We start from the raw sequence: 57671 nt of genomic DNA on the forward strand, positions 1-57671 counted from the left end.
CCGAGGCTGTTCCGCGCGTTCCATGTGACGGCGGTTCCCGCCGTGGCGGTGGTCACCTCCGACTTCGATCCTTGCGACGGGCTCGACTGCACCACGGCCGTGCCACCTTTCGACTCGATCAGCGGCAACGTCACGCTGGATTTTGCGCTCGAGACGATTGCCGCCGGCGACGGTCCCGGCGCATCGATCGCAGCGCAAGCGCTGGCGCGTCTGCGCCAGGGGAAGGGGGCATGATGGGCCGCCTTCTCCACAACACCCTGTGCATGCTCGGCGCGCTCGCGCTGCTGGTCAACAACGGCGTGGCGGATGCCCAGGTCGCGGGGCAAACACGTCCGCTCGAGCAGGGCGATGTCCAGGCGGCGAACAACGACGGGACGGCGTTCGCCAAGGGCCAGAAGGCTGCGGCCGAGAGCATTACCGACCAGCAGGTCAACGGGGATACGATTCCCGGATACCAGTCTGCTCCTGACAGCCTGTCGGGCCTTTACGGGGTTGACGACAAGGCGCTGTCGGGTGCGTCGGCGAGCGCGGTCGGCAACGATTCCTGGAACCTGATGAAAGGCGCCGACGCCAACCGTTCGCGCATCGATGCGGCGAGCCTTGCGGACATCAAGGCGCGGGGAGAGGCGATCAATGCCAGCGCCGGCACAGCGGACACCGGGCTTGCGACCAGCGCCACGCAGGGCCAATGCCAGGAGATCCTGAAGCCCGCGACGCAGGTCTTCTACGATGCGACCTGCGATATCGGGGAGACGGTGTCCTCGAGCGAGCCGGTGGGGGCCTGGACCTGTCCCGATGGCTTTGTGCTGTCGGGTTCGACCTGCACGAAGACGATCACCCGGACCGCGACAGTCACCGGCTATTCCTGCCCCGCCGGCTACAGCCTTTCGGGCACGACTTGCAGTTCGGTAATCCAGGCAACGGTGAAGACCTGGACTTGCCCGGATGGCTGGTCGCTGTCGGGCACGGTGTGTTCGCGCACCGCGACGATCGGGGCGAGTGTCTCTGGCTACAGCTGCCCGGCGGGTTTCACGCTGTCGGGTTCGATCTGTTCGCAGATCAATACCGCTGCGGCGACGCCGGTCTATGCCTGTCCCGGTGGCTGGAGCCTGTCGGGCACGAGCTGCGTGCGTGGCACGACATATGCGGCGACGCCCAACTATTCCTGTCCCTGGGGTTTCACGCTCGCGGGCACGACCTGTTCGCGCACGCAGAGCCAGGGCGCGACGGCGAGTTACTCTTGTCCTGGCGGGTACAGCCTCAACGGCACGACCTGCACCCAGACCAATTCGCAGACGGCGACGCCCAGTTATTCGTGCCCACAGGGCGGTTCGCTCTCGGGGACGAGCTGCATCCAGACCAGCACCTATTCCGCGACGGCCTCCTACTCGTGCCCGGCAGGCTACAGCCTCAACGGAACCACGTGTTCGCAGACGGCGACGACCGGAGCGACGCAGGAATTGCAGTGTGGCCAAGGGACGTTGCTGAAGAAGGGAAGTGGGTCGCCCTATAATCTCGAAGCCGACTACTGCATGATTTCGTCAACGTACTTCGCGAATTTCAACTGCGCGTCGCCAACCTACAAGGGCATGCAATTCCACGACAAACGCCGGCTAAAGAATACCGGCATCTATGATTCCTGCCTCTACAACCCGATCAAGGCCTACACGTGCTCCAACGGGTACAACCTGAACGGCGCGACCTGCTCGATCGTCTATACGCAGAACGCCAATGCCAGCTATTCGTGCCCCAGTGGCGGCACGCTGTCGGGTACGACCTGCACCACCACCAGCACGACCAGTGCCAGCGTCAGTTATACCTGTCCCGCCAACTATGCCCTCAGCGGTACGACCTGCACCTCGACCCAGAGTCAGCCCGCAAGCGTCAGCTACTCCTGCCCGGCGGGCTACGCCCTGTCGGGTACAACCTGCTCGGCTACCGAGAGCCAGCAGGCGTCGGTCAACTATACCTGCCCTTCCGGTGGATCGCTGTCCGGAACGACCTGCAGCACCGTCGAGACCGCTTCGGCCAGTGTCACCTATGTCTGCGCTGCCGGCTACAGCCTCTCGGGGACGACCTGTTCGCAGACCACCACGCAGAACGGCACGCCAATCTACGCCTGCCCGACGAACTACACGCTCTCGGGCTCGACCTGCCTGATCACCGAGACCGCCTCGGCGAGCCCGACCTACGAATGTCCGGGTGGCTATACGCTCGCTGGCAGCCTGTGCCGGGCGAGCCAGGCTGCGACGCCTTCGTCCTGGTCGTGCCCTGCGGGGTTCGTCCTCGATGGCCAGACCTGTACGCAGGTCCTCCAGCAGCCTGCGACGCCGATCCAGATCTGCCCCAACGGCGGCGATCTCATCGACGGGGCCTGTGTCACGATCGACCACAAGACCGAATGCAGCGCGCTCGAATCCAATCCGCAATGCACCTGGCAGCGCGACACCTGCCTCGATGAAACCCTGAGCGGACCGTGCAAGGTCACCGAACGGACCTACAGCTGCCCGGTTCCGGGCGAGCAGGGGCCGCCCAACCGCGAATATGTCTGCGCAGGCGATGTCTACTGCGCGGGCGGGGCCTGCCAGCAGGTCGATCGTGATGCCTCGAACGAGTTCAAGGATGCGCTGGTGGCGCTCGGCGCGATCGACCAGGCCCACAAGGAGTTCGATCCCGACAAGCTCGAGATGTTCTCGGGCACGCGCGAGACCTGTCACAAGCCGGTGTTCGGTCTCGTCAACTGCTGCGCCGGCAAGGTCTCGGGCCTGCTCACCGGCGGCGCCGCGGTGTCGGCCTGGGCGGCACTGGGTTCGGGTGGCGCGACCGCGATCGCCGGCATCGCCACGCAGTTCCTCACGACGTTCCTGTGCGCCAACAATGAAAAGCAGCTCGACGTCAAGGACCGCCTCGGCCTCTGCCACTTCGTCGGCAGCTATTGCTCCTCGAGCTTTCTCGGCGTCTGCACGACCAAGAAGAAGACCTACTGCTGCTTTGAATCGAAGCTCACCCGGATCATCCAGGAGCAGGGCCGGCCACAGATCGACAAGCCATGGGGGCCGCCCAAGACCGAGCAGTGCGCCGGGCTGACGCTGGATGAGTTCTCGCGCCTCGATCTATCGAAGATGGATTTCTCGGAGATCTACTCCGAGTTTCTCGAGTCCGTGAAGCTGCCCGACCAGGCGCAGATGGCGAGCGACATCCAGACGAAGATCAAGGCCTATTACCACCAGAATGCCGGGTCGGGGCAGAACCCCGGTGGGGGCAACTGATGCGCGTCCGTCGCCGCACCTCCACCGCCGATGCTGGCCCTGAGCCCCATCACACTCGCGCTGGCGACACGCACACCGACACGGGGGGCAATACCAGCAATGCATGACGACGATCGATTTGAGAACATGACACCTCAGGAGCGCGCCGAATTCGAGGCGAAGATCGAGGCCAGTATCAACACCCATTCCGGCCATCCCACGGTGACCGTGCAGGAATGGGCGGCACTGGTGCGCTGTCGTGCCGATCGCCCGGTTCCCGTCGATGAGCTGGTCGCCTCGATGTATCGCTGGTTTGTGCCGTTCCTCTCCGCCCAGGAATTCGCCGATCTCATCTATGGCCAGGAGGACAAGGGCTGGCTTGCAATCACGCAGGATGAGGAGGGCATGCGCTATGCCCAGACCACGCTGCTCGGCGAGGAAGTGCTCGCCGCGGCCGAACGGCCGCTGATGCTCGCCGGCGTCTTCCGCCTTACCGGCAAGGACAGCATCCCCCAGGGCCTCGGCGACGAGGGCGGACTTCAATCCCTGCCCAAGCCGGGTTCCGGCGGACGCCGTGGCGACCGGCGCCCCCCCGATCACAGACCAGACAGGAGATAGCGACGATGCGCAGGATCATGATCACCGTCATGCTGGCCTCCGGCCTGCTGTCCGCCTCCGTGCTGCAGGCGCAGGACAAGACGGCAGGCGACGACGGGGCCGACAGTGTCGCCACAGCGGCCGCGCAGGATCCCGCGTCGTCCGCGGCCGGCGCGGCAGGGCCGGGGAGCGAAGACGTGACGGGCGATGCCTTCTACTGCCATGAGCGCAAGCTCGGCACCTGGTTCTACTGCGATCGTCGCAAGCGGCCCGCGCCCGATCGCGCGGCGCCGCCCGCGTCCACGCGCTCGGCCACGGCGCAGCTGGCGGCGATCACGCAGCGGCTCGACGAGCTGAAGGCGCGCGCCGTGCTCGAGCCGACCGAGGCCAACGTCACCGCCTATATCCGCTACCAGCGCGAGCAGCTCGATCGCGCCTCGCTGTTCTCCGATGTCTGGCAGCGCGCGGTCTGGCAGGATCCCACGCTCGACTACACGCTCCAGCGTCCGGTCTCGACGCTCGGCAAGCGGGCCTGGCTCGACAACCGCAAGGCCGACGAGGAAGCGACATTGCGCCGCCTGTCGCAGCGCTATGGCATCTTCTATTTCTACGCCCAGAGTTGCGGGGCCTGCGAGGTTTTCGCGCCGATCCTCAAGGCGGTCTCGGACAAGGGTGGCTTCGACGTCGTCGCCGTCTCGATGGACGGCGGCCCGAACCGCACCTTTCCGCGTTATGTTGTCGACACCGGCCAGTACGCCCGCATGGGGCTGACCTCCCGCGCGACGCCGGCGCTGGTGCTCTACGACACCGTGACCAAACGGCCCGTGCCGATCGGCACCGGCATCCTTTCGGCCGACGAGATCACCGAACGCATTTTCGTCCTCACCAACACCAAACCGGGGAGTGGCTTCTGATGGCCATCGTTTACCGCGATCGTGCGCGGGCACGCCTGTCTCTCCGGTCGTGTCTGTCTCGCCGGTCATACCTGTCGCGGACATCCCTCTGGGCGGGGGCCATGGCCTGGGCCGTGTGCGGCGCGATTGCGCCGGCCGATGCCGGGGTCGGATCGGATATGGAAGCGGCCTTCTCGGATATGGGCGTCGCCGCCAATGCAACGGGTCCGGTCGCGTACCAGGGGCAGTCGGCAGGCTACTATTCGCTGGGATCGATGTGGGCGCGCTTCCCGCAGAAGACCGTGTACCCGGCGAACCTGCAATTGCCCAAGGTGACCGCCGGCTGCGGTGGCATCGACATGTTCACCGGCTCGTTCTCGTTCATCAATTCCGACCAGTTCGTCGCCATGGCCAAGGCCGTGGCCAACAACGCGATCGGCTTCGCCTTCCATCTCGCGATCCAGGCGATCAGCCCGCAGATCGACAAGGTCATAGGCGACCTCGAAAAGGCGGTCCAGGACCTCAACCAGTTCAACATCAGCAGCTGCGAGGCGGCCTCGGCGTTGGTTGGTGGCATCGCCGGCGAGATGGGCGTCAAGAGCAATTCGGTGTGCAATGCCGTCGGCACTTCGAAAGGCATCTTCTCGGACTGGGCGCGCAGCCGCCAGGGGTGCGGCAATGGTGGCCAGCAGACCTCGACCAACAACCAGGCCGATGGCGCGCTGAAGCAGCAGTTGCCCGGGCCGAAGAACTACGCCTGGTCGATCATCCAGGCCTCGCCACTCGCCGACCAGAGCCAGCAGATGCGCGAGCTGATGATGACGCTGACCGGAACGATCGTGGTGCCGGCGCGCGGTAGCGACAGCGAGGAGCCGAAGGTCCAGTACATTGGACCGCAGGTCGGCCCGGTCCTCGATGCGCTGCTCGACGGTTCGCAGTCGGTCAATATCCTCAAGTGCTTGGACAGCACCGACTGCCTCGGGCTCCAGACCGGAGGCCAGACCGTCGCCGCGCTGGGAGCGAGTGCGCTGCGCCCGCACGTCAAGGCGCTGATCCAGTCGATGGGCGATAAGATCGCCACTGAAACCGCCCTGACCGCAGAGGAGCGCAACCTGCTCGGGACCGCGAGCGTTCCGGTCTACAAGATCCTCGCGGTGCAGGCCGCCTCGGGCTTCCGCCTGTCCGACGCCGAGATCGATTCCCTCGCCGAGATCGTCGCGATCGACATGCTTGACTCCATCGTCACCCATTTCCTCGACCAGGTCAGCGCGTCGCGCGGTGGGCTCGTGGCGCAGAGCAACCGCGAGAACGTCGAACAGTACATGGCGCAGCTGCGCGACGTGCGCGGCCAGATCGCCCAGCGCGCCAAAGGCGTGACCGACCGGGTCAACCGCACGTTCGACATCGTCGACAGGGCGATGCGCATCGAGAGTACGCTGCAGTCGCGCATGGCGCCGGGGCTTGCCGCTTCGCTCAACTTCTCCCGCGCGCTCTCGGCGCAGGGCCTCAGGCCCTAAGGAAGGGGTGAGATGGCGCCGCTGACTTCTGGCCCTGCTGGACGCTACAGCCCGAGATTGTGGCGCAGCATGTCGTCGATCCGCGTTTGCCAGCCTTTGCCGCTGGCGCGCAACTTCTCGAGGACATCCGGAGAGAGCCGGATGGTAACCGACTGCTTCGCTTTTGCCTTCCGCCAGCCCGAGGGACGTCCGGGGCGGCCGAGCAGGGCGCTCGCCAGTTCGGGGAAGGCTTCAAGCGGTTTGGACCGCGCGAAATCCTCGGCCGTCCACTCCGGATTGTCGTCGTCGAAAACCACGGGCCGTTCATCGGGCATGACGTCGATACTCCTTCTCGTGCGCGCGTCTGAAGCTGATGGCGCGGACGATGCCATTGCGCAGGACCGCGGCGAGGCAGCACGGTTTGCCGTCGAGCGTCCCGTAAATCCGGTATCGTTGCTCACCGTCGAAACGCTCGTCGGGCACAACCTTTTCAATCGTGAGGTTTCGGGCGTCCCCGAGCGAAAGACCGTGCTTGCGCCGGTTGGCGATGTCCTTCGCTGGATCGAACTCGATTTCCACAAATTATATGTAACTACGTTTAACCGTCCGCGCAAGGCTCCCTGTCGTCGATACGGCAGGGAGCTCCTATGCGCCAACGGGCAGGGGTGAGCACCATGGCGGGATCCACGGTCGAAGTCTTCACGGTCGGAGGCGGGGAGTACCTCGTCAACGTGTTCAACGCGATCGCGGCATGGTCGGGCGCGGGAGGCTATCGCGCGCTGTTGCGGGTGGTGATGGTCATGGCCTTTGCCATGGCGCTGATGACGACGGCCTGGAACATGGATCCGCGCGCGCTGATCCGCTGGTTCATGCAGGCGACGCTGATGTACATGGTGCTGATGGTGCCGACGACCAGCGTCAAGGTCACCGACCGCACCAACCCGGGCCTTGCCCCGGCGGTCGTGGCCAACGTGCCGATCGGGCTTGCCGGCATCGCCAGCTTCACAAGCCAGGTGGGCGATTACCTGACGACCTCGGCCGAGACCGTGTTCGTGATGCCGGCAGCGCTGCGCTATTCGACCGGGGGCATGATCTATGGCGCCAAGCTGCTCGATGCGACGCAGGGGCTACGTGTTGATGATCCGACGCTCGCCATGAACGTCAACGAGCACTTCCGGCAATGCGTGTTCTACGACGTGCTGATGGGCCGCAAGACGATACAGTCGCTCACCCAGGCCCCCGACCTGCTCGCGGCCATGGGTCCGGGCTCGGTGTCGCTGTCGCAGGTCTATCGCTATCCGGACGGGTCCTCGAACATCCAGTCGTGCCAGTCGGCCTACACCCTGATCGTCGCCAGCTGGAACACCTACTACAACGCAGCGCTGCCGCACATTGCCGGTCAGTTCTTCCCCGGAATAGGGGCGTCGGCCGCGCAGACCCGGTTTGCCAACGACGTGGGAGGTGTTGGCGCGGCGGCCCTGGGCGGATCGGGCACGAGCGCGCAGGCGCTGACCCGCCAGGCCATGATGGTCAACGCGATGACGGACGCGGTCTCGAGCTTCAGCAACAGCCAGGCGCAAAGCACGGTCGACGCCTTCGCGGCGAACCGCGCCGACATCCAGACCCGCAACACTTATGCGACGATCGCCGCCGGCGCGATGAAATGGGTGCCGCTGCTCAACATCGTGCTGACGGTCGTGTTCTACGCGATGTTCCCGATCATCTTCCTGCTGACCCTGCTGCCCAACAGCGGGATCGGCGTGATCAAGGGCTATATCACCGGGTTCTTCTACCTGGCGTCGTGGGGACCGCTGTTCGTGGTGCTCAACATGATCTTCATGACGCGCTGGCAGGCGAGCCTTGCCTCGTGGAACGGAGGCGGCCTGACAGCCGCGAACTTCGCCGGCGTCTCGGCGATCAACCAGGACGCCGGCGCGCTTGCCGGCTTCATGATCATGTCGGTGCCGTTCATCGCCGCAGGGATGGCGAAGGGGGCGATGTCGATCGCGTCGCACTCGACCAGCTTCCTTGCGCCAAGTCAGAACGCGGCCGAGCAGGCAGCGGCCGAGCAGACCACGGGCAACTATGCCTATGGCAATCGCCAGTTCCACAACCTGACCGCGAACCAGTCCAACGATGCGCCGACCTGGACCACGGGTGCCGGCCAGTTCCTGACCCGCAACGCCGATGGCGGGATGACCCGGGTCAGCGGCGACGGCAGCACCAGCTACGATGTGGGCGGCGGTGTCTCGGCCCTGACCTTCAGCCTGCAGTCCTCGCAGGACTTTGGGCGCAACATGGAGCAGAGCCTCACTCAGGGGGCAGGTATCGTCGAGCAGAAGCGGCAGGCCGCGAGCGACGCCTGGTCGACCAGCAACAGCAGTTCGACGCGCCTGTTCGACACCGCCCAGCGCGTCGCCTCGTCCAACACCGAGGAGGGCAGGGGGCTCAACAACTCGCTCGCCAGGGTGCACGATGTGCAGTCGCAGTGGTCGTCCACGCTCACGGCGAACCATGGCTTCACCAAAAGTGAATCGGACGAACTTACGCGGCAAGCGTCTACCTCTAGTTCATTCGATGCTAATTTGGCGATCACGTCCATGCTTGGACCGGAAAAGGTAGCCGCCCTTAAAGGAAGCGGTAGCGTTGCCCAGAAATGGGCCTCTCAGCAATCACGCGATTCCAAAGACAGCGCGAGGACAGAACAGTCGCTGCTGGATGGTTTGAGCTATCTTGAGAGACAATCACGCGGAGATTCCGCCCGCGAGGCGCGCGAGAGTTTCTATCGCCAGACAAGTTCTTCCTCGAACAGCCAGTTGCGCGGCCTGAGCCAGGAGGTGTCGCAGGATCTGCGACATGCGCAATCCGCCAGCGAGGAAGCCTCGCGGGCCGAGGACACCTTCCAGCGCTGGCAGAACGCGCAGTCCGAGTTCAAGCGCAATGGCTTCTCGCTGTCACGCAACGAGAACCAGGACTTTGTGCGCTTCGCACAAGGGCAGATGCTCGATCCCGCCAACCGCCACCTCGACCAGAGCTATCACCCGGGCCTGATCAACCTGACACCGACCCAGGCCGCTACCGAGCAGACGCTGCTCAAGCGCTACATGGACAACAAGATCGCGACGATGCAGGCCGAACTCGGGCTCATCCCACAAGCGCCGAAGCAGACGATCGCCGGTCCCTCGTTCTCGAACGGCGAGGATATTCAGCGCATCGGGCGTGCTGGCATGGCCGGTGTTGCTGGCCAGGGGCCGCAGGTGGAGGTCGCCTCTCATGCGGCCGATCACAGTATCGACGGTCAGGTTGGCGATCGGCTCACATCCTCTCATGCGGCCATGAAGGAGCATGGCGATTCCATGCGCAACGACGTGCTGGGTGACGGCGGGCGTCAAGCCGATATTGTGCGCCAGTCGGTGGGAGACCGGCTGTCATCCTCGCTGTGGGGCACCATGCCGCTGACTACCATGCTTACCCCGCGCGAACAGGCCGCCGCGGTGCGCGCTTCAGCCAAGCCCGGGGTCAATCTCTCGGGCGTATCGGAAAAGATGTGGCCAGCGTTCAACACGGTGACGCTGGCGGCGAAGGGTCTCAATCTTCCTGCGCCGGTCGTGACATCGGGCCGCGATGGCCAGCACATGAGCGGCAGCCGGCATTATTCCGGCAACGCGCTCGATTTTCGTGGCAACAACATCTCGATCGCGCAGGGCCGGCAGATGGCGACAATGGTGGGCCGCAGGCTTGGCCCCGACTATGACGTGGTGTTCGAGACGTTCCCGCACGATCCGTCGCGCAACCACCTGCACACCGAATACGATCCCAAAGGAAAAGGGCGTCGCTAGGCGCCGCCCTCCCGACCTGCCATGCGCAAGTTCAACAGGTCAGTGCAGAACCGCGAAGAGTGCGATCAGCAGCCCGGTGCCGGCGGCGCCGACCGCGATGCTGCACAGCGAACCGACAATCTTCTGCTTCAGCGACAGCGTTGCCCAGTAGGCTGCGGCTTCGGGGTTGCCGTAGATTGGCTCATCGAAGCTATTCCGTCTGCCATAGAGAAACTCAGACTGCAGATCGATGCCACCAACACGCGGTCTAGTTTTATACCAATCGTCGCTCATCACAAATCTCCACATCGGAACATATCAAAAACATTTTCGAGGGTCAATCTTGTGTTCAACGAGCAGTAAGTGTCTGCCACGGGTGCACAAATATCACGCTGGCTCTCTGATCGACCAATCCAAAGAGCCGGATGCGTGGCCCGCATGTCCGGTTCTGTGAGAGCCGCAGCAGAGTAATCTGCTGCGGCTACTCGACGGCGCGTAGCGCCCGCAGGCTTCATCAAGGCAATCCGGCTCTTCAAGGGACCGGTTCCCAATGTGCTATGGCACGGAACTCACCTCGAACGCGGTGCTCGCCTGGTGCGGTGAGGCCGGCGTGCAATGGCACTATATCGCGCCGGGCAAGCCAATGCAGAACGGCTACGTCGAGAGCTTCAACGGTCGCATGCGCGATGAGCTATTCAACGAGACGCTGTTCCTCAGCATGGACCATGCCCGCGTTCAGATCGCCGCATGGGGCGAGGACTACAACCAAGAACGGCCACACTCAGCCCTTGGCTACGAGACCCCGGCGGCATTCGCCGCCGAGTTGCATAAGCAATGGCCTGCTCCGCTACGCCCTCCGGGCTCCGCTGCACAGGCCATTGCTTACCCCGCGCTCATGCGCAACAAAACAGCCTGGCTCTAATACCAGCTGGTGGAAAGCTGGGGGGCACGTCAAACACTGCGGAAGGCGCCTTTCGGGCGTGCCTGCTTGTGGCGCTCGACGATTGAGAATCCCAAATTTGTCCACGCCGCCTAGAGTGTTTTGGATCCGATCCGCGAACTCCCATACAGGCCCGCAGCGCTCAAGCTGTATCACGAGGCCGGACAGATGGCAGTATCCGACACCTGTGCATGCTCAACTTTACGCTTGCTTTCTGCGGGGCGTCCACAGATGTCATTTCGCCCTCAGCCGGAACCGACCCCTTCACTGCTTTGCATCTCCGCTGGCAGCTTCTCCAACCGCATTTTCGATGGCAGCCTTGAGCTTATCGCCGGCATCCGATCTCACGGTCTGGACTATACGGCGCCCCGTGGCAGGCTCGGTTTGATGAAAGTGAAACTCGACCCCCTTCAACGGTTTCGAGATAAGATCGGCGAGCATGATTTCTCGCTGGCGGTTCTCGTCCGTGGCGAACGGCGCGATCAGATCGACCAACCAAATCTGATCGCCGGATGCCCATTCTTCCAGCGAGAGACGATTCTCCGGTTCGATCATGCCACGCTCGAGCTTGGCAGCCGATGAAGGTGCGCATTTGGCCCACATCGCCAGTCCAACAGGGCGATCCCCGTCCCTAAAAAGGTAGAATTGCCGGTGAGCGAGCGCGGGCATGATCAGCCACTCGATATCGGCGATGCTGAGCGCACGGTGCAGGGGCGATTGGGTGAGTAACCAGGTCATTTCACCGAGGAGGTGACTGACAGTTGGAGCTGGCTGGGCTCCAGACTTTCCTGCGGTGGCGTCGGACTGCGGTTGTGTGGATTTCCTGTTCATATTTGGTCCTTACGCGGCGCTTGCCATCAACCAGTCCTGGACGTTCATCCCATCGCTGTCGGACTTGCGCAAGACATCCGAGGAGACGTCAGCGCCAAAGCTACTCATGGCCTGCGCGAGGCCAGCCGCTGCGAGCGCCGCGCTCGCTTCCCCGGGTGCGACCGGCGTCACGGCCGGTGTGAAGGCCAGGGCCACATTGCCGATGGTGGCGGTAAGGCCGTTTGTCCATTTGAACGTCGAGGTCGAAAGGGCGAGGTTTTCACCCGGCTTGACCGTGTCGGTGAGGTTGGACTTGCCGAGACCGATTTCGGCTATTCCAAGATCGGCAAGCGATTTGATCTCGTCGGCTTGGCTGATCCCGTTGCCATCGCGATCGACCCATACTTTCAACTCACCAAAACGGGCGTCGGCCGAGGTGAGCTTGCTGTCCTTGTTGTTGTCCAGCACGGCGAGGCCCTCCCATGCGCTCTGTGCGCCCGTCTTTTCTGAGAGGAACGATATCTCGGATGGATCGGTGATCATTCCGTCGCCATCCCGGTCGATGACCAGCATGCCATCGCCTCCGGTCATCCAGCCCGTGTCGTCAGCGATGCCGTTCCCGTCCATGTCGAACATTGCGCGGGATTTGCTGGCCTTGCGAGCTTCGAGGCCATCGCTGTCGATATCGAGCAGGATGGTGGAAAGCATCCCGAATTGCCTGTCGCCGAATGACAGCAGCGCCGCTCCGGCGATCTGTCCGGCGTCAGCAGACAGGACGCCCCGCGCTGAGCGCGGTGTGACGTGCACAGCGCCGCTTCCGCCGACAAGGCGGTACTTTGAGGCTTTCATTTCCCATTGCGTCGCCTGGAAGGTGATCTCAGGAAGCGCGGAAAGCCGCTTATAGGCAAGGCCCACGTCAAGCAGTGTGCCGGAAACGCCCCCGGCGAGCGTGAAGCTTCCCTTGTTGTAGACGATGCTTTTGCCTGCGGTCTGCGTTTCTCCGGTGGCCGTTCCGGTCAGGGCGATCGAGGTCACGCCGGCTTCGGCGAGGCTGAGAAGTTCACCAGCGTCCGTCTTCCCATCTGCATTCGCATCAACCCATAGGCGGAACTGAACGAAGCGTGCGTCCTCGCCATCAAGAACTCCATCTGCATTTGTATCGAATGCAGCCAGTCCCTCCAGGTCTGTTCTGGCGCCGACCTTATCATTTACGAAGGATATCTCTGAAATGCCGTCGATCGTGCCGTTGCCATTGCGATCAAGGGCGAGGAACGCATCGCCTTGCTCAATCCAGGCCGTCGTGTCAGCAATGCCGTCGCCGGTCATATCGAAGCGGGTGTCGCTCACGTCCAGATCGTGCAATCCTGCGTCGTCCCCATCGAGATCGAAGATGATTGGAGCGGCAAGGCCAGTTGTTGCAGGTAACGAGGATTCGGGCTGGCCCTGTTCTTGGCCGCCATCTTCCGTAGATGGAAGTTCATCGTCTTGATTGGCAGGGAGAACGGAAGGGGAAACTTGGTTCTGTACATCGGAAGTCAGCACAGGGGGAGGGAGCGAAAGCTCAAATCCCAAGAATACATCCCCTAACACGCTTCGGGTGCCATCCTGATGGAAAAATTCCGAGGTTCCATAAATATGGCTGTCGGCGCGATTTTGGTGCTGCTCCGATAGAGTAAGGGTTAGATTGATTGAGGAAATGCCACGCTCTTGCAGCGTTTTGAGTTCTCCTGTCTGACTGATGCCATCACTATTGGCATCTTGCCAGACAAGAAATCTACTGAATTCAATGTCTTTATCGTCCAGAACCCCATCCGCGTTCGAATCAAAGGCCCTCAGTCCTTCAAGATCTGAGATTGCGCCTTCCAAATCGTTGGCGAAGGTAATTTCGGAAAGATCATCAATCAGGCCATTACCATTCCGGTCTAGAGCCAGAAAGCCATCATCAGGCCCGATCCAGCCGACTTTATCCTTAAGGCCGTCCTGGTCGACGTCGAAGTTTGTCGATGATTGCACTACGGATACAATTTCCAACCCATCTCCGTCAAGATCGAAAACTATCGGGGGTTTTACGGCTGAATAATCCATAAATTGAATGGAAATGGGGTTATAGCTTTTTGCGCCTGTGCTATCTGTTGCGATAATATTAAACGTGTATCTGAAAGATCCATAAAACTCCCATGAGTTATAAGACCATCTATCATATCCATCATCATAATAACTTGTGTAAGAGTTATAACCCCACCAGGTTGAGCTGATCGATATCTGTCCAGAAGAATTGATCGATATGTTGGGTCGCAGCCAGGATGGCGTATCCATTGGCTCAGAGCTGGTTCCGTAATATCCATCGTAGGATGTGTATGGGGAGACAGGCGTAAATATCGGAGCCGTAATCTCGTATGTTACAGGTGAGGAGAACGCCCCCACGGCATCCGGATCCACGCCTTGAACGGATACGACGGTACCTGACTGCCCGGAATAAATTTTATATATCCCATCGGAATATGCGGTTTTTGAACCGCTAGCCCAAGAGGTCAGGATCGGCCCTTCATCAACATTCGTAATACTGGCGGTAAAAGTTCCGTATGAAATGTAGGCACCATCCTGAGCTTTGATGCTCAACGCGCTGGTCGCGAGCGAATAATCCCGAACTGGCACATTGATAACCTGTGAACCGTTCCAGTAAGGCTGGTATCGAGTGGTAAGTGCCTCAAAGTCAATTGTTCCGGAGGTAAGACTGAGCTGACCTGACGGTGAAATTGTCCACAATCCATTTTGCATCGATCCATCAGCAAAGGACCAGCTGATCCCGTTGCCGTTTTCTGGGTCGGACAGCATCAGTTGGCGCAGATTGAATGTCGGGATTACCTGCGGTGTGGTTGTTTCTGCTATAGAACCTGATGCATTCACCAGCGTGTGTGGTTCGTTAACGTCGGAAATGAAAACCTGCATGAGTTCATTGCCTGACCAGGCGGTGCCATCGAAGGCTTTGACGAGAACGTCGGCGACATGCGCGTCGAGGCGGCCATCTCCGTTCCAGTCGTAGATGCCGTAACCATTAGCCCGGAACCATTCGAAATCGAAATTGAGGTTGGGGTTGAGGCGAACGGTGTTGCCGTCGATGTAGAACCAGCCCTGCGAGGTGCTTCCGTCGGAAAAGCGCAGTTGTGGTGTCGTGCCGTCTGGATCGCCAAGACCGAAGGCACCGACCAGAGAGTGGGTGTTGGCAGGGTTGGATCCAAATCCGGTTTCGTCGAGGAAGGACCATTTTGTCACGCCATTGTCCGGGGCATTGGGAGCCTCGTTCACGTCGGAGATGAAGACTTGCATGAGTTCATCGCCCGACCAGGCAGAACCGTCGAAGGCCTTGACGCGGACGTCGGCGACATGCGCGTCAAGGCGACCGTCGCCATTCCAGTCGTTGATGCCGTAGCCGTTGGCCCGGAACCATTCGAAATCAAAATTATTCCCTAGTTTTATGCGTACCGTATTGCCGTCTATGTAGTAGGCACCCTGTTCGGTGCTGCCATCGGCAAAGCGCAGAACGGGGGTATTGCCATCGGGATCGCTTAGCCCGAATGCGCCGACCAGCGAGTAAGTGTTGGCTGGATTGGCACCTAGCCCGGTTTCGTCGAGGAAGGACCATTTGGTGGCCCCATTGTCGGGGGCATTGGGGGTTTCGTTCACATCGGAAATGAAGACCTGCATGAGATCGTCACCCGACCAGGCGGTGCCGTCGAAGGCTTTGACGCGTACGTCCGCCACATGTGCGTCAAGGCGACCGTCGCCATTCCAGTCGTTGATAGTGTACCCGTTGGAGCGGAACCATTCGAAATCGTGGTTGAAACCCGCATTGAAGCGGACGGTGTTGCTGTCGATGTAGAACCATCCCTGCGAGGTACTGCCATCGGAAAAACGGAGTGATGGCGTGGTGCCATCGGGATCACTCAATGAGAACGCCCCAACGATCGCATTGGCATTGGCGGGGTTGGTGCCGAGACCGGTTTCATCGAAGAACGACCATTTGGTGGCACCATTATCAGGCGTGTTTGGTGTCTCGTTGACGTTGGCTATGCCGATCGTCACCGCGCTGACGCTCTGCGTGAAGCTTCCCGAGCCGGCATTGTCGCGAGCTATGACCTGATAGGCGCGCGATGGCGAACCCGCCTCGAAGTCGAGAATCTGGTTCGTCGTGATCGCACCGGTATTAGCGTTGATCGCATAGCGACCATCCCAGGACAGCGAACTGGCGTTGGTGCCGTCCCAGAAAAAGTAGCGCTGATCAGCGAACGCCCCCGAACTGTCAGGGTCGCTTGCCAAGACAGTCCCGACGCCCGTGCCAATCCCCTGCATTTCCGCGACGGAGAAACTGTAGCTTGCCGGCAGGCTGTTCTGTTCATTGAGATTGTTGATCGCGATGGTGACGCTTGTCTGGGCCTGCAGATAGCCCGCGCCGCCGGCATTGTCGCGGGCAAAGATCGTGTAGGATGCTGTGGGATTGGCGGCCTCGAAGTTGAGGACGGCATTGGTTTTTATCTGCCCGGTAAGGGTGTCGATTACATAGCGTCCATCGGCCGATGTGCTGCTGGTGGCGGAGCCATTCCAGAAATAATAGCGTTGCTGGCCGAAGGCAGCCGTAGCGGCGTCGAGGTCGCTCGCGGCGACGGCCCCGACAAGCGTTCCCGTTGAGGCATTCTCATTGATACCAAACGAATAGCCCGCGGGCAGGCTGTTCGCCTCGTTCACATTGTTGACGGCGATCACGAAGCTGCGGTCTATGTATTCGCCGCGAGGGTCGCTGATCCGTACGGTGATCGCGTGACTGGTGGTCGTCTCAAAGTTGATAAGCGTGGCATTACCGACCGATACCACGCCGGCCGCGCTGATCGCGAAACGCCCGCCCGCACCGTCGACTATCGAGTAAGTGAGGGTGTCGCCATCGGGATCCACGCCGGCGACGGTGCCGATCGTCGTCCCATTGGCGGCATTTTCGTTGACACTGCCACTGAAGGTCGCACCGGTTGGCGCGGCGTTGATAGCAAGTGTCATCTGGACGGCGGAGGATATCGCAGTCTGGCCGTTCTCGCTGACCCTGCCGGTTGCGGTCAGCGTTACGTCCGAATACCATCCCGCAGGCGCGAGCAGCTTGAGGTTGGCGATCTGGGCGGTTGTCAGCTTCCAGGTCAGACTGGCGCTGTCATACGTGCCTACGTTCAGCGTCAGGCTTGCCGGTACTCCGGTGATCCATATTTCCTGAACTTCCGACCCATCGGCGTCGGGGAAGCTAGCAGCCAGGTTGAGCGGGATGCCGAGGGCGTAGCCGGACGTTCCGCCCACGCTTGAGAATTGGGTGATTGTCGGCGTGTCGGCAACGGCCGCGACGACGATATCGAATTCCTGGGAAGAGAACACGCCGCCCGCGTCCGTGGCAGTGACGCGGATGCGCGCCATACCACTGGCATTAGCGACAGGATTGATCGTCATCGTGCGTACGCCATTGGCGTCGGCCGCGCCGAAGCTGATCCCTGCATTGGTCACGACATTGGAGCCGGAAAGCACCTGGGCGGACATCTGGATCTGTGCGTTGGGTGTGATGTCGTCGGTCGCGGTCACCGTGACCGCTTTGGCCGTGTCCTCGTTGGTCGACTGCTGCGTAATTGCCGTAATCACCGGCGTCGCGTTGTTGTTCCAGTAGGTCGCCCATTTGGCCTTGTAGGTGAGGTCGGCCATCAGCGTATCGCGCTCGGCGATCGTCGCCGGCCTAGTCTTGCCGGCCATCAGCGTGACGAGGTTCTCGATGTTGATCGTCCGGCTGTAACTGGTGTTGGCGATGATGAAATCGATCTGATGATTGGCCCGGCTGCTAGCATCCGCAATCACATACCAGTTGGAAATTCGCACGCTCGAGGTCGTGCCCACGATGCTGATCTTGAGGTCATCGCCGATACGGTCGAACCACAGATCCATGTCGGCGATCGCGCCCATGACGTCGTTGAACCCGATTACGTCGACGTCGTCGCCTGACGGGTCGTAATTGTTGATCGTGTCGGCGCCGGACGAAAGGGTGACAATATAGACGTCATTGTCGATGCCGCCATTAAGGATATCGTCTCCAGCCCCGCCGTCGAGTATGTCGTCACCTGCTTCGGCGCTGATCGTGTCGTTGCCGTCGCCACCGAACAGATAGTCGTTCCCAGCGCCGCCATAGATGACATCATTGCCTGCGCCGCCGTAGATCACATCGCTTCCGGCAGAGCCTGTAAGCGTGTCGCCATAAGCCGAGCCGTTGACGAGTTCGATCCCGTTCAGCGTGTCGCCTTGTGCATAACCGCCTGTGCCAGTGCCTGCGGCGAGATTGACGGTCACAGCGGCGGTCGAACCGCTATAGTCGACGCCATCGAAGCCGGCTCCGCCGATGAGCTGGTCCGCGCCCGCGCCGCCGTCGAGATAGTCGTCGCCATTGCCGCCATCGAGGAGATCGTCACCGGCGCCGCCTGACAGGCCGGCCTGACTGAAGCCGCGCCAGCTGTCGGATCCGACGGCGCGAACACCGTCTGCGCCGTCATCGCCGTAAAGGTTGTCGTTACCGTCGTCGCCGAACAGTCGATCACTTTCCGTGCCGCCGCGGATCGTGTCATTGCCGAGGCCACCGTAAATGATGTCGTCTCCGGACTGACCGAGCAGGGTATCGTTGCCGTCGCCGCCGTTGATCGTGTCGGCGCCATCACCGCCATCGATGTTGTCGTCTCCGGCGTTGCCGTTCAGCACATCGTTTCCGGCAAAGCCGCTGATGATGTCGCGTCCGGACTGCCCGTTGATCGTGTCGGCGCTTGTGGTGCCCTCGAAGATATCATCTTGGTTGGTGACGGCAATCGCGATGGCCCGGTTGATGGTAAAGGGGGTGCCGGTCTGATCGGTGCCGGTCACCGTGACGGTGACGCTTGCGCCCACTTCATAGTCGAATGAGGCATCCTGCCTGAGCCGCAGCGTGCCGCCCACGATCTCAAAACGGCTATCGGAAAGGGTATAAGTGTAGCTGGCGCTCGGCAGGCCCGCCGTATCGGGGTCGGATACCGAAATTGTTCCCAAGGCGATTGCGGGGCGGCTGGTTCCGCCGGCTATGCGGTCACGCTCGGCAACGCTGGCAACGGACAGCGTCCAGTTGAGGCTGACCGGCGCTTCGTTCAGGTCATTGATGGCGATCGTGACCGCTGACTGGACCTGATTGTAGGGCGTGGCACCGGCGTTGTCACGCGCTATGATCTGGTAGGTCTGGGAAGGGGTTCCTGCTTCGAAGTTGATGGCTGCATTGACGGTGATTTGCCCGGTGGTGGCATTGATAGCATAGCGCCCGTCACTGGATGTCGCCGAAGCGGTCGTGCCATTAAGGAAATAATAGCGCTGGCTTGCGAAGTTGCCGCTCTGGTCGATATCGCTTGCTGCTATCGAGCCCACGATTGAGCCGGTCGCCACATTCTCACTGACGTTGAAGGCATAAGTCGTCGGAATGCTGTTCGCTTCGTTTACATCCCTGACGGCGATCGTGACTGCGGATTGAGTCTGATTATAGCCCGCGCCGCCCGCATTGTCGCGCGCGATGATCTGATAGGTTACCGACACTGTCCCGGCCTCGAAATTGAGGGCCGCATTGGTGGTGATTTGACCGGTTGTGGCGTTGATCGCATAGCGGCCGTCACTCGACGTGGCGCCTGCCGTGGTCCCGTTCCAGAAATAGTAGCGCTGCTGCGCGCCGGTGGTGCCAGCGCCGTCAAGGTCGGTCGCAGCGACGCTGCCTACGACGGTTCCGACAGTGACATTTTCGTTGACGCCGAGGCTGTAGGTCGTGGGGAGACTGTTAGCCTCGTTGAGGTCCAGAATTCCAATCGTGACGGCGCTCTGCGCCTGATTGTAGGGCGTGGCGCCGGCGTTGTCGCGCGCGATGACCTCATAGATTTTCGACGGGCTTCCCGACTCGAAATTGAGGGTGGCGTTGGTGGTTATCTGGCCGGTGGTCGCGTTGATCGCATAGCGGCCATCGCTTGAAGTCTCGGTCGCACTCGTTCCATTGAGGAAGTAATAGCGCTGGCTGGCATAAGCGCCTGTCTGATCAATGTCGGACGCGGCGATCGTGCCTACCGCGGTCCCAATGGCGACATTCTCGGCGACGTTGAGCGAATAGCTTGCGGGGAGGGCGTTCGCCTCGTTGCCGTTCTGGACCGAGACAATGACGTCCTGCTCGATCGAGGCGCCGGCGGTGTCGGTGACGCGAACCCGGATCGTGTGGCTTTGCGCGGCCTCGAAATTGATCGTGTTGGGATTGGCGACCTTGAGCTTTCCATCGGCGTCGATGGCAAAGCGCTGGGTGGCATCGTTGACCAGGCTGAAGCTAAGGGCGTCGCCTTCAGGATCGGTGGCGACAAGCTGCCCAATGACTGTCCCGGCTGTCAGGATATGACCGGGAGTGGACTCCGTGACGACCAGGCTGGCGCCACCCTGAACGGCAAGATTGCGTGGAGCATCGTTGACCGGCGTGATGCTGATGACGACAGGAAGCTCGACTGCCTGGCCATCGGCATCAGTAGCCAGGATCGTGAAGCTGTCCGTTCCGTTGGCGTCCGCCGAGGGCGTGTAGGTGAATGCGCCGGTCGAAGCATTGAAGCCGGAGATCGAACCGAGCCTAGGGCCAGCCCCGGGCTTGACCGAATATCCGGTCAGATTCTGGTCATGATCGATGACACCGTAATTGCCGTCCACGGCAATCGTCCCATCCTCGGCCATGGTAAGTTGGCGGGGACCCGCCGGACCCGTCGGCACAGCCTTGCCGCCGGCGTGCCAGTAGGTTGCCAGTTGCGCGGCGATCGTCGCGGGCATGCTCGTTGGCGTCACACCGGGCGTCGTGGTCGTCGACGTCATCGCGGTGACGAGGTTGAGCGTATCGGGATGGTCGAGGAAGATCGCGTGTGTCGTCGTTTCGATCGCACGAATACGGCTCGCGCCCGACGACAGGAAGAAGCCCAGGGCGGTGACGACAGTATCGCCACCGATCACCGCGATTCGCAGATCGTTGCCCACACGGGTCAACCAGATCTGGTCGAAGGATGCGCTGGAGTCGAACTGGAGGGTATTGGTGCCGCTCGTATCGGTGAGCGTATCGACGCCTGTCGAGCGTCCGAACACGAAGCGGTCATCGCCTGCGCCGCCGTTGAGCGTATCGTTGCCGGTTCCACCGGCAAGCAGATCGTTCCCGGCACCGCCAGTCAATATATCATTGTCAGCGTCCCCCGAAAGGAGATCGTCGCCATCGCCGCCATCAAGCGTGTCGCCGCCGGCTCCGCCCGTGAGGCTATCGTTACCAGCTTCCCCGTAGAGCTTGTCGACGCCATCGCCCCCGTCGAGGACATCCTTCTCCGTGCCGCCATAGATGGTGTCGTTCCCGTCGCCGCCAGCGATATTGTCCTCACCGGCATCGCCATAGAGAATATCGTTTCCAGCGTCGCCCGTAAGGACGTCATTCCCCGCGCCGCCGCGGATCGTGTCATTGCCGTCGAGGCCGAAAAGACGGTTGTCTGTGCTGTTACCGGTTAGAGTATCGCTATATGCAGAGCCCGTGACATTTTCGATGCCGATCAGGATATCGCCATAGGAATCCGATGTCGTGGCGCCGGCCTGCGCAGACGCGAGAGTGAGATCGACGACGACGGCGGCGGCAGAACGCACATAGCGGGCGGTATCGCCGACCCCTGCTTCGCTGGCGGGCGTGAGATGCGCGCCGCCATCGAGCGTGTCGGCGCCAAGTCCTCCTTCGAGGACGTCATCACCATCGCCACCCAACAGAGTATCGTTGCCGGCATAGCCGACCAGCACATCGTTGCCAGCGCCGCCGGAGAGAATATCATCGAGCGCGCCGACCTGACCGGTGACGAGATCGTCGCCCCCGGTCCCCATCAGCTGCGAACTGTTAGCCGCGACGAGGACGCTCACAAGAGAAACAGAGAGGCCATCGTAGAATTTGAGCGTTTCGATCGCACTATTGGCGATTCCCTGGTTTTTGATCGTCACTTGTGCTGACGTTGAAGTTCCATACCGTATGACGAGATCGTTGCCATTTTTGATAAAGGTCAGGTCATTGAGACTGATTGAAGAACCGAATTCGAGTTCATCCTGCCCGCCATCCAATGACGTATCGAAATACTGGCGAGTAACCTGTTGGCCGTTGGTTCTCGCGAAACCTCCAAGCCATCCACTCTGGATATAGGAAGATGGAGCGGGCTGAGCTACACCTGAGGATGCGCTGTACAGGAAGGTCGAATTATCATAGACTACTGAGTCGTCAGGGCCCTTTATCTGTAAGCGCCAGTAGAAATTGCTTCCGTTCTTCGTTCCGGTCGCTGCCCAGATAGATACGGAGTAACCCGAAGCAAGGTTGCCAGCGGTGGTCACCGCTTCCTGGACTGTGAAGCTACCTTCCTGTATCGTGTCGGCTCCGTTGCCGTAGTTCCACACATAGGTGTCATCGCCAGTATTGCCCATGAGGGTGTCGTTGCCCGCGCCGCCCGTCAGTTCATTCTGGGAGGAATCGCCGCCCAGAACATCTGCGCCACTGCCGCCGGTCAGGTCCTCGATGCCATAGTATTCATCGCCGGTCGCATCTCCGGAATTGGCCCAGATTGCCGACAGATGCGCGCGTACGGCTGCAGAAGCGGATGCATAGGAGGCAATGTCCTGTCCGGCGCCACCAATCAGAATATCCTTGCCGGCGCCCCCGTCGAGCGTATCATTACCTGTCCCGCCATAAAGGATGTCATCGCCGTCTTCCCCTTTGAGCGTGTCGAAACCGCTGTTGCCAGCAAGAATATCGTTGCCGCTCCCGCCAGCAATCACATCGTTGCCGGCCGCTCCGGTTATCCAGTCCACGCCTGCCGTGCCCTGTAGCGGCGTTGCGATCGTTCCATCGGCGGCGTCGGTGCCCGCAACGAGGTTGGTGGCACCGACACTGATATCTAGTATACCGGTCTGGTAGAAGGCGAGTTTTTCGATCTGACCGGGGGCCAGATACCAGTCCATGATCGTGACGCTGTCGCGGGACTTCGACGTGTCGCCCAGCTCCTCATCCTCGTCGCTGATAGCGAGAACGAGATCGCGTCCGTTGGTTGACTTGCGCAGGATCACATCCTGGATATTGATTCCGGGCGCGAACTCGATTGTATCGGTGCCAGCGTTGGCGGAGATCGTTACGTTGGCCGGAGGATTGAAGAGTTTAAGCGTCTGGGTGGTGCTGTCATAGTCGTAGCGGCCGAGCCATTGGAGGTCAGGATCGGCGACCGTACCGAGATTCTTGCGAATGACGATCCCGCCCGGCCCGGTGACTTCGCCGGTCGCCGCATCATAGGCATAACCCGCCGCGCTGTTCCATCCGCCCGCCGACGTCCACACCACATCCCAGTAGGCCGCGAAATCATCGAAATAGATGTCCTGGCCGTCCCCACGCGCATAGCGGAAGGTGTCGTCGCCGGCGCCACCGACCACCATGTCGCCATCGCCGCGCCCGCCCGAGAGCGTGTCGCGATCGGCGCCGCCATAAATATCATCGGCTCCGTCGTCACCGGTAATCGCGTCCGCGCCAGCGCCGCCGATGAGTTCATCGTTGCCCAGGCCGCCGATCAGAAGATCGCGGCCGGCGTCGCCCGCGACCATGTCGTTCCCGGTTCCGCCATTGCCGACATCGTCGCCGGCCAGGAGGTACAATTTGTCATTGCCGGCTCCACCATAGACGAAGTCATTGCCGGTCGTACCGACCAGAACGTCATTGCCGGAGCCCCCGACGACGAAGCTGGTGATGTCTCCGATGCGGATTTCGTTGCCATCGGCGAACTTGAGCCATTCGACGCGCTTAAACGGATTGGTAAACCAGTCCCTGACAGTGAGTTGTGTACCCGTGAATGTCTCGACGCCGTTTACTGTCTGCATCACCTGGATGATGAGGTCACTACCCGGCGAGCCGCTCGTTCCCGAGCGCTGCAGGCGCACGTCTCCCATGTCGATCCCGATGCCTAAGACGACGGCGTCCTCGCCTCCCGCTACTGCGTCCTGCTGGACACCGGCTGCGTTTCCGACCCAGTCAGGGCGGACGGCGCCGGCTGCGGCGGGGTTGGTATTCCAAAGCGCGATTCCGGCCATACGCTGCGTAATTGCGTCGCCAGCGCCATTGGCGGCCGGGGCGCCGCTTGCATCTTCTTCCGCGATGTCGAGGCCATCGCCCTTGCGGAGAAGATATTGGTCGGCACCGAGACCGCCTTTGAGGTCGTCGCCATCGCCGGCGCCACCGGCCAGGATGTCGTCGCCCGCGCCGCCCAGGAGTATGTCGACGCCCTCCCCGCCTTCGAGCCAGTCTGAACCCTCGCGGCCGCGCAGGGTGTCATTACCTGCCCCGCCATTGAGATAGTTGCCGTCACCTCCGAGCGCGGCTGGGTCTACTGTGCCTGCATCGAGCGTGTCGTTACCATCTCCGCCCAGGAGCCAGTCGTCGAGACGGCCGCCATAGAGCGTGTCGTTGCCCGCACCGCCGAAGATGTTGTCGCCCAGGTTCGAGGCATAGATGGTGTCGTTGCCGTCGCCGCCATCGATGGTCGCGGCGACATCGATGGTGAGAGCGCGCCGGTCGGCGGTCGCGAAATCGACGGTCGCGGCAGTGGAAAGCGCACGCGAGCGCAACAAGGTGAAGGTTGCCAGGCCGGTCGCCTCATCGACGATGACATCGTCGATCCAGACGAGCGGCTCGATTCCCGCGCCATCGACAATCGTGCCGGTCCCCGTCACCGTGGCGGTACCGTTCGCCACCGACGAAGCGCCTGCGGTTACCGTGGCCGAGAGGCTGAAACGCTCATTGCCCTCGACATTGAGGAACTGGGGTTCCGTACCGCCCGCGACATAGGCGGGGTTCGCGACATTGTCTGCGACGATGGCCGTACGGACGAAGAGTTCCTTTGTCCCGACAGCGAAAGTCGCACTCGTAGCGTTGGTCCAGTTCACTCCGTCGCTGGAGATCTGAAGGTTCGTCGCACCGCTGCTGCCAAAGTCGACACCCGCGCCCGAAGCGCGGCCATCGCCAAGAGCGAGCGAGACAGTGACCGCCGCTGTGGCGGCCTTGGAGAGGGACAGGCGAAAGACAGCAAAGCCATCATCTTCCCAGGCGTAGCTGTCGCCGACCATGAGCGTGGGCAGAGTGGCGGTGCCATTGATGATGGTCACGACGGCATCGCCGCCCATGATGCGCATGGCAGGGGCGTTAACGAGTCCCGCAAGGAAGCTTTCGGTGACTTCGGCGACACCGTCATTGGCCACCGTTACGGCCACCGTTGCGCGACGGCTATTAGCCGCGAACGATACCGACGCGGTCTTGGCGGTAAAATCACCGCCCGAGGCGGCGATGTCATCGTTCAGATGGCCGTTGACGATGTAGCTGGATTGGTTCGCAAGTGTACCCGTGCGCAGATCGATCACGTCATCGGCGGCCGACGCTTCGATCGTCGTTTGCCGCGCGACATTGATCGTGTCGGTGAGTAGCCGGTCGCCGAAGTTAAAGACGCGGTAGATCTGTCCGCTCGCGCCGTCCACGCTGAAACCGAAGTCTAAGTCTGCGGGGTTCGCTTGCGCTTCCTTCAAGATGAACGAGAAGCCGCCAAACCAATCACTTCGGTTGCGATGCGTGAGCCCGAGTTCCTCGGCCTGGACCAGAGTCAGGACAGTTTGAGCTGCAAGTACGCTGCCCGGCTGAGCCGCGGCCAGCGCATCGATCAATTGATAATTGTCGAGATAGTTCTCGTATTGCTGCGCTGACGCGATGTTACCCAAGAGCGTGTTCATCGTGAACTTAGATGCATCACCTCCGATGCTTTCGATCGTGCCGTAGATTGCTCTTTTCACATAGATGTCGCCGCCGGCGATCTGAAAATCGGGATCGTTCAACCCTCGGAACACGCCATATTCGACAACTTTATTTACCGCGTCCTGCTGTTTCGATGAAATTCGGAAAGAAATGTTGCTCTGGTCTTTGGATGCAGTGGTCTGATAGACGTAGTCCAGCTTGCGCATCCCGTAGTTGCCGGCTTGAACCGCTGCGGCGTTGAGCAAGGTCCCCCCCGTCGCCGACAGCACCGCATTGAACGATTCTGCCGCTGAAGTAGCGAGATTGCGCGCGGCGTCCTTGGAGCCGCCCTTCTTCGACCAGACGTTGGCGACTACGAACTTGCCTTGCGTGTCATCCCATTGCGCGTCTGCTCCTGACCGAGGCGTGCCGCCAAATAGCGAACCGATCAGGCCGCCGGCGAGGAATCCGAGGAAGGCACCGGCGAAGGCACCGATCGGGCCTGCGAACACGCCAAGCTCCGCGCCGAGGCTGGCGAAGCTACCGCCTTCGGCAAGCGCCGCTGTAGCCCCGATGACACCAAGCGACGATCCGACCGCTGATCCAATCTGGCCTCCCACCGTATCGAAGTTCACGATCTGCGAAGCGAGCTTTACACCGAGGAAGGACCCGACCGCCGATCCGACCAACGAAACGTTGACCCCGTTGAAGATCGCGGCGTTGTTCGTGATATTGGTGATGACCTGATTGATTACTGCCCCGGCAGCCGTGTTCAGTGTCTCTCCGACGATACCGTCGATACCGGTCGTGCGGATTAACTCAGCGGTTAGATAGGATGAAATCGCGCCGATGCCTGCTGATTTCAGGTTTCCGAGCAGTTCTGGACCGAAGCTGCGGAACGCGTCTTCGAAACTGCCGTGCGCGGATAGGCCGCCGATAACCCCGTCCAGCGAATCTCCAAGGTTGTTGCCCAGGGTCTTGAACAACGCCGATTCGATGACCCCTGCGATCTTGTTGTCACCTGCGATCTGGAAACCGAGCCGCGCGCCCAAGGCCCCGCCGACGTCGGAAAAGTCGAATGCGAGCGGATTGTCCTTTATCCGGATTTCGGTCGCGACCGGCTGACGTTTCGCGTCGAGCGTGGTGATGATCTGAACGTCTGCTTCCGAAACCGCATACGCGACCAGTGCGCCATCTTTGTAGACATATCGGGCTTCACGTCCCTTGTAGTCGACAGGTACGAAGCGGTCGCCAGACGGCACCAGCGCTATGCCGCCGGGGATGTAGCTCGCAGGATCGGAGAACTGGACTGTCGTTTCACCCGTCGCGCCGTCCGGGCTTAGCGTGAACGCGCGCAATGGCGTGCGTCCCGCCGTCCCATTCTGCGCGAGCAGCGTTCGTGCCGCGACCCCGAACTGCCGTTCAAAATCGGCCTCGGAGATTGTGAGTGTCTTGCCTGCTTCATCGGACAGAACAATTCGGAGCGATCCGTTGGCAAGCAGTGAGATATCGATTGAGGATCGATCGAATGCGGCCCCGCTACCATCCTGTATGCCCAAGCCGATGAACACGTTCTGTCGCACTTCGGGCGTGCTGGGGTCTGGGGGCGAGATGACTGTCATGTTGTAACGGCCGCTCACGACCGTGGTAGTGATGGTGTGCGATACCGGCGCCGAAGAATTTGAGGTGTCGATGACGGTTGCGGTGCCGATCGCCCGGGGGACGACCCATCGTTGCAGCACGTCCTTAAATGTTTTGCCGGTTTCGATGAAGCCCAAGGAGTTGGCATTGAATTCGAGCGGCGCTGTACTCGCGTGCGCTATAAAGAAGGCGAGGGCGTCGCCGACGTACACTTCTTGGTGCGAAGCCGGAACTCCGACCTGCATGCTGAGGTTTCGGTTACCCAGGATCGCTAGGTTACCGGATGTGTTCTGGATTTCGCCGGTCGTTGCATCGATCGTTAGCCCAGATGCCAATTTGCCAACGGTATCAAAAACGTAGGTATAGTAATTGGTGCTGCTGAAAACAGCGGCGCGGTCGGCGTCGGTCGGCAAAGTATTTGAGTGTGATGCCTTAAACTGACTGACCCAAACGTTATAGGCGATCAAGTTGCCGTGGCCTTCTTCGCGCGCGGCGATGTCAAGCACGTTGGCGAGTTGCGCGGTAACATCAATGCGTTTGCCGACACGATCCGCCGGCGGCAATGCGTTGATTGCCGCCTGTTGTTGGGTCAGGTATGTGAAGCCATCGTTTATCTTGGCGTTGATCGCGGTGTCGAAAGTAAAAGCATTGACGGCATGGCCAAGTTCGTGGGCCACGACGTAGAGCGCGCCTTCGCGGCCAAGGTAGTCGCCCGTAGCACCGAGATCGTCGAAGAGCGCCGTGCCGAGCATGATCGTGCCATCGGGTACATGCGGATTGGTTCCGGCGGTGTAGATCGCGCGCACGCTCGATACGCCAATACGCGTTCCGCGCGAGGTAATGTATGTGACAGATCCTGGCTGCGATCGCTCTCCGCTGGAGTAGGCAGAACGCCCGACCGACGAATTTTGATATGTTATATGCTGAAGCGCTCCACTTACTTGCGTTTGGTTGAATAACTGAATCAACGAACTCCGGGCGAACAGGTCGTTGAAGAATTGATCCACCGCTGTCACGGTCAGTGTCGTTGTGCCGGGTGCAGTGGTCGGAGTGAGCGCCGAGACGCGCAACGACCAAAGCATGTTCGCGACTGCGGCGTTAGCGCCCGCAGCGGTGGCCTGGTTAATGAAGACGGTTTGTGGACTCGGCGACGGGGTCGGTGTGGGCGTGGGCGTGGGCATTTGGCTTTACCCTCGTGTCGGGAGGAAAAGGCGGAGTTCGCGAACAGAGGAGGTTTGTTCGCCCTCAGTGTTCGTCCGTTGCGGCGTGTGACCCGCGGCGATGAGTGGTCCTCCGTCGCGTACGAAGCCGTTGTAGACAAACGGCGATGGGAAGCCGTGCTCGAACTGTTGCTTTTGCACGACGCCGACCGAATTGTAGCCACTCGTCATCAAATTTGTCGTCAGAGACTCTAAAGTAAACTGGCGTTGGCGTGCTACGAATTCAGCAACGCAATCGCGGCACTTCAAATCAGTCAGTATATTCCAGTGACTAAAATCTTGAATAACCACTTCTTCATAGCGATCGACGCCGTTGTAACACAGGTGTTCGGTAGCAAATTTCTCGATCCCGGCGTTTGGTGCGCGGCATGAATGATTACGAACGATGACTCGACTTGGAAACGACGTGCCGGACGCGGTGCCCGGAGGGACATCATTTCCTGTGATCACACTTAAAAGCCAAGCCGTACTCAGTCCGCTCTGCGTTCTATCGGCCAGGTGCTGTATGATGATTTCAGCGATTTGTGGAAGCTCGAGATCAGCCAGCAACGGCCCCGTTTTGATTTGGTTTTGTGACATGGCTTGCCTATCTCCTTGAGCGGCAATCGCGGATGATCGGGAGGCGGCGCCGGGGACATTGACGGGAATCATCGTCGATTGGCCGCCATGGTAGGGTGAGTACACCCAGACCGTTTGATCTCTGAGCTGATCCGGCGACGACACGCACGATGCGAGCGCGAGCGCTGCAAGGCCCATCACGCCGGTCCTGGGACCAGAACGCGCCGGTCGTCGATTGGCCGCCACGCCCGACACATCTTCCGCCAAGAGGCCGGCGGCAAAGAGGCGTAGCCCCCGGTTTCGATCAGGACGAACCGCACCCAGACCTGACTTCCGCATCATTCACCCCTCCATTCAGCAGACTTAAGCAGCGTCCGGCTTACGGCAAGAAGAAAAAGCCTCAAGTTGAGGCTATCTGCCTCGTCGCTTACGCCCGGCTTCCACTTCTCCTCTTCTTTGGTCATTTCTCCCGCGCAGCCTGTGCTATGCTGGTCTGCAGCGGGCTGAGCAGATAGCTGATGATCCGCCGCGTTCCGGTCTTGATGTCGACGGTGGCGGCAAGGCCCGGGGCGAGGTTGACGCGCCGTTCATCGGCATCGATGTGACTTCGCTCCAACGCGATGGTCGCGACGTAGACGAGGCCCAGATCCTTGTCCTGAACGGCGTCGCGGCTGATCGACCGGACACGACCCGGGATGGTTCCATAGCGTGTGAACGGGAACGCCTCGAGTTTCACGGCCGCTTCCTGCCCGACCCGCACGAATCCGACATCCTTGTTGAGGATGCGGATTTCGGCTTCGAGCGCCCCTCGTGCGGGTACCACGGTCATCAGCGGCTTGGCTGCTTCCACCACGCCGCCCACGGTGTGGACATCGAGGCTCTGCACAGTGCCGTCGACCGGCGCGACAAGCCGCTGAAACCGGTTCATCTGGCTGGCCTTCGTCACCTCTTCACTGCGCAGGATCGCGTCGGCTTCCGCTTTGGCGAGATCGGTCAGAGCTGTGCGCCGCGCCTGTTCGCGCGTCTGCTGGATCTGGTCGCTGAGCTTGCGGGATTCGGCCATGCCACGGTCGATCTGGGCGAGGGCCACTTCACGGTCTCCGGCTTCGGCGCGGCGCTGTCGTTCGAGTTCGAGCAGGCGTTGGCCGGGCGCATAGCCTTTCGCGTCAAGCCGGTTCATCCGGGCAAGCTGGCGATCAAGGATTGGGACGGTGTCGGCGAGCCGTGCGGCGGTGGCACGCGCTGCGCTCGCGTCGGCAAGGGCCGACGTGCGGGCATTCGCAAGGCTGGCAACCGTGGCGTCGATCTCGGCGAGCTGCGCTGCGATAAGTCGTTGCTGGGTATCGGCGATGTCGGGGGATGTGCCTTCCGGCGCGACAAAATGAAGGCCGCGTCCGGACAGGGCGTCCGCGATTGCCTTGTTGCGCGCGATGTCGAGTTCCGCCTGGGTGAGGGCCTTTCGGGCCGCGGCAAGGTCTGCGCCCACGATGGTCGGATCGAGATCGAGGAGGGGCTGCCCCTTGCGCACAGTGTCTCCGTTGCGGACATAGATCGCGCGGACGACACCGCTGCCGGGAGACTGGATGAGCTTGATGTTGCCGGTGGGGATCAGGCTGCCTGGCGCCGAGGCCACCACATCGACTCGCCCGAACACGGTCCACAAGATCGTGAACAGCAGGCCGATAAGGAGCACCCAGGTCACAATGCGCGCGGTGGGCGAGACCGGCCGCTCGGCGACTTCGAGGGCAGCAGGCAGGAAGTCCGCCTCGCGGGAGGGGATGAAGGTCCTCGTGCGTTCCCGATCGGCTCGCAACGCTTCCTTCAATACCTCCCAATGATGCCGCAATCCGCTCATCGCACACCACCTTCCGCGAGACCGCCGCCGCTCTGGCGGCGATAGAGATCGGCATAGCGACCGTTGTTACGCAGCAATTCCTCATGGTTACCGCGTTCGACGATGTGTCCGGCTTCGAGGGAAATGAGTTTATCGCACTGCCTGACCGCAGAGAGCCGGTGGGCGATGATGATAACGGTGCGGCCGGCAGAGATCGCTTTGAGGTTCTTCTGGATGATTTCCTCGCTTTCCGCGTCGAGCGCGCTGGTCGCCTCGTCGAGGATGAGGATCCGCGGACCGGTAACCAGCGCGCGGGCGATGGCGAGGCGCTGGCGCTGTCCGCCCGAAAGGTTGGTGCCGCGTTCTTCGACAGGCGTGTCATAACCTTGCGGAAGGCGCACGATGAATTCGTGAGCACCGGCAAGCTCGGCGGCCGCTATGACCTTTTCGAGCGGCATGGCCGGATTGGCGAGCGCTATGTTCTCGCGGATCGATCGATTGAAGAGCAAGTTCTCCTGCAGCACGACGCCGATCTGCCGGCGCAGCCAGGCGGGATCGATCTGCGCGATATCGACGCCGTCGATCAGGACGCGCCCTGCAGCGGGGACATACATACGCTGGAGAAGCTTGGTGAGCGTCGACTTGCCCGACCCGGAGGAACCCACGATGCCGAGCGAGGTGCCGGCCGGCACCTTGAGATCGATGTCTTCGAGTGTCCAGGCGCCTTCGAGCGCGTAGCGGAACCTGACGCCTTCGAACTTCACGTCGCCCTTGAGGGAGGGGAGGGCGACACGGCTGCCGGTCCCGGGTTCGACCGGCTGGTTGAGCACATCGCCCAGACGCTCGATCGCTATGCGAACCTGCTGGAAATCCTGCCAGAGCTGCGCCATGCGGATGACGGGCCCCGAGACGCGCTGGGCGAACATGTTGAAGGCGACGAGGCCGCCGACAGTCAGCTCCTTGTCGATGACAGCCCTAGCCCCGAAATAGAGGATCAGCACCATGTTGATCTTGGAGATGAGCTGGATCAGCTGGCTGCCGGTATTGCCGAGGTTGATGACTTTCTGCGAAGCGAAGCTGTAACCGGCGAGCTGGCGCTCCCAGCGGTCCTGCCACTGGGGTTCCACGGCGCCGGCCTTGACCGTCTGGATGCCGCCGATGCTTTCGATGAGCAGGGCGTTGTTCGCCGCGGACCGCTCAAACTTCTCCTCGATGCGCGCCCTGAGCGGTCCGGTGATGAATATGGCGACCGCGACATAGGCCGGAATGGCGAGGATCACGATGATGAAGAGCTGGCTTGAATAGAACCACATCACCACGAGGAACACGATCGTGAAGATGGGATCGATGAAGAGGGTGAGCGAGGTGTTGGTCAGGAATTCCCGGATCGTCTCAAGTTGCCGGACGCGCATGGCGATGTCGCCCACGCGCCTGGCCTCGAAATAGGCGAGGTTGAGCCCGAGCATATGTCGGAAGAGCTTCGCGCCAAGCTCCACGTCGATCTTCTGGCTGGTTTCGGAATAGAGCCTGGTCCTGAGCCAGCCAAAGATCGTCTCCCAGATCGAGACGACGCCAAAGCCGACCACCAGGATTGTGAGCGTATCGAGGGTGTTGTGAACCAGGACCTTGTCGATGACATTCTGGAAGAACAACGGCGAGGCGAGGCCAAGGAGGTTGATGCCGAGCGTCACGAGCAGAACCTCGCCGATCAGGCGCCGATATTTAACGATCTGCGGGATGAACCAGGAGACGTCGAAGGCGCGAGTCACGCCGCCGAGGCCCTCACGCGTGGTCACCATCAGAAGTTCGCCCGACCACATGGCCTCGAGCGCCGCGCGGTCGATTTTAATGACCTGTGGCTGGACACCCTCGCTGCTGTGGCAGGGGGGCTGTATCAGAGCCTCGTCCTCGCCGACGCGGGCGATAATGAACCAGCCCGCCGGTCCGTTGGCAAGGGAAGGCAGGGGAGTGCGGTCGAGCTTGTCGTAGCTGGTGCGAATCGACTTGGCGCGGACGTCGTCCTGTCGCTTGGCGATCCGTTTCAGGTCGTCGGCATCGACGGCCCGGTCATGGCCCAAGCCGTGGCGCAGCTGTGCGGGATCGACGGCAATACGATGGAGCGCAAGCAGCGTAGCATAGGCGATGAGTCCGGAATCGTCGCGCCCTGCAGCGACTTGCGGATTGTCCTCCTGTTCGTCAGCGATCATGCGTGTCGGTCCTTGCCGGGGCGTTAGGGCCTGCCGAAGGACGGCCGCCGTGCAGCAGTTCGTCGGGAGCGGTAACGGACGCTGCGGTAGCGGCACTTGATCCGGTTGACACTTCCGGCATTTTGATTGGTTGCGGTTTGCCGCCTGGTGTAACGAGGCCGTCGAGAGTTCGCACAACACCGCCCCATGGTACCGCGCTGCGTTGCCGTAAGCGCCGCAGGTAGCTGTCCGGATCATAGTTCGGCGCGCGTTCGAGCAGCCGTTCGGTTTCGAGCCGGCCGAGGCGACGGAGCAGAATGGCCTGGGCGAGATAGCGGTCGCGCTGGCTCGAGAGCAACGCGACCTGTGTTTCGTTGAGCGAGTTTTGCGCGTATAGAACATCGAATGTCGAACGCAGGCCCTCGCGATATTCTTCGAGCGTGCCTTCGTAATAGATACGGGCTGCCCGGACCTGCAGTTCCTGCGCGCGTGTATTGCGATCGGCGGTAACCCATTGGTTCCAGGCGTTGACGATGGCCTGGACCAGCTGTCGGCGCGTGGCTTCGATGCGCAACGTGTCTGCGCTTTCACGGTTGCGGGCCTGGTCGACAAGCGAACGGATCCGGCCTCCGGCGAAGAGGGGAATGGTGAGCGTGGCGCGGCCTGTGAATGTCACGTCGTGGTCGGCCCGGTCGAACGGGACGAAGGGGCCGGCTGTACCTGCAGTGCCGCGCAGCGAAAATTCGGGACGGCCTTCGGCCTGCGCGACGGCTATGCGTTCGCGCGAGGTCCTTGCGGTTGCGATCGCGGCGGCGAGTTCGGGGTTGGTGAGTTCGGCTATGGCGAATGCCTCGTCGGCAGAGGCAGGTAGCCCGGGCAGATCGGGTTCGGGGGCAAGGTTACCCGGTTCACGGCCGACGATCGCGATGAAGGAAGCACGGCTTGTTTCGAGTTGGGCTTGCGCGGCATTTACCTGAACGCGGGCAGCCAGGAGCTGAGTTTCGGTCTGGGCGATGTCGGTTCTGGTAAGTTCGCCGGCCTCGCGCCGGGCAACAATCTCCGCGAGTGTCGCCTCGAGCGTACGCAGGTTGCGTGTCCGGATCGCCAGCGACCGCCGGTCGCGGCGCACGTCGGCATAGGCGGCGACGAGATCGACCAGCAGATCGCCTTCTGCACCTCGCAGGGTTTCCCGGCCAGCGGCGCTTGCGGCCATCGCTGTTCGAAGTGCGCTTGCCGCCCGCCCGCCCGTATAGAGGGGCTGATCGAGCACGATTTGCGAGGTGATGTCGTTTTTCGCGATGTTCGGGTCGTTAAGACGGTCCGAGAGAGGCCTGTTCGATTGCGTGGTCGTGCCCGGAAGCGTCAGGGTGTAGCCGCCTGAGGCCTGTACCTGCGCCTGTGGGCGGGTCTGGGCCATGGCGACGCCCACTTCGTCGTCGGTTGCACGCAGATCATAACGCCTGGCGGCGAGGTCGGGGTTGGACGAGAATGTGTCTGCGACTGCGGCGGCGAGGCTGTCATCGGAAGGCGGTTCGGCAGGTTCTTCCTCAAAGGCGATCCTGGGCGCCGGATAGGCTTCGTGAACCGGGTTGAGACGCGTTGACGCCGGTCGCGCGTGAGCGCTGATGAGCAGCGTGCAAGCGGCTAGGACGAAGCCTAAGATGATTGGGAAACGATGGTAAGGCATGTCCCGGTGTTGGCCCGTCAGGCGAAGCTGGGCAGGAACAATCCCCTCCGGACTTGGTCCTGCTGCCGGGCAGGCAGAATTTCGAGAGCGTGACAAAAGAGAGCAAAAGGCTGGCTGGAAACCAGACGTTTCGTTTCATAAGACATAATGCCGCTTGCCCCCAGCAGTGCCAATGCGGCACTCGCGGATAAGCACTGAAGTGTCGGAAGCAATAAGTCAACGGCACGGCGTGGGCGATTAATATATCCAATTTGAACACATTATTCGCCCCAGAAAATCACATGGCGCTGTGACAATCACCCGATTTTATCAACATCTCCTTTAGAGCGAAGCTTGGGATTTTGCACTTACATGCATGAGATCTGCGTCTGCCCTTGGCACTAACTAGATGCCGTAATGGGCCGGCTTCTCAAGAGTAGCCATGTAGGTGGCTGTCCCTCAGAATGATGGTGTTGGAAACGGGGTCCGAGTGATCGACCCCAAGCATCATGAGAGGAACAGCCATGGAGCATTATGCCGGAATCGACGTCTCTCTGATAGAGAGCAGCGTATGTGTCGTGGACGCGGCGGGCAAGGTCGTCCGGGAGGTCAAGGTTGCGAGTGAGCCCGAGGCAGTGGTGCGGTATTTCAACGGACTGGAACTGTCGGTTTGCCGGATTGGGCTCGAGGCGGGCCCACTGTCGCAATGGCTGCGTGCGGGGCTTGTTGCCGTTGGCCGCGAAGTTGTCTTGCTTGAGACGCGACACGCATCGGCAACCGTGCCGCCCTGTGCCAACACGATCTCGGCTTCACGCAGCTTCCCGATGATCTCCTCAGGCTTGTGCTTCCTTGCCATTCCATTCCTCCTTCGTGGCCAATTCTAAAATAGAAATTGGGCCACTCAGAAGGTGGCAGATCAGGCGGCAAGGAAGGCGAGCAGGCCATGGAGACCGATCGCGATCGCCCCGCCGGGCAGGCGCCACGCGCGCGCGGTGAGGAGCGCGGCGACCAGACCGCCTTCCGAAGCGGCCACGACGCCGGCGCCGAAGGCGGAGATGCCGGCGCCCATGCGCCAGAAGAAGGTTTCGGCGGGGGTGGAACCCATCTGCGTCAGGAAGCGCGCCACCCGGAGCGCGGCCCCGGCGACCGCGGCGTTCGCCACTAGCGGCGCGCGCAGCACGGTGCGCAACAGGGTAGGGGATGTCGAACCCTTCATGAACCAGACTCCCGGGAGCCAAGCGACAGCGCCTGGTGCTGCCCGGGCGCCAGGCGCAGCAGGCCAGGCAAGCGGCGGATATGCGTCTGCGGGCCGAACAGGCGGCGTGGGCCGTCCCAGGCATGGCCCTCGATCACGCGCACGCGCCATGCCCCGGGCGGGACAGGGACGATCCGGCGATCGCCGGCGCGCAGGAAGATCGAGAGCACATGGGCGCCGCTCTGTGGGGCGAGAAGCTGGACGATCGCCTTTGCTGATCCGGCGCGGATGCCAAGCCGCGCTGTCGCCGCACCGGGGCGCAGCGCCGTCGTCACCGTGACGCTGCCCGAGGGCGGGAAGGTGCGGTATTCGCGATGACTGTCCTGCCACCACCACCATGCGAGGACGGCAAGGGCCAGGGCAAGGAGCAGCAGCACAGGCCCGCGCGCGCTGCTGCCCCGGCCTCGCGCAAAGGCACTGCTACGGCGTCGCGGCATGCGGGGAGGGGCGAGGTCGTCATCCCATGCGTCCGCGTATCCGCGTGGATCGCTGCGCCCCGGCCCGCGGGCGCGGGCATAGCGCACGGTGACGATCTCGACCTCGTCGTCCTCGCTGGCAAGCCGGCGCGGCCGCCGGCGATGCCATGGCCCATTGCCCATGCGATCGCCAGGATCGGGCAGCACTTCCTGTCCGTCATCCGGCATGGTGGCCTCCCACGATCACAGCTCGAGCCCTTTCGATCGATCGCGCTCGGGCTGACTGGTCTCCGCCGCGCTGCGGTCCGCGGACGGCGCGGGCGCGCCCCCGCCACCCGAACCGCCCCCCGGCCCGCTTCCGGGACCGTCATCGGGTCCCTTGCCGCTGGAGACAGAACTAGCCTCCGGCGCAGCGCCTGCGATCATACCGAAGCGATCGGGATCACCCTGCCGCTCGGTCCCGTCGCGCTCCACGCCGGCGCCGGCGGATGCGGTCGCGCTGGCGGTTGCCGGGGAGGGCGCAGCGTCTGCCAGCGCCAGATCGCGGGAATCCCGCGTCTCCGTTCGCGCTTCCGCGGTCAGTGTGCCACCGGCCAGCTGTGCACCGGCGCCGGGAGCGCCGGAGGCCCTGCCGCCCGGCGGCGCGGACCGCGCGGCGCTGTATTCGGCAAGCCGCGCCTCGACGGCCAGCTCGCCGGTCGTCTCCAGCGCGGACATCTTGTCGCCGCGGTTGCGGCCGATCTGCTCCATCAACTTGTCACGGTTGTCGGTGAAGATGCGCACGTCGTCCTGCTGGCGGGTGAGATTGACCAGGAAGGAGCGGGCGTTGGAGAGATTGCGCTCGAACGAGCCCATCACGGCATAGACCACCGAACTGGTAATGCCCTGCGCCATGTGGGTGTTGATCGCATAGGCGAGGTCCATGCGCTTCAGCATGGGATCGCCTTTGGCGAGGGTACGTTCGGCGCCATCGGCAAGCCGCACCACCACGCCATCGGGCCCGACCTTCTCGACCGTGGCGATCGTCGCGTTGAGCAGGCCGCGCCCCTCGCGCTTGTCGCTGTCGGTCCAGCGGATGCGCTCGCCTTCGTGGATGGCGATCTCCTTCTCGACCGCGAGGCGCAAGCCATCGCGCAGTGTGAGCGGATCGATCTTCCCGGGCTCGATACGATGGCGTTCCCCCTGCGCGTCGAGCAGCCCGACACGGCCGTTGTCGAAGACCCGCTCGATCCGGTAGTCCCCGCGCGGCAGGCCGAGGCTGTTGTCGCCGCGCGCCACCTCGAGGAAGTGCGCCGCGCGCCAGAACCGCGCATAGCGCAGTTCCTCGTGGGTCAGGTTGACCTGCTCGCGGACCCGCAGGACCCGTTCCTCGCCCTTGAGCGTGCCTTCCTCCTTGAGGCCATGCTGGATCAGCGCGTTGATCTCGGCCCGTGCCTCGCGCCCCGAGGGCAGCAGCACCGTCGTCGCGCGCTCCTGCGGTGTCAGCGCGAGCCAGGCTTTGGCGGCGTCCGTGACGCGGTCTTCGGTCTCGACGACGCGCTTGCCCAGCACCGCGAAGGCGCCCTTGATATTGCCGGCATCGGCCAGATCGGCGACGAGCCGCATCGGTTCGTTGCGCTGGCGCATGTTGATGTCGACCGCGTTGATCGGTCGGCCCGCCTCGAGCGCGGCGGCCTGCATCAGGGCGAAGGACTTGCCGCCCTCGATCGGGTTCAGCTGCTTGCGGTCGCCGATGACCGCGAGGCGGCCGACCTCCATGCGGTTGGCGATGGCCACGAGGCGGTCCATCTGCTCGTTGGAGATCATCGAGGCCTCGTCGAGGATCAGGTAGGAACCGGCGAGCTCGCCCTTGCGCGCCGCAAAGGCGGCGGGAGAGTGTCCGGGTTCGAGGAAGCGCTCGTTGCGGCTGATGAAGCTGTGCACGGTCATGGCCTCGAGCCCGGTATCGGCCGTGAGGTCGGCGACCATCTTGTTCTGGAAGGCGAGGGCCTTCGCATCGCCCTTTACCTCGGCGGTAAGGAGAACGGGCCTGACACCCTCGGCGCTGGCGATCCGCGCCGCGGCATCGAGCGCTTCGGCCTTGGCCACGGGCTGCAGCATGGTCGACTTGCCCGCGCCCGCGCGGCCCTGGACCAGCACTACGCGATCCTCGCTCGCGACGATCTGCACCGCAGCGGCGAGCTGCTGGTCGTTGAGCGGCCGCTCGCCGGCGAGCGCCTGCAGGCGCTCGGCCGCGACATCGGCCGGCATCAGCGCCCGGCCCTGACCCTCGCCCGCGCGCATACCGGCGAGGATCCGCTTCTCCTGCGCGATCGCCGCGCGCGTGGTCACGAGCGTCACGGCCTTGTCATGGCGGGTGGACTTGCCGAACACGAGTTCGCCGCTGTGCACCAGCTGGTCGATGCGCTTCTCGACCTTGTCGTGGGTGACACCCTTCTGGCCAAGGTCGAGCGCGGTCTTGACGACGTCGCCTATGCTGAACGCCGCCTCGCGTTCGCCGAGGATGCGGATGGCGCTGGCCGTGGCATACTGGGTCCGCGCGGTCGCGGGCAGCATGGTTAGCCGGGCCAGCCCCTTGTCGACGAGCGGGTCCTCGGGACGCTGGAGATGGACGGCGAGCTTTTCCGCCGCCTCGCGGATGGCCGCACTCACCGCCAGGACGCCGCGTTCGATCCCGCGCACCGCGCTCCCGGGGGTGTCCGCACCGTTCCCGTCGAACCCCTGTATCTGGCCCTGTGCCTGGCCCCGGACGTGGGTGCGCGCGCGCGCCGCCTGCACGATGGCATCGCCATTGTAGCCGTAGCTCTTCGCTTCGGCGCGCCAGCGCGCCAGCAGTTCACCGCGATCGCCGGCATCGATCTTGGGATCGCGCGTGCGCTGGGTGATCGCGCGGCGGCCTTCGGGGCTGGTCACACCGAGTTCCTCGGCCCTGGCCCGGATATCGGCGGCGCGCTTGGAGAAGCCGTCGAGCGCGGCGGCGGTAATGCGCTCGCCGTTCGGTCCCAGGACTTCGAACGCGCCATGCTCGCCGGTCACTTCGGTGGCGTAGCCGAGCTGTTCGAGGCGGTCGCGCAGGTTGGCGTTGGTCATCGAGGTGAGCAGGGTGCTCGCCCGATACATCGCCGGATTGTGCCAGGCACGCCAGCCATCGTCACGGATGGCTTCGCCGGTGCGCCCGTCGATGCGGGTGGCCTGGCGGTAGCGGTAGGGCAGCTGGGTGAGATTAGCGATCACGGCATGGACGTGGCTCTGCGGATCGGTGGCGCGGCTCGTGTCGTGCTGGAACAGGGCGTAGACGAGATTGCCGGTGCGCACCGCGACATCCTTGCCGTCGACCTTGATGCGCGCTTCGGCGAGATTGGCCTCGGCCCACTTCATCGTGTCCTTCACCGCCGCGACGTGGGCTTCGAGAATACGCCGGTCGCCCGACACCAGCGCGAGCAGCGAGGCGGACTTGGGCATGGAGAAGGTGAAGTCGCGGCCATGGTCGCGCGTTGCGGGATCGCCGACCTGGCTGCCGTCGGGCAGCTGGCCATCGAGCGTGCGTTCGAACGTCGCGGTATCGACGCGGCCGGTGAGCCCGAGCGCGGCGGCGCCTTCGCCCGCCCATTGCGACGTCGCCTCGCCCTGTTCGGTCGAATAGTAGTTGTCCGAGGCGAAGTAGGTCGCCGCGCCGCCGGCGGAATGGACACGGCCGATCGAGACGGTCATGGCACCGACGCCGTTCCAACTGCGCCGCCCTCATCATGGCGTTCGCGCGCGAGGCGCAGAACGAACTGGACAAGGTCGGCCCAGATCAGATCGTCGGACGCGGGCGCAGGGGTTCCGACCAGCAGCGCCCATTGGCGGGCCAGCGCCGCGCCGATAACGCCGGCGTCATCATGGGTCATGCGGGGAGGGGGAGAGATATCGTTCACAGGCCAAGGTCCTGATCGTCGTCGCGCCCGGCATCGAGGTCGTGCGCGTGATGGGTATGATGGTGGGTGTCACCGTCGCTGCCGAAGTCGAGCGCGGCTTCGCGCCGGGCGAGCTGGCCTGCACTGCTGGAATCGGCACTGTTGGAATCGGCGCCGTTGGGGTCACTGTCGCCACGCTCGCCGTCACGACCCGGCGCGGTGCGCTCCGTGCCCTGTCCCGGCCGATCCTGACCGGCGTCACCGGTGCGCACCGCGCCCTTGTCGCGGACCGGTTCGGGGCGCTGCAATTCTTCGTCGCTGCCCAGCGTGGTACGGCGGGGCGAGGGGGTCTCGGGCATTGGGCGCTGTGCATCCGGTTGGCGCTCCTCGCGCGCGACGGGAGTGTCCGCGCGGGCCGCGCGGGCCTTTCCATCACCGTCCCGCTGGACCGTCCTGTCGCTCTCAACCGGCCGCTCCGGCGGTGCCGGTTGCGCCGCCGCTGCGCGCGCTCGCGCGGGGAAGGGGATCACGTTGTCGGGCCGCTGCGGCTCCTCCGGCGCGCGCCATTCCGCCGCGTCCGGCCCCGGTTCGGCACGCCGGGCCTGGCCCTGGCGCGCCTCGTCGGCGACCCGGTCCTCGCGCCGCTGTTCGTCCTCGGCGAGCTTGGTGTCGGTGCCGTCCCGGCCACCGCCTTCCTCGCCGTCGCCGGCAGGGTCCGCCGGGGGAGGAAGGGTGTGCGATGGCGGGGGCCGCAGGAGGAAGCCTTCGGCCTTCTTCGGGTAATCCACGTAGGGCATCTTGATCAACGCGGCCGGGAAGCCTTCGCGGAAGCGGATGTACCCGGTGAGGTTCTCGAGGTTGGTGATGTCGTCGGGAAAGACCAGCGCCTCTTCCTTGCGCGTCGGGCTGATCGTCGAGGCGTCGCGGGTCTGGTGCGCGCCATAGGAATAGGCCTCGTCCATGGTGCGGACCTGGCGATAGCCGATGAGCTTCGAACACTCCTCGGCGGTGTCGCGATCGCCGGTGCCCAGGATCAGCTTGGTGTAGGCAAGGCTGATCAGCTTGGTCGATCCGTTGTCGCCATAGCGCTCGCGTAGCGAGGCGAGCGAGTGGACCCCGAGCACGAAGGCGCCACCGTAGTTGCGCGCCGACTGCATGCCGTCCTCGATCGCGGGCAGGTGGTGCAGCGCGCCCAGCTCGTCGAAGAAGAACCAGGCGCGGATATGGCTCGAGCGTGGCAGCGCCATCAGGCCATGGATGGCGATGTTCATCCACATCGAGAGCATCGGCCGGTTGAGCGGCATGTCGACGTAGCGCGAGGTCACGAACAGGATCGAGGAGCGCTCGCCCGACTTCGCCGCCCAGTCGCGGATCGAGAACGGATTGCCCTCGTCGGGCAGGAACATGAGGGCCTTGGCATGGGCGTTGAACACGCCGCGCACCGAGTTCGCCATGCGCTCGGCCTTGGGGCTGGTCAGCGGGTCGGCGATGGTGCCCTTGAGCCGCGCGTAGATCTCGTCGAGCGTCGCGGTCATCAGCGCGCGGATGAGGTGTGTGTTGGTGCCCTTGCCCTCGGCCTGGAGCTTCGCGCACATCTCGACGAAGATGGTGCGCGCGGCCTTCTCCCAGAAGCCGCCATCGGCGCCATCGACATCGGGGATCAGCGCTTCGGCGGCGGCGAGGAACTCGCCGTCATGGGCGCAGTCGTGGAACACCGACCAGTGCTCGCAGCGCTCGTCGTTGAGGTTCAGGATGAAGTCGCGGCGCGGATCGTAGAAGCTCTCGACGAAGGCGCCGGTGAGGTCGAAGACGACACACGAGTTGCCGCGCGCGAGGGCCTGGGTGATGAGGTCCCGGAGCGCGGTGGTCTTGCCCGCGCCGGTGGTGCCGAAGGCGATGACATGGTTCTGCTCGCGGTCGAGCGGGAAGGGCACGGTGGCGATCTCGTAGGAGGGCACGAGGCCGCTCTTCTTGCGTTCCTCGAAGGGCAGCGCCCAGGCATCCTCGAGCGTCATGTCCGGGAAGAAGCGCGCGGCGATCGCGCGCAGCTTCTCGTTGTTGTTGGCGAGGATTCGCGCGACCAGCGTGTCGCGGTCGGCGAGTTCCGCGCCGCGTTCGTGGTGCTCCTCGAGCATGTCGCGGCTGCGCCGGATCGCCCAGGGTACGAACGCCCACGCGAAGGCGCCGGCGCCGATCGTAGAGAACAGGAAGCTGCCGGCAAGCGAGCGGATGAGCTTGGCCCATGCGGCTTCGACCTCTGGCACATAGGGGACGTATCCCATGTAGGTCTGGAAGACGCGGCCATCCTCGAAGGTGATGTTGATGGTCTTGAGATCGGAGAGGCCGATGCTGGTCCAGACCCAGGCCATGGCGCGCTGCCCGATCATCAGGAACTCGCCGTTGTCGAGGACGATGGTGAGCCTGGCCCAGAGGAGCAGGGCGAAGAGTGCGGCCCACACCAGGAAGGGCAGGCGCGCACCGCGCCACCACATCGAGAACTGGTGGCCGAGGAGCTGCGAACCGCGGGTGAAGTGACCCGAGTTGCGCCGCGCCTCGCCGTGTCCCGACCAGGGCGCGGGTGCACGCAGGCGTGGCCTGTCAGCGGCCATGGAACTTGCCGAGGCGCTTGTCGACGGCGTCGAGCACCTGCTCGCGCAGATCGGGGAAATCGCGGCGCAGGATCTGGTCCATGACCAGCTGGTTGAACTCGGCCAGCTCGGCGACGCGGTTGGGGTTCGCGCCGCGGCCGGCGTGGAAGGCGAGGTAGTGATCTACGGCAAGGCGAACGATCTCGGAACGCGAAACCCCGAGATTATCCGCGAGCGTTGTCAGCTCGTTATGCACTGTCGCCGGCAGTGAGACCGACTGCCGGAAATACCGATGCTGCATGGCAGCCCCTTTGAGGGGGCTGGCGAGGTCTGCGTAAGGCGTGATCTGCCTACCGCAGGAGGTAACGAAGTGTCAATGCGGTTGAAGGAACCGGAAAATCACTGCACCATATTGCACCACTCGAATTACGATAAACACAAGTAGTTTCAATGTATTGTCGTGGTGCAATTTGCACCACTGGGACTGGTGTAATCTGCACCACCGGTGGTGCAATGTGCACCACACTTAATATACTGATTTTACGCCAGTAATCAGCAAAGATACACGCGCCGGCACGCATACCGTGTGCTTGAACTACAAGGAAAATAACCGATTCGGTTGCTGCCCTTGTAGACCGCATGATGATCTCCGCCATGGGCGGAGATCTTGAAGCGAATGGGCGGTCCTGCCCGTAGCCGGGCAGGAGGCAAAGCCGAATGCCATGGCGAGGGGAAGGGCCGTACCAGTCGGTTCGACGCCATCGGTGTGGCGTCCGATGGCTCCGGTGGCCGCAGGCCGCCGGACAGACGCGCCCTGATGGGTCGTGCCGTGCGTAACCAGAGGCCGGGGAAGGGGTGTGATGGGGACGCCAGTGTGCGCCGGATTGTCCATCAGGGCGCATGGGAAAACGTCGAGTCGTTGATCGCTTTGCGAGAGGAACGGGGCCGCTTTGCGCCCCCGCCGGCGTAGCCGTGGCGGGGTGTGCAAAGGACCCCCGTGGAGCGGATGGCGAAGCACGGGAAGGGGACCTCAAGGTTCCGTTCCCGTGAATGGACAGGCCGGTCATGACGGGGCGCGACAGCGTCCCCGTCATGGTCGTCCATTGGCGCAACGGGCCATCCACCTGCGATCGGATTACGCTGGTCCGTTGTTGGACCTGCAAAGGCTTCGAGCGTGGTAACGCTCCTGTCGTTTTCCGGGGCGAAGTTCACGGAAAGCGACCACAAAGCGCCATGAGTTACCCATAGGGCGCAGCGCGAATTCGAACACGCCGGCGCAGGCCTATGGGTAACCCATGTCCGCATGAAGAGGGCCGCAGGCCCCTCCCTCCTTTGGTGCAAACGGGGGGCTTGAAGCCGGACTGCGCGTCGTGGAAATCCGTGCCCGGTCCGGTGTCGGATTCAGGCGGGATGGATCGCAGCGAGCCGGACCCAATGGAGACAGGAAACAACATGACCAGAACACGAAAGGCCGGCGGCGATCTCGACGCGATCGCGAGCGAGCGGGCGAAGCTGCAGCAGCGCATGGCCGAGCTCGATGCGGCCGAAAAGGCAGCGCGCGAAGCACAGCGCGATGCCGGGCGAGGGGTGTTCCTTGCCGCGCTTGAAAAGGTCAAGATCGGGGCGATGGATCGTGCCCAAGCGAGGGGCCTTGCAGCGGCGATCGCGAAGCACGATGCCGCCGCACTTCTGCGCCGTATCGGGGACGCATAGGGAGCGGGACGGCACGGTTTTCCATGCTCGTTCCGCGCTGGGGCACAAATAGCCATTACCAGCCCCTGAACTGCCCCTGGGAGTGCGGGAATGCCACGAGGTGATGCGCAGGTGTGCGGGCTTGGCCGGTAACGGCCGGCCCGCCGGGAAGGCTGGCGGTTCGCCGGATCGCGCGAGCCCTCGACCGCGACATTTCAGGCTCAAACCAAAGATGGGATGCCCTGTAGATCTTTGACCATATGCACGGCGACCGTGCCCTGGTCATGGTATGTCTCCGTATCGAAAACGAAGCCCAAGCGCTCATAGAGCGCGATGTTCGAGGTCATCAGCTTGTTCGTGTAAAGGCGCAGGCCCTTTGCCCCGCTGCGTCGGGCCAGGTGTTCTGCATGACGCATCAACAGGACCCCGTAGCCTTGCCCTTGCTGCTCCGGCGCGACGGCCACGTTGACGATCAAAAGTTCGTCGTCCTGGGCAACGGTTTCGATAAGCCCGATCAGCGTGTCTTGATCGATCAACACGTCGAAACGGTGTGCCGCAAAGGCCTGGTCGTAGTCGGCGGTCATGGGACGGGGAGGCCGCGGCGTGACCGCTAGCCACTTGGTGTAAGCGCGGATGGTCAGTGCGCGAATGTCGGGAATATCGGCAGCTACAGCACGCCGCAGGATCGGCTCAGCCACGACGCGCCGTTGGGCCGTTTCGCGAGGTGATTGGCCGGGTTTGACGTGCCTTCATGCGTCCCTCGGACATGACGGGATTGCTGCCTTTGCCTATTCGCACGCGCCCGCCTGCGCAAGCCTGTCGGGCAGGACGCAGACGGGCATGCCCTGCTCAGGCGCACTTGTCCCTTCAGAGAGACCGGTAGGGCACACCGATCCGCTTTCTGGCACTCGCGCGCCGGGTCAGCAGCTTGCGCGCGAACCGTTCGGCCTGGTCGATGTCCGTGAAGGAGGCACGCCGGCATTGCCCCGTGCTGCCGATCCGCCCCCAGCTGTAATCGACGGTAATCACGCCGAAGAAATCGCGCTGCAGCAGGATGGTGTAGCGCCGCGCGATATTGCGTGCCGGATCGCTGGCCTGAAGGCAGATGGGATATCCCACGGGAATGATCCTGGCGTCCGGCATGGCGGCAGATTTCACGGACATTGCCGTCACGTCCAACGGGTATTCTGAATCACTCGCCGCGCATTGATTCAGGCGCTCGATCGACTTGGGGCGTCGTCATTACGGCACGTCCCGCGCTCGCCAACGGGTGCATCGGAGCGCCTGCTGATCAGCGATTGTCTCTGGCCCAACGAAGCCGGGCTGCTGTAGACGTAGCGGGATCGTGAGCACCTTCAGGACATCGCAATGGCGAAAACGGCAACCAGACTGCCCGGCGGAAGGGTCATCCGCGCCCTGCTGGCCAAATACGCATGTCCGCTCGGCTACCATGAGGTGCGAACCCGGTTGCTGGGGGCTATCGCCAGTCCCGATCCGGACATGAAACCCATGACCGTGATTGCCGGCCTGTGGGGCGGCGAATTGCCGCCGTTCAACAGCGTCGACGACGCCAATGAACTCCTCGGCGCCCTGGTGATGGGGCTCTGGAATGAACTGGCGTCGCATCAGGACCCCAAGGTGCCGTTCAAGGCCGTGCCGGTACCGATGGAACCGACGGCTGCTAACCTTGGCCATCTCGGGTTGGTGCGCGGTCAGGAGGCCGAAGGGTTTGTCGAAGGACTGTTCAACGGAGCCGATGAGGCAGGCCTTCCCGAGCGTGCGCACGAAGCGGTGACGCATCTGGGCGATATCAGGTCCATGATGCTCGGCGTTGCCGACCTTGTCGAGCGAACGGCAGGCGAGCCCGAGGACCGCGCCCAGATCAAGGAAACGATCAAGCATTTGCGCGCCATGACCGAGATCATGGAAACCGAAATCCATGCCGCAGTTCTGTCCTGCGTCCGCGCGCGAACGCAGGGGCTCCCCGGTCTTACCTCGCCATGGTCCACCGGACATTGACGGCCGTGCCGGAAATGGATGCCGAGCAACGGCTACGCGACAAGCTGCGCAAGATCGAGGCGCTGTTTGCCGGTGCCGCGACCGCAGGCGAAAAGGCGGCCGCGGCCGCGGGCGCTGCCGCTGAGCGCTTACGGCGCCAGTTCGCCGAAACCGGGACACGAGAACCGGCCGAAGAGTTCAAGTTCTCCATTCCCGACCCATGGGCACGCCAGCTCTTTACCGCCTTGTGCCGCCGTTATGGATTGGGGCCTTTCCGCTATAGAGGAAGGTTGGGCACCTCCCCCGTCGCGGTCCTGGACATCGGCGGTGTTCCCTCGCCGCTGTCGCCCTGCGGTTCCGCTTCGCTCCATATGCGGCCAACACTGGCGAGGGAGGAGTCAATCCACTAACAATCCGAACGGACTGGCCGGTCACGCTTTACTGGACCATCGGCGCTCCCAAGTGGGCGGGGCAGAAACATTCTGCCCACACCCCACATGAGTTGAGCCGCGTATCGGTTCGTTACCAGCCAAAAGTTATCCCGGCGCGCCCCCCCGTCGAGCCGCCGACGGTTGAACCGGCCACGCCGCCGCTTACCCAGATGCGTGGGCTGACCCGGGCAACCACCGTTCCGGAGAACCCCTGTTCGCCGCGATAAGTGGCAAGGTTGAAGGACACGGCGACTGATTGTCCCTCGGGCAGGAAGGCGTTGCCCATCGCCATCGCCGCCGCGATGCCGCCATTGGCCTGTCGGGCCTGTTGCTCCAGAATATTCGTTCGCGCTTCGATCTGCCCAACGCGACCCGTCAGAGTGCCAACCTGACCGGACAGGGTGCTAACCTGGCCCGTGAGATTTGCCGTTTGCGCGGAAAGCGTTGCAAACTGTCCTTGCAGATTCACGATGTCCGATGGCCCGACAGACGAACGATCGACACGCCCCTGACTATCGACGGTCATAAAAGCAGGCGGCTGTGCTGTGCCCTCTCCGCTGCTTGCCAGTCCGGCAAACGTGTATGAGGCGGACGAGTTGCCGATTGCCACCTCATTGTAACGCTGGGCCTGCGCACCATTTCCAATGGCGACGCTGCCTGCCGGGCCGGCGTCGGCATTATTGCCGATGGCAATCGAAGAAACCCCGGCATTGGCCTGATTGCCGACTGCTACGCCACCGTCACCGCGCGCGGTGGAGGCATTTCCCAGCGCCACAGCACCATCCCCGGTCGCGGTATTATCTGCTCCCATCGCGACAGCGCCCGTGCCAACCGCCGTGTTGGGGTCGCCGATGGCAACCGCGCCATTGCCAGACGCAATGTTTCCCGCGCCGATGGAAACCGCTTTCCCGTCGGTTGCCTGCGCCCCGTTGCCAATGGCCACGGCGCTGGCACTATCGGCAACAGAACCGGAGCCGATGGCAACCGCATCCCGCCCGGTTGCGCGTGGCAGAACCGATCCTTCCCCCGAGTTGATCTCTATATAGTCGGTGCGGGCCACCGCATTGTCGATCTGCTGCTGTGCCGAAATGGCGGTGCTGTACAGAACGGCGCTCAACGCGTTGAACTGGCCCATATTCACAGCATCGGTATTGTTGATCCCTGCGGCAACACTGGTCAGGCGCCGTTCGTTGCCGATGGTGCCAAAAGCGACCGTATCGGCCTCGTTGGCGACCGAGTCCGCGCCGATGGCGACCGAGTTTGGCGCGGTCACCAGCGCGCCATGGCCGAGTGCCGTGCCGCGATTGGCCTCGACCGTCGCGCCTGTGCCAACGGCCGTGGCGTAGCTGACGATGGGGAGGGTATTGTTGACAGCATCATAACGCCCGGAGGCGGAGGCATAGTTGCCAAGGGCAAGGTTGTTGTCGCCATTGGACACCGCCTGCTGACCGATAACGACGCTGCCCGCCGATCCTACCTCGGGCACCCGTTGAGGGATGGCGCCGAAACCGTCGCCCTTGTTGACCGTCGCGGAGCGGCCGATAGCGATGGACCCCGCTTGCTCGGTGACGCTGCCCGCACCGATCGCGACACTGTTATCCGCGACGAAGAGGCTGTTGAGGCCCGTGGCGTTGACGGAATTGTCGCCATTGCTCTTGATCAAGGCAGTGCCGATCCCATTGACCGTCACCCCGCTGCCGATGGCAAGGCCGGAATTGGCGGTGACGGTGGCGCCCTGGCCCAGGGCGATGGCATTGTCTGCGGTGATCGTCGTGAATGCGCCGATGGCCGTGCTGTTGGAGACCGGTGTGAAATTATTGGGCATCCCAATCAGCGAGGCGCTGCCCAGCGCGACATTGTTATCGCCCTGCGATCGTGAAGCATAGCCGATGGCAATGCCGCCAAGCGGTATGGACGCAGTGGGACGGGTTGTAATAAACCTCAGACCCGAAGCCGCGCTGGTGCCAATGGCGATGCCGCCTATGCCCGTGTTGACTGGCTGTAACCCGTTGAAAGATCCAACAACTGCGCCAGCACCGAGCGATACACCGGATGGCAAGCCAACCGATGCGGCGGCACCAACCGCTGTTCCGGAGTCGCCATCCGCAGTCACATCGGCACTGGCACCGACAGCCGTCGCGACATCGGCGCCGGCATGGGACCCGGTGCCGCATTCGGTTCGATATGGTCCAAGCGCGTCATTGCACTCCGGCGTGGCGTCGGCATGCGCTGCGGTTGCGGAGCACAGGGCCAGCACGGCGACAAGCGAGGAACGGCTGACGCCGCGCAAAAGGGTGTTGGTCATCATGTCTTGATCCTTGTGAGATTGGGATTTTTGGTTGATTGCGCCCGGGAATGGTCCCGCCGGTCAGCAGTCGCCGATGCGTACCGATTCCGTCGTCATCGCTCGCAGGCCGCCGCCGCTCATGGTCGTTGTCGAACTGTCCCCGCGATACTCGGTCGACATGGACAGAGTGGTCCCGCCGCATGACTGGACCCAGGCAATGGTCGGGCCATGGATGGTGACCGATCGAATTGTGCAATCATCCTTGGCCGCTTGTGCAGCCAGGGCCTCGCGGATCTGGGTGTCCGTGCCATTGGCTGACACGGCCTCTTGCGGCGATACGCAACGGCTTTGCGCCGGTCCGGCGCTGTTGGCGAGCGTTCCGGTCTGTTGCCACAAGCCGGGGTTCAGCCGCTGTGTCGTAGTGCTGCCATTGGCCGACGCCTGGCTTTGCCCCGCCTTTGGCTCGGGCGCGGAACCGCATGCCGTGGTCAGCAGCAGGCAGGTTGCGGCACAAAGGGATCGTGATGCCATGTCGGACTCCGTGATTGGGATTGGCATCACCCCGGATAGTGCGCGAACCGGGTGGCGTATCTACCCGGAACTGGGTAGCCCTGTTTGCCGCCCGCTGGCCTATGGCTGGCCGATTAGTCATGACGGGGCTTGGAATGATCCGGATCGTTGTTGTCGAGGATGATCCCGTGACCCTGGGGCGTATCGAACGATACCTCGCCCGGCCGGACGACATGGAAGTCGTCGCCACCGCCGCCAATGTTGCGCAGGGCCTGCCGCTGGTCGCGGCGGGGGGTTATGATGTGCTGCTGTGCGACCTTGGTCTGCCCGACGGCAGCGGAATCGACCTGATCCGCGCCAGCAGCAGCACGCACCCGGACGCCGATATCATCGTAATCACCATCTTCGCCGAACAGTCGAAAGTGCTGAGCAGTATCAAGGCGGGCGCGCGCGGCTATCTGCTGAAGGACGAAAATCTCGACGGCTGCGCAGACCGTATCCGCGAAGTACGTGGCGGTGGTTCACCGATCAGTCCCATCATCGCCAGACAGCTTCTGAGACAGCTCGCTCCGACCGCCGCAATAGATGAACCTGACATAGCCCTGACACCGCGCGAAACCGAAGTGCTGAACCTGCTTGCCAGGGGGTTCTCCTACGGAGAAATCGCGGATATCCTGCACTTGTCAGCACAGACTATCGGCACGCATGTAAAGAACCTGTACCGCAAGCTCGAAGTGCGGTCGCGCGCGGAGGCCGTGTTCGAAGCCAGTTCGCGCGGTATCATTTCGTTGCAATAGGTTTGCCATCGTCAACGTCTCCGCCTTGTTGAGCTGTCTTCGGACGGTCGTGTTGCTGGCCTTGCTGATGGCGGCCTGGGCATTGCCGGGCAGCGAGGGCCTTGCTGCGAGCACATCCTCGCCAGAACCACAGGTTGTGACGCCCGTCCGTGTCGCTGACTATGTCTATTCCGATGCCGAAATGCCGCCTCAACGCGGGTGGCGGCAGGCTGCGGTGCCGTTGATCGACCTCTACGACACTCCGCGTGCAGCGGCTCCCCGCGTGATGTGGGTACGCTTCCGTTTTGACGCGGGGCGATCGGCAGGTGCGGGTCAGGCGACCGCCACGATGGCGTGGACCGCTGCCTACATGAGCGAGCGCTTCCGCTTTTTCCTCAACGGTCGGGAGATTTACCGCAACTATTCAGACCCGGCAGAGCTGCCGATGTCGACATTCAAGCCGCAGATTGTTGCCCTACCCGCCGCCAGCTTGCGGCCTGGCATGAACGATGTCGCCATCCGGCTCGAATCCGACAAATTGTACACGCTTGGCGTCAGCCGTATGGAGATCGGCCCAGGAGCGGCGATCCGTGACATCTATGACTGGCGTTACGTCACCCAGTTCCAGGGTGTGCTGGTCTCCAACTCGATGCTTGGCGTTCTGGCGTTGTTTGCCACTTTATTATGGTTGCGCCGACGGCAGGACATGACATTGGGTTGGCTGGCTTTGCTGGGTAGCCTGTGGTTTGTCCGCAATCTGCGTTATTACTATGAAACGCCGCCGATCCCGATCGACCTTTACTGGCACATACAGATCAACCTCATCTTCGCCATGATGGCGGTGTTCTACTGCTTTGCCGCTCGCTTCCTGGAAATCCGCAATCGTCGGTTGTGGACGATGGTATCGCTCGGCATTGGCGCGACCGCCATCATCAGCCAGTTGGTGCTGACCAGTCTCGGCATCAGCGATGTTGTCAGCCACCTGCTGGTCGTCCCGCTGTCGCTTGCCATTCTGGTCGTTTTCGGACGTGCCACGCTGATCAGCCCCAAGCCCGAAAACGTTGCCATGTTCGTTGCCTCCACGATGGGCGTGGCTTCGGCTCTTCATGATTTTGGTATGGGGATGAAAGTATGGACCGGCGCACATTTCGCGCTTTTGCCATATGCTGGCGTAGTCATCTTCCTGGTTTTTGCGTTTGCGCTTGGACGTCGGTTGATCGACGCGCTGGGCACGGTCGAGAATCTTAATGCCATTCTTGAAGATCGCGTGGCCGAAGCAACCAGCGAACTTGAGCGCTCGCAAAAGCAAATCCGAGAGCTGGAAATCGCAGTCGCGCTGGAGCGCGAGCGCGAGCGGATCATGCGTGAGATGCACGACAGTGTTGGCTCAAATCTGATCTCAGCGCTGGCGATTGCCGAACATGGCGTCGCATCGGACAACACGGTTGCGACCCTCAGGCGCTCTTTGACGGATCTGCGCATTGCGGTCGATTCGCTTGAGCAAGTCGATGGCGACATAACCCCGCTGGTAGCCAGCTTTCGCCATCGGATGGAGCCCGAGCTGGCCGCGGCCGGTTGGCGATTTGAATGGCGGGTTGAGGACGTGCCGCCTTTGTCCTGGCTGGATTCGGCGAACGCGTTGCATGTCTTGCGGATCTTGCAAGAGGCACTCAGCAATTCCCTCCGTCATTCGGGAGGAAGTATTGTCAAGCTTGCATTGCAATCCGACGCGCGTGCCGGAACTCCGGGTATCGCGATACTGATTGCAGATAATGGTCATGGCCTGCCCAACCCGAGGCAGGCAGAAGCGCCATCACATCGTGGCAAAGGGCAAAGCAACATGCAGGCCAGAGCTCACGCGCTCGGTGCGCAGTTGTCCATTGCCAACGGGAAGCATGGCGGAACCACAGTGTCGCTGTGGCTTCCGCTCCATCGCGGGGATTCAGGACCTGCTTCGATTGGCTAATGCCGGCCTACGCATCGGCCCGTTTGCCTCATCAATTTGCCTGTTGGGGATGATCATGGTACTAAATTCAGACTGAATTTAGTGTGGAGTTTGCCATGGGCCTCGAAACGCGTGTCAAGCCGATCAGCTATCTCAAAGCGCACAGCGCCGAGGTCATTCGGGAGCTCGCCGAGGGAGCTGCGCCCCTGGTGATAACGCAGAATGGCGAGGCCAAGGTGGTGATTCAGGACGTCACCAGCTATGCCGAGACGCAGGAGTTGCTGGCGTTGCTCAAGCTGCTCGCTATGGCACGCGATGACATGTCCACAGGCCGCGTGCAGCCGCTTGAGGGTCTCAAGGACCGGATACGTGCGCGTGCTACGCGCTGATGCCCGCAAGGATGCGCCTTCAGCTTGCGGCCGAAGCTGAAGGCGACTTGCAAGCGATCTACAATCGTCGGCTGAAACAGCGCGGCGCGGATGGTCCGGACGGAGCCGATGCGCTCCTTGACACGCTCTACGCCGCCATTGAAACGCTGTCCGAGTATCCATTCCGCGGCCCAAATCCGCCAGAGCTCGATGCCTTGGGCAGTGCGGAATGGCGGCAAATTTCGCTGTGGCCCTATCGGGTCATTTACACGGTCGAAGGCGATGTCGTGACGATCGCGGTGGTGGCGGACAGCCGGCGCGATTTTGCCAGCCTGCTGGAAAGGCGCCTGCTTCAGCGTGCGCCGCGCAGTTGAAGCATATTGAGTTTACATAATTACTATTCTCAATCTGGAACATCCCAAGAGGGTGGATTCAAACTGGAAGCGCGAATTTCGAGGATTTCCGGGCATTGTGTGCCCCACTCGAAAGGACGCGAAATGCCACGATCGTATCATCACCTTGCCCTTGCAGAGCGCGAAAAGATCATGCGCATGCGTGACGCGAAAGTTCCTGTATCGCGTATGGCGGTCGAGCTTGGCCGGCATCGCGCGACGATTTACCGTGAGCTGCGCCGCAATTATTTCTACGACGACGATGCATATTTCCGAGGCTATTTTGGACGTGTAGCGCATAGCAAGGCGGCGGCTCGCCGTGTGCGTGGAGGCAAGGTGGCTCGCAATCCCAGCCTCGCAACGCGCATCGCCCAGGACCTCGCGCGATGCTGGTCCCCCGAACAAATTTCCGGCCGTTTACGCCTTGAACAGGCCAATCCGATCGCGGTGTCTCACGAGACGATCTACCAGTATGTCTATGGCTCCGAAGGCCGCCGGCTCGGCTTATGGAGCCAGTTGCCTCGTCAGCGTAAATCGCGCCGTCGCCGTTATGCGCGCAAGCCTCGTGGCCTCAACATTCCGCTCGTCAACACGATTGCCGAACGGCCCAAGGCCATCTCCGACCGCGCACAATTTGGCCATTGGGAGGGTGATCTCATTGCTTTCAAGCAGGAATTTGGGAAATCCAACCTGACCTCGCTGGTGGAACGGCGCAGCCGGTTCGTCGTGCTGGCGCGTAACCCAAGCAAGCATTCCAGCGGGGTCATGCAGGGGATTGAGCGCCACCTTCACCCCCTTCCCCAAGCCCTGCGGCAGAGCATCACCTTCGACCGCGGGACGGAGTTCGCAGCCTTTGCCACCCTGCATACCAACCTCGGTATGACGAGTTACTTCTGCAAGCCGTCAGCACCCTGGCAAAAGGGCAGTGTCGAAAACAGCAACGGTCGTATCCGCCGGTATCTGCCCCTCGATACCGACATCAGCAAGCTATCGGAGAATGAGCTGGCAGCCCTTACCCACAGGCTGAACAGCACGCCCAGAAAGTGCCTGGGTTTCCGAACACCGGCTGAAGTCTTCGACGAGCAGATTGCCACCACGCGGGTGGTCTGAATTTTGCCGCCGGGGGTGGGGCTCGCCCCACCCCCGGCAAAGTGCTACCCACTCAACGGGAATTCGCGCTTCAAATGGAATTCGCAAGAACACAGGCCCGACCCTCTCGGCGCCGAGCATCGCCCTGCCAGATAGCGCCTGTGTGTGCCCGGTGTAGCTAAATGGAGGTCGCAATCGACCAACTATCGCCGTTAACTCGCAGCGCTGGGAAGGTGCGGTTACGCGAAATACCGGTCACGTGTGGCGCCTCGCCTCTGATCGCTGGCGCCTTGGTTGAAAGGCTCGCCAGTGACAGGGAGATGACGAACCATAGCTATTGCCACCGCCTTCTTTCGTTTGTGCGCTAAGACGTTACATATCCCCCTGAAATCATGGGGGCATCATGGCAAACGCGCAATCAATCCAACTTCTGCTCAATGACGACTGCACGGATCACCGGACGGAGATTGGCGCGCTGTTCAAGAACGCACGGCGTTTCGAGTGCATGGTCGCGTTCGCAAAAATGTCGGGCTGGAAGGAAATGAAGGCATCGCTGGAAAAGGCGTTGTCCAAAGGCATGACAGCGCGGCTCGCGGTTGGCCTGGATTTTTATCACACTGATCCCGCGTTGCTTCGATCCCTCTTCCGGTTGAGCAAGAAGCACGATCTGGAATTATACCTCAGCAATTCCGAGAGTACGTTTCATCCCAAGATTTATGCATTCGAGTACGACGATGAATGCAAGGTCGTCGTGGGATCGGCGAACTTCACACAAGGCGGACTGCTTCAAAATTATGAAGCGTCGGTTCTCATCGACGATGAGAGCGGCACGATGATGGAAAAGATCACAGAGCATTTCGATGACTTGACCGACAATGATGAGATTGTGCTGGCGACGAAGCCGCTGATTGACGATTATGCAAAAGATCATGCGATCAACGCTGCATGGGCCCGTTTTGCAAGGCGTCGCGCCACGCGCGCTGTTGATTCCGGCGAAGCGTCACTCGATGTCCTAGCCGGTTTCCTGCGAATGATGAAGGAAGGTGGCGCATCATCGCCGTTCAATGCTCAGATGGAAGTCAGACGGAACAATCTTGCGGTTGCGCCGACACAGCTTCGTTCCATCGCGGCGTGGAAGGGGAAAACAGCGCGTGGCTTCCTGACCGAATATGAGCATCTGATCGGGTCATTCCATTCGGGCGGCCTCGACCGCGCAAAGACGCGCATTACTGACAAGCGAGAGGATTTTGTCCGCGCGGTGGCGTCAATCATCGATCACGCTGATTTGTCGCCGCGTGATGCGTTCGCCACTCTCCACGCGGCGTTTGCGAACATCAAAGGTGCTGGGATCAATCTCCTTACCGAGATTTTGCACACGCTGGACAACACACGTTTCGCGGTAATGAATCAGAATTCGGTCGCGGGCCTGCGTCTCGCTGGCTACGATGGATTTCCGCTTCACCCATCGAAGGGAAGCCTGAGCCCCGACATCTATCAGCTTTATTGCGATCACGCGGACGCTGTGCGCAAGGCGCTCGGGCTTCGCGATTTCACCGAACTCGATGCACTATTTAACTACGTTTATTGGCATGAGGATCGGCCCGATGACGATGAAGGCGATGACCAGGACTGATCGGCTGCCGTTCTCCCCTGGCATAATTGGACGCCTCCGGTAGCGGCGGCGAATGGCAGTTTTGTCCCACGACTGCGCGTTCGCGCATTTAGAAATCCGCCGCAGGCACCGGAACACCATAGCCCTCTACGTCCGCGTTCCGCAGGCCGAGCGTCCGGACGGGACCAGGGCGGATCGCTCCGCCCCTCCCCTGCGCCCTTAGAAGGGGATGTCGTCGTCCTCGATCGGCTCCTGCTGTTCGTTGGCCTGCCCCTTGCGGAGGAGGACGCCCATGCGATCGGCGATGATGTCGGTGCCGTAGTGGGTTTCGCCGTCGCGTTCGAAGCGGCTCTGGCGGATGCGCCCGGTGATGTGGACGAGGTCTCCTGTCGAGAGCCGGTCGGCGCGTTCCTTGGTGCGGCCGAAGAGCGTGATCCGGTTCCAGTGGGTATCGTCCTTCCAGGCATCGCCCTCCTTGCGGGCGTAGTTCGAAGCGACATCGATGTAGGTGACCTTTTCCATCGCCGTGATCTTGCCGATGCGGCCGATGATACGAAATTCCGCGATGTTCTGCATGGTGCTTGCTCCTGTGGTGGTGTCGTTGCTGACGCACATCGAGGGGGCGGCCGGCCGACGCGGACAAGCGGAAAAGCGGAGGGTCCACGCCGTGGAAACCGCAGGCCCCGCCGGGGCCGGTTTTCCGCTTGAGGCCCGCAGGGCCGCTCCGCATTAGTCGGCCGCGCCGCCCACGTGCGTCAGACAGCAACGCGACCGCCACAGGCGCGAGGGACGCCAGAGGATCGCGTGCATCCCATCAGCTCTGAATCCAAGGCAGTGCCGCCTGGGTGGTCCGTCACCGATTGGTATCTGGTAGCTACCAGCGAGGGTATCCGTTGGACGGTGCGCCGAAGCCGGGCCGCGTCCTCTCGGGAGCAGGAGACTGTGGCGACTGGCACGCCGGCATCGATGTCATTCCGGGCGTGCCCGTCCTTCGGGCCAGAGGACCGTCGCGATACACGGCAGGCGTAGCAACGCTTGCGCTGCCTTCACCGCCGGGAACGTAGCTGAGCAAGAGGCCAGTGCAGTCTCGTAGCTGCGCGACCGCGATAGCATCGTCCTCAGCCGGACATCGCGCGCACGGGTCCTGGGACGGACGACGTGGCCCATGTGGGCCACTGGACGTCCGTCCCATCCAGAACGCAAACGATAAGGGCCGGGGCGCAAGGCCCCGGCGCGCGTGATGAATTAGTGCGCCAGTTCGAGGCGGCGCTCGATCCGGTCGAGTCGTTGCTGGACCGACGCGATCGCCCCGTCTCGCGACACCTCGCTTTGCATGAAGGCAGCCATATGGGCCTTCACGCCGCGAATATCGGCCTTGGCATCGATCAGCTCATCACGAAGGCCGGCGATATCCGTGCGGATCGCCTTGAGGGTTTCGAGCAGCAGTTCGTTGGTCACGTTATCGGCCATAAATGTCTCCATATCATGAGATGGTTCACAAGGCGAGAATTGCCAGCGCCTTGCGCCGCCGCGACGGCATGGCCCATGCGGAGGCGGATCGCGGCCGCGGTCAGGGACGGCGCAGCCGCCGCGTGAGCGGGCAGCGGAGGAACCGATTTGCGCCAGCAAATGGGAGGTGCCGCTGATC

The 57671-nt window shown here is 62.4% G+C and carries 37 protein-coding genes and 3 pseudogenes; 17 read left to right on the plus strand and 23 right to left on the minus strand.

Going from position 1 to position 57671, the window contains the following annotated elements; genetic code table 11:
* The 5 genes from NMD1_RS00465 to NMD1_RS00485 form a co-directional block, all read left to right on the plus strand.
* Nucleotides 1-234 (plus strand): TrbC family F-type conjugative pilus assembly protein (locus NMD1_RS00465; protein ID WP_233497259.1); only part of this gene is annotated, 234 nt, incomplete at its 5' end.
* The gene (gene traN / locus NMD1_RS21400; RefSeq protein WP_233497260.1) at nucleotides 231-3269 is read left to right on the plus strand and encodes a conjugal transfer protein TraN; all 3039 of its coding nucleotides are present in this window, start codon (nucleotides 231-233) and stop codon (nucleotides 3267-3269) included. The genes NMD1_RS00465 and traN, both read left to right, overlap by 4 nt.
* 99 nt (nucleotides 3270-3368) lie before the next feature.
* Nucleotides 3369-3866 carry a hypothetical protein gene (locus NMD1_RS00475; protein WP_125953157.1) on the plus strand — a complete coding sequence of 166 codons (498 nt, stop codon included), beginning with the start codon at nucleotides 3369-3371 and terminating at the stop codon, nucleotides 3864-3866.
* A gap of 5 nt (nucleotides 3867-3871) precedes the next feature.
* Nucleotides 3872-4759 (plus strand): conjugal transfer protein TraF, encoded by an 888-nt coding sequence (locus NMD1_RS00480; protein ID WP_233497261.1) that lies wholly within the window; start codon nucleotides 3872-3874, stop codon nucleotides 4757-4759.
* 101 nt (nucleotides 4760-4860) lie between these two features.
* Nucleotides 4861-6255, plus strand: a complete 1395-nt coding sequence (locus NMD1_RS00485) for a conjugal transfer protein TraH (protein ID WP_125953158.1) — start codon at nucleotides 4861-4863, stop codon at nucleotides 6253-6255.
* A gap of 44 nt (nucleotides 6256-6299) precedes the next feature.
* Here NMD1_RS00485 and NMD1_RS00490 read toward each other — a convergent pair whose 3' ends face one another.
* A complete protein-coding gene (locus NMD1_RS00490; protein WP_125953159.1) occupies nucleotides 6300-6569 on the minus strand; it encodes a BrnA antitoxin family protein in 270 nt (89 codons plus the stop codon).
* The gene (locus NMD1_RS00495) at nucleotides 6559-6813 is read right to left on the minus strand and encodes a BrnT family toxin (RefSeq protein ID WP_125953160.1); all 255 of its coding nucleotides are present in this window, start codon (nucleotides 6811-6813) and stop codon (nucleotides 6559-6561) included. Before NMD1_RS00495 ends, NMD1_RS00490 begins: the two co-directional genes overlap by 11 nt.
* Before the next feature lie 95 nt (nucleotides 6814-6908).
* Here NMD1_RS00495 and NMD1_RS00500 point away from each other — a divergent pair, with 95 nt between their 5' ends.
* Nucleotides 6909-10073 carry a conjugal transfer protein TraG N-terminal domain-containing protein gene (locus tag NMD1_RS00500; protein WP_158453834.1) on the plus strand — a complete coding sequence of 1055 codons (3165 nt, stop codon included), beginning with the start codon at nucleotides 6909-6911 and terminating at the stop codon, nucleotides 10071-10073.
* 39 nt (nucleotides 10074-10112) lie between these two features.
* On the opposite strand, the gene NMD1_RS00505 is transcribed toward NMD1_RS00500, so the two are convergent.
* Nucleotides 10113-10346, minus strand: a complete 234-nt coding sequence (locus tag NMD1_RS00505) for a hypothetical protein (protein WP_125953162.1) — start codon at nucleotides 10344-10346, stop codon at nucleotides 10113-10115.
* Between the two features lie 265 nt (nucleotides 10347-10611).
* Between NMD1_RS00505 and NMD1_RS00510 the strand changes: the two are divergent.
* Nucleotides 10612-10974: pseudogene (locus NMD1_RS00510) on the plus strand (integrase core domain-containing protein); the annotation flags it as partial.
* 282 nt (nucleotides 10975-11256) lie between these two features.
* On the opposite strand, the gene NMD1_RS00515 reads toward NMD1_RS00510, so the two are convergent.
* The 6 genes from NMD1_RS00515 to NMD1_RS00540 form a co-directional block, all read right to left on the minus strand.
* On the minus strand, nucleotides 11257-11823 hold the full coding sequence (locus NMD1_RS00515; protein WP_125953163.1) for a toxin-activating lysine-acyltransferase: 567 nt from the start codon (nucleotides 11821-11823) through the stop codon (nucleotides 11257-11259).
* A 9-nt stretch (nucleotides 11824-11832) separates the two neighbouring features.
* Nucleotides 11833-28485, minus strand: a complete 16653-nt coding sequence (locus NMD1_RS00520) for a cadherin domain-containing protein (protein ID WP_125953164.1) — start codon at nucleotides 28483-28485, stop codon at nucleotides 11833-11835.
* Between the two features lie 6 nt (nucleotides 28486-28491).
* A complete protein-coding gene (locus tag NMD1_RS00525) occupies nucleotides 28492-29424 on the minus strand; it encodes a hypothetical protein (protein ID WP_125953165.1) in 933 nt (310 codons plus the stop codon).
* A gap of 118 nt (nucleotides 29425-29542) precedes the next feature.
* Complete coding sequence (locus NMD1_RS00530; RefSeq protein ID WP_125953166.1) at nucleotides 29543-30937, minus strand: HlyD family type I secretion periplasmic adaptor subunit; 1395 nt, start codon at nucleotides 30935-30937, stop codon at nucleotides 29543-29545.
* Entirely contained in the window at nucleotides 30934-33123 is a 2190-nt protein-coding gene (locus NMD1_RS00535) for a type I secretion system permease/ATPase (protein WP_125953167.1), read from the minus strand. The genes NMD1_RS00530 and NMD1_RS00535 overlap by 4 nt, the downstream gene beginning before the upstream one ends.
* Complete coding sequence (locus tag NMD1_RS00540; protein ID WP_125953168.1) at nucleotides 33113-34789, minus strand: TolC family outer membrane protein; 1677 nt, start codon at nucleotides 34787-34789, stop codon at nucleotides 33113-33115. The genes NMD1_RS00535 and NMD1_RS00540 overlap by 11 nt, the downstream gene beginning before the upstream one ends.
* Before the next feature lie 503 nt (nucleotides 34790-35292).
* Between NMD1_RS00540 and NMD1_RS21310 the strand changes: the two are divergent.
* A pseudogene (locus NMD1_RS21310) lies at nucleotides 35293-35544 on the plus strand (IS110 family transposase); the annotation flags it as partial.
* Here NMD1_RS21310 and NMD1_RS21740 read toward each other — a convergent pair.
* From NMD1_RS21740 to NMD1_RS21135, 8 genes and pseudogenes are all read right to left on the minus strand, one after another.
* Nucleotides 35505-35624, minus strand: a pseudogene (locus NMD1_RS21740) (IS3 family transposase); the annotation flags it as partial. The pseudogenes NMD1_RS21310 and NMD1_RS21740 sit on opposite strands and share 40 nt — an antisense overlap.
* A 60-nt stretch (nucleotides 35625-35684) precedes the next feature.
* The gene (locus tag NMD1_RS00550) at nucleotides 35685-35984 is read right to left on the minus strand and encodes a hypothetical protein (protein WP_125953170.1); all 300 of its coding nucleotides are present in this window, start codon (nucleotides 35982-35984) and stop codon (nucleotides 35685-35687) included.
* Entirely contained in the window at nucleotides 35981-36667 is a 687-nt protein-coding gene (locus NMD1_RS00555) for a hypothetical protein (RefSeq protein WP_125953171.1), read from the minus strand. Before NMD1_RS00555 ends, NMD1_RS00550 begins: the two co-directional genes overlap by 4 nt.
* 15 nt (nucleotides 36668-36682) lie before the next feature.
* On the minus strand, nucleotides 36683-40150 hold the full coding sequence (gene mobF / locus NMD1_RS00560; protein ID WP_125953172.1) for a MobF family relaxase: 3468 nt from the start codon (nucleotides 40148-40150) through the stop codon (nucleotides 36683-36685).
* Nucleotides 40147-40356, minus strand: coding sequence for a hypothetical protein (locus tag NMD1_RS00565; protein ID WP_125953173.1), 210 nt, complete (start codon nucleotides 40354-40356; stop codon nucleotides 40147-40149). Before NMD1_RS00565 ends, mobF begins: the two co-directional genes overlap by 4 nt.
* Nucleotides 40353-42944: a type IV secretion system DNA-binding domain-containing protein gene (locus NMD1_RS00570; protein WP_125953174.1), complete on the minus strand. Its 2592-nt coding sequence runs from the start codon at nucleotides 42942-42944 to the stop codon at nucleotides 40353-40355. The genes NMD1_RS00565 and NMD1_RS00570 overlap by 4 nt, the downstream gene beginning before the upstream one ends.
* Nucleotides 42934-43224, minus strand: a complete 291-nt coding sequence (locus NMD1_RS00575) for a ribbon-helix-helix protein, CopG family (RefSeq protein WP_125953175.1) — start codon at nucleotides 43222-43224, stop codon at nucleotides 42934-42936. Before NMD1_RS00575 ends, NMD1_RS00570 begins: the two co-directional genes overlap by 11 nt.
* 49 nt (nucleotides 43225-43273) lie before the next feature.
* Nucleotides 43274-43579 (minus strand): hypothetical protein, encoded by a 306-nt coding sequence (locus NMD1_RS21135; RefSeq protein WP_125953176.1) that lies wholly within the window; start codon nucleotides 43577-43579, stop codon nucleotides 43274-43276.
* Nucleotides 43580-44375: 796 nt separating this feature from the next.
* On the opposite strand from NMD1_RS21135, the gene NMD1_RS00585 reads away from it, so the two are divergent.
* A complete protein-coding gene (locus tag NMD1_RS00585) occupies nucleotides 44376-44636 on the plus strand; it encodes a hypothetical protein (RefSeq protein WP_125953177.1) in 261 nt (86 codons plus the stop codon).
* A 200-nt stretch (nucleotides 44637-44836) separates the two neighbouring features.
* On the opposite strand, the gene NMD1_RS00590 is transcribed toward NMD1_RS00585, so the two are convergent.
* Both NMD1_RS00590 and NMD1_RS00595 read right to left on the minus strand, forming a co-directional pair.
* Nucleotides 44837-45313, minus strand: a complete 477-nt coding sequence (locus tag NMD1_RS00590; protein WP_125953178.1) for a GNAT family N-acetyltransferase — start codon at nucleotides 45311-45313, stop codon at nucleotides 44837-44839.
* Between the two features lie 169 nt (nucleotides 45314-45482).
* On the minus strand, nucleotides 45483-45734 hold the full coding sequence (locus NMD1_RS00595; protein WP_233497262.1) for a WGR domain-containing protein: 252 nt from the start codon (nucleotides 45732-45734) through the stop codon (nucleotides 45483-45485).
* Nucleotides 45735-45983: 249 nt separating this feature from the next.
* Between NMD1_RS00595 and NMD1_RS00600 the strand changes: the two genes are divergently transcribed.
* Both NMD1_RS00600 and NMD1_RS21405 read left to right on the plus strand, forming a co-directional pair.
* The gene (locus NMD1_RS00600) at nucleotides 45984-46634 is read left to right on the plus strand and encodes a UPF0149 family protein (RefSeq protein WP_125953179.1); all 651 of its coding nucleotides are present in this window, start codon (nucleotides 45984-45986) and stop codon (nucleotides 46632-46634) included.
* Between the two features lie 5 nt (nucleotides 46635-46639).
* The gene (locus NMD1_RS21405) at nucleotides 46640-47023 is read left to right on the plus strand and encodes a hypothetical protein (RefSeq protein ID WP_233497264.1); all 384 of its coding nucleotides are present in this window, start codon (nucleotides 46640-46642) and stop codon (nucleotides 47021-47023) included.
* Nucleotides 47024-47135: 112 nt separating this feature from the next.
* Here NMD1_RS21405 and NMD1_RS00610 read toward each other — a convergent pair whose 3' ends face one another.
* Nucleotides 47136-49352 (minus strand): YadA-like family protein, encoded by a 2217-nt coding sequence (locus tag NMD1_RS00610; RefSeq protein WP_125953180.1) that lies wholly within the window; start codon nucleotides 49350-49352, stop codon nucleotides 47136-47138.
* Between the two features lie 60 nt (nucleotides 49353-49412).
* Nucleotides 49413-49862 (minus strand): DUF3617 family protein, encoded by a 450-nt coding sequence (locus NMD1_RS00615; RefSeq protein ID WP_158453835.1) that lies wholly within the window; start codon nucleotides 49860-49862, stop codon nucleotides 49413-49415.
* 134 nt (nucleotides 49863-49996) lie between these two features.
* On the opposite strand from NMD1_RS00615, the gene NMD1_RS00620 reads away from it, so the two are divergent.
* From NMD1_RS00620 to NMD1_RS00645, 6 genes are all read left to right on the plus strand, one after another.
* On the plus strand, nucleotides 49997-50638 hold the full coding sequence (locus NMD1_RS00620; RefSeq protein ID WP_125953182.1) for a response regulator transcription factor: 642 nt from the start codon (nucleotides 49997-49999) through the stop codon (nucleotides 50636-50638).
* Between the two features lie 52 nt (nucleotides 50639-50690).
* Nucleotides 50691-52583, plus strand: a complete 1893-nt coding sequence (locus NMD1_RS00625; RefSeq protein ID WP_125953183.1) for an ATP-binding protein — start codon at nucleotides 50691-50693, stop codon at nucleotides 52581-52583.
* A gap of 95 nt (nucleotides 52584-52678) precedes the next feature.
* Nucleotides 52679-52951 (plus strand): type II toxin-antitoxin system Phd/YefM family antitoxin, encoded by a 273-nt coding sequence (locus NMD1_RS00630; protein WP_125953184.1) that lies wholly within the window; start codon nucleotides 52679-52681, stop codon nucleotides 52949-52951.
* An 11-nt stretch (nucleotides 52952-52962) separates the two neighbouring features.
* Nucleotides 52963-53304 carry a type II toxin-antitoxin system RelE/ParE family toxin gene (locus NMD1_RS00635; RefSeq protein WP_233497263.1) on the plus strand — a complete coding sequence of 114 codons (342 nt, stop codon included), beginning with the start codon at nucleotides 52963-52965 and terminating at the stop codon, nucleotides 53302-53304.
* Between the two features lie 123 nt (nucleotides 53305-53427).
* The gene (locus NMD1_RS00640; protein WP_125953186.1) at nucleotides 53428-54432 is read left to right on the plus strand and encodes an IS30 family transposase; all 1005 of its coding nucleotides are present in this window, start codon (nucleotides 53428-53430) and stop codon (nucleotides 54430-54432) included.
* A 382-nt stretch (nucleotides 54433-54814) separates the two neighbouring features.
* Entirely contained in the window at nucleotides 54815-56044 is a 1230-nt protein-coding gene (locus NMD1_RS00645; RefSeq protein WP_125953187.1) for a phospholipase D family protein, read from the plus strand.
* 198 nt (nucleotides 56045-56242) lie between these two features.
* On the opposite strand, the gene NMD1_RS00650 is transcribed toward NMD1_RS00645, so the two are convergent.
* Both NMD1_RS00650 and NMD1_RS00655 read right to left on the minus strand, forming a co-directional pair.
* Nucleotides 56243-56599 (minus strand): single-stranded DNA-binding protein, encoded by a 357-nt coding sequence (locus NMD1_RS00650; protein ID WP_125953188.1) that lies wholly within the window; start codon nucleotides 56597-56599, stop codon nucleotides 56243-56245.
* Between the two features lie 669 nt (nucleotides 56600-57268).
* Complete coding sequence (locus NMD1_RS00655) at nucleotides 57269-57493, minus strand: hypothetical protein (RefSeq protein WP_125953189.1); 225 nt, start codon at nucleotides 57491-57493, stop codon at nucleotides 57269-57271.
* Nucleotides 57494-57671: the final 178 nt, after the last annotated feature.

The sequence above is a fragment of the Novosphingobium sp. MD-1 genome, assembly GCF_001014975.1.
Lineage (GTDB): Bacteria > Pseudomonadota > Alphaproteobacteria > Sphingomonadales > Sphingomonadaceae > Novosphingobium.

Coding starts and splice junctions, on each gene's coding strand:
- NMD1_RS00650 (WP_125953188.1), bottom strand. CDS start 56,599: ATGCAGAACATCGCGGAATTTCGTATCATCGGCCGCATCGGCAAGATC.
- NMD1_RS00475 (WP_125953157.1), top strand. CDS start 3,369: ATGCATGACGACGATCGATTTGAGAACATGACACCTCAGGAGCGCGCC.
- NMD1_RS00515 (WP_125953163.1), bottom strand. CDS start 11,823: ATGAACAGGAAATCCACACAACCGCAGTCCGACGCCACCGCAGGAAAG.
- NMD1_RS00500 (WP_158453834.1), top strand. CDS start 6,909: ATGGCGGGATCCACGGTCGAAGTCTTCACGGTCGGAGGCGGGGAGTAC.
- NMD1_RS00480 (WP_233497261.1), top strand. CDS start 3,872: ATGCGCAGGATCATGATCACCGTCATGCTGGCCTCCGGCCTGCTGTCC.
- NMD1_RS00655 (WP_125953189.1), bottom strand. CDS start 57,493: ATGGCCGATAACGTGACCAACGAACTGCTGCTCGAAACCCTCAAGGCG.
- NMD1_RS21135 (WP_125953176.1), bottom strand. CDS start 43,579: ATGGCGGAGATCATCATGCGGTCTACAAGGGCAGCAACCGAATCGGTT.
- NMD1_RS00570 (WP_125953174.1), bottom strand. CDS start 42,944: ATGGCCGCTGACAGGCCACGCCTGCGTGCACCCGCGCCCTGGTCGGGA.
- NMD1_RS00645 (WP_125953187.1), top strand. CDS start 54,815: ATGGCAAACGCGCAATCAATCCAACTTCTGCTCAATGACGACTGCACG.
- NMD1_RS00635 (WP_233497263.1), top strand. CDS start 52,963: ATGCGCCTTCAGCTTGCGGCCGAAGCTGAAGGCGACTTGCAAGCGATC.
- NMD1_RS00555 (WP_125953171.1), bottom strand. CDS start 36,667: ATGCCGGATGACGGACAGGAAGTGCTGCCCGATCCTGGCGATCGCATG.
- NMD1_RS00490 (WP_125953159.1), bottom strand. CDS start 6,569: ATGCCCGATGAACGGCCCGTGGTTTTCGACGACGACAATCCGGAGTGG.
- NMD1_RS00600 (WP_125953179.1), top strand. CDS start 45,984: ATGGCGAAAACGGCAACCAGACTGCCCGGCGGAAGGGTCATCCGCGCC.
- NMD1_RS00520 (WP_125953164.1), bottom strand. CDS start 28,485: ATGCCCACGCCCACGCCCACACCGACCCCGTCGCCGAGTCCACAAACC.
- NMD1_RS00485 (WP_125953158.1), top strand. CDS start 4,861: ATGGCCTGGGCCGTGTGCGGCGCGATTGCGCCGGCCGATGCCGGGGTC.
- NMD1_RS00535 (WP_125953167.1), bottom strand. CDS start 33,123: ATGATCGCTGACGAACAGGAGGACAATCCGCAAGTCGCTGCAGGGCGC.
- NMD1_RS00640 (WP_125953186.1), top strand. CDS start 53,428: ATGCCACGATCGTATCATCACCTTGCCCTTGCAGAGCGCGAAAAGATC.
- NMD1_RS00550 (WP_125953170.1), bottom strand. CDS start 35,984: ATGAAGGGTTCGACATCCCCTACCCTGTTGCGCACCGTGCTGCGCGCG.
- mobF (WP_125953172.1), bottom strand. CDS start 40,150: ATGACCGTCTCGATCGGCCGTGTCCATTCCGCCGGCGGCGCGGCGACC.
- NMD1_RS00630 (WP_125953184.1), top strand. CDS start 52,679: ATGGGCCTCGAAACGCGTGTCAAGCCGATCAGCTATCTCAAAGCGCAC.
- NMD1_RS00505 (WP_125953162.1), bottom strand. CDS start 10,346: ATGAGCGACGATTGGTATAAAACTAGACCGCGTGTTGGTGGCATCGAT.
- NMD1_RS00540 (WP_125953168.1), bottom strand. CDS start 34,789: ATGCCTTACCATCGTTTCCCAATCATCTTAGGCTTCGTCCTAGCCGCT.
- NMD1_RS00620 (WP_125953182.1), top strand. CDS start 49,997: ATGATCCGGATCGTTGTTGTCGAGGATGATCCCGTGACCCTGGGGCGT.
- NMD1_RS00575 (WP_125953175.1), bottom strand. CDS start 43,224: ATGCAGCATCGGTATTTCCGGCAGTCGGTCTCACTGCCGGCGACAGTG.
- NMD1_RS00585 (WP_125953177.1), top strand. CDS start 44,376: ATGACCAGAACACGAAAGGCCGGCGGCGATCTCGACGCGATCGCGAGC.
- NMD1_RS00530 (WP_125953166.1), bottom strand. CDS start 30,937: ATGAGCGGATTGCGGCATCATTGGGAGGTATTGAAGGAAGCGTTGCGA.
- traN (WP_233497260.1), top strand. CDS start 231: ATGATGGGCCGCCTTCTCCACAACACCCTGTGCATGCTCGGCGCGCTC.
- NMD1_RS00615 (WP_158453835.1), bottom strand. CDS start 49,862: ATGGCATCACGATCCCTTTGTGCCGCAACCTGCCTGCTGCTGACCACG.
- NMD1_RS00525 (WP_125953165.1), bottom strand. CDS start 29,424: ATGATGCGGAAGTCAGGTCTGGGTGCGGTTCGTCCTGATCGAAACCGG.
- NMD1_RS00610 (WP_125953180.1), bottom strand. CDS start 49,352: ATGATGACCAACACCCTTTTGCGCGGCGTCAGCCGTTCCTCGCTTGTC.